This is a genomic window from Helicobacter pylori (assembly GCF_003638305.1).
GTDB lineage: Bacteria > Campylobacterota > Campylobacteria > Campylobacterales > Helicobacteraceae > Helicobacter > Helicobacter pylori_DJ.
In genome coordinates this window covers 1-50,580 of sequence record NZ_MVYP01000012.1, presented here as the reverse complement: position 1 = coordinate 50,580, position 50,580 = coordinate 1, and the positions used below count along the sequence as shown (strand labels likewise).

Genomic DNA, 50,580 nt, shown 5'->3' with positions numbered 1-50,580 from the left:
CCGAACCTGGAAGTCAAGCTCTTCATCGCTGATAATACTGCTCTTTTCAAGAGTGGGAATGTAGGTCGGTGCAGGGATAGGGAAATGTTTTTTTAGTCTTGCTTTTTATTTAATTTCATTATTGATTGCTTGTTTTTGTTTGTTTAGTGTTTTTTTGGGGTTTATTGTTTTATTCTTTTATTCTTTGAGAAAAAGGAAAGAGAAGGTTATAAGCCTTATAAAAGGGGTCAAAAAATTAAGATTGCTAACCACATCAATATTGACCAAAATTGAGAAATCCCCAACTCCCCTAAATTCTTAAAGAATTACTCAGAGACTTTTAAACACACCATAGCTTTTATGCGAAAATCTTATAGAGCGGTATTTGTTGATAGCGTAAAGATAAAATCCATTAAAGCCAAGCTAGGGGGTAACCATTGCCATAAAGTAAGCGGTAGCCATCAAGTAGGGGGTGTGCGTAAAGTAATCTCTAGGTTCAACACTCAAAAACCCTTTTTCATTAGACAGCACGCTAAAAGCCAGTCAATTTGACACTGGAACCAGATTGAGCGTTTGAGTTGTGGTAATAAGGTTAGTCCTAAACATGCTAACATGTCAAAATTAGCTACATAAGGGTAAGTTATCTTGTCTCTTTTAGCGATTTTGTGATTTGCAAGGAAAGATTTATGGATGAAATTAAAACGCTGTTAGTGGATTTTTTTCCGCAGGCAAAGCATTTTGGGATAATCTTAATCAAGGCTATTGTTGTCTTTTGTATAGGTTTTTATTTTTCGTTTTTCTTACGGAACAAAACCATGAAACTTTTATCCAAAAAGGATGAGATTTTAGCGAATTTTGTCGCGCAGGTTACTTTTATCTTAATCCTTATCATCACCACAATCATTGCACTCAGCACGCTAGGCGTGCAAACCACCTCTATTATCACTGTTTTAGGAACGGTGGGGATTGCGGTGGCGTTGGCTTTAAAAGATTACCTTTCAAGCATTGCTGGAGGGATAATCCTTATTATTTTACACCCTTTCAAAAAAGGAGACATCATTGAAATCTCTGGCTTAGAGGGCAAAGTAGAAGCGCTTAATTTTTTTAACACTTCTTTACGCTTGCATGACGGACGCTTGGCGGTTTTACCCAATAGAAGTGTCGCTAATTCTAATATTATTAATAGCAATAACACGGCGTGTCGGCGCATTGAATGGGTTTGTGGGGTAGGGTATGGGAGCGATATTGAACTGGTGCATAAGACTATAAAAGATGTTATTGACTCAATGGAAAAAATTGATAAAAACATGCCCACTTTTATTGGGATCACGGATTTTGGACAAAGTTCGCTGAATTTCACCATTAGGGTTTGGGCAAAGATTGAAGATGGGATCTTTAATGTGCGCAGCGAACTCATTGAACGCATCAAAAACGCCCTAGACGCTAACCACATTGAAATCCCTTTCAACAAGCTAGATATTGCTATTAAAAATCAAGACTCTTCTAAGTGATTGGTGTGAGGCGCATTGATTGCAGTGATACTTGAATTTTAAAGGAGACCCTATGTCAAGCGATTTTAAAAACCTTTTCATCGGTGCGGATAATTCTAAACGCACCAAGTTAACTTAATAGCGAAAAAAAACCCTATCCATTCTAACTCGTTATCATCTCTCATTGATGCCCACCTTTAAGGAATACAAGGAAGCTAAAAGCCAACTACCTCTCTTTAAAATCTCTGTCAACTCTAACCAACCCCTATCCGCTCAATTAAACGAGTATGATAAGAAAAAGTCAGTGTTAAGAGCCGTTTTAAACACAAGGTCAAAAAGAGACAATAACCTAGTGGATTATGATGATTTGACTATGGCTCAAAAAATGAATACCACCGCTTTATCTATGAGCCGATTATGCGATCGGATGCTAAACTGCCCAGTAGCAGTTATCTCTGGTTATAGAACTTATAACGATAAAGCCATTATTGCGGATTATGGATTAAAAGAAGCCACCAAGATTTTAGAACTGAATGCGACAACAAAGGGCGAGAAAAAAGAGGAAGTTGAAGCCCTTTTAAAACCCTTTATGTTCACTAACGCTGATAACGAAAAAAGAACCAAATGGTTGAGAAAAAAGCTAGACCTATACAAGGGCTACATAGGATACAAAATTGTTAAAGGTTATACAGAGAAGCAGGTATGCCACAAGCTAACATAGAAACTAGCTTTATTTGTTTTGAACTCAAACCATTCCATAATAAAAATCAGTTCAAAGACATCATAGTGAATTTGGGTAGGGAGTTCAACTAAGACAGCGTTATTATCAACAGCCCTAAAGATAAGCGTGGGGCTGTATTCACTTTAATATGCACTACCCCTTACCCCTACTTGATGCTTGATGGGGAAAAAACAAGACTTGGAGAACCCTTTGCTGAATTAAAAGACCCTAAATTTAGGAACTCTATCGCTGATGAAGCCTTACCTAATGGTCAGTCAAACCCTGACTTTTTGATTGCTTTCACGGAGTTTATGCGTAAAATAAAAGCTGATGGAAAAACAAGCAGATTTGGGTTTGGTGGCTATAAAGCCTTATCTGAAGGTAATACCGCTAACAGTGTTCTTGCTAAATTAAAAGCCAATTTGATAGAGAACGGGCAGAGAAAAATAAGAGGAACTAGGGGTGGTTGGGAAAATTGGAGCAAGTGGGTTCCTGGATACTCCTACGACTTGAACGCTTCCTTTACTATGGATAGCGTTCTAGATAACACTTACAAACCCAAATCTCTTAAAGATAATCAATTTGATACTAACGCTGGGTATTGTTCCATTAACGAACAAGACCTTTTAAATCAGTTCATCAATGTGAGCGCGAAATTATCCCACGACACCTTATTAGCGATAAGACAAACAGAAAACATAGACCTAGTTTATGCTTTGATTAAAGACACCACTTATATATGATTTTATCTTTGAGATTGATAGAGCGGTGAAGCGTTCAATCAGCTAGTCATTGAAGTTTCTCAATCAGCCCTTAAGAATGCAGAACTCAATCAAGTCAAAAATGTATTGACCTCACAAATTCATAACGGAGCGTATAGTTTTAGAGATGATGCGTATAGGAGTGAATGCTAAACACCTGGATTTATACTAGATTGAGTTATAGCGTTTTATTAACTATAAGAATTAGGGGGTGTTTTGGGATATTCCCCTTTAAGCACCTTAAAATCCCCCAAACGCTCTAAAAGTCAGCACACTAAAATCAAAGTTTTAAAATCAAAGCTTCTTAATTTTATTCTAAAAAAATAAATGAGAGCAAACCCAACAAACCGCTTTATTATGACCCTATAAAAATAGGGAGAAAAGCGAGATCTGCAATTAATCTTGCTGGATCCTTATGGCTGTGGGTGTGGATAGTTCTTCTTCAGTAGGGATTCTTAAAAAATCGCTATTACCCACTTTTCTTGTTTGTTTCACCACAGGCTGAGAGGGCGTAGCGATAGATTCCAAACCCGCTCCACCGCTGTTTCTTTCAGCACCGGTTGCAATGATAGTAACGCGCACATGATCAATGGGGATACTCTCGCTCGTGTGTTGGCCAAACTTAACATCAACATCTTGATTGGCTCGTTCTTGAATAGATATGCAAGCTTGAGAATAAGCATACATAGGATAATCAGGGTGGTGCTCAAAAAAGACAATAATGCTCTTAGCCCCATCAATAGAAGCGTCATCAAGAAGAGGCGATTGGATCGCATTTTCCACCGCTAATTTAGCGGATTCTTCGCCAGTGGCTTCACCAATACCCATTAACGCAAAGCCTTTAAAACCAAGAGCGCTTTTTAAATCGGAAAAATCAACATTAATATCACCGGGCTTAGTGATGATCGTAGAAATACCGCTCACAGCCCTAACCAAGACATCATCAACTTCCTTATAGCATTCTTTGGTGCTGGCGTTTTTTTTCATGGTCAAAAGAATTTTATCATTAGGGATAACCAAAATAGAATCGCTAGATTGCTCCAATTCTTTTAACCCCTCTTCGGCTTTCTTGCTTTTTTGAGACCCTTCGTATTTGAAAGGCTTAGTAACGATAGCAATCGTTAGCGCTCCCACTTCTTTTGCGATTTTAACGATAGTGGGGGTGGCTCCAGTCCCAGTCCCTCCTCCAAGCCCTGTAGAGACAATGACTAATTTGGCGTCCTTAATCGCTTCTCTAATTTCATTAGCGCTTTCTTCAGCGGCTTTCCTACCAATATCAGGAACCCCTCCAGCGCCTAAACCTCCAGTGGATTCTTTGCCTAAAAGGATTTTAACCGGAGCGGGATTGTTTTTGAGATGTTGGCCATCAGTGTTCGTTGCAATGGGGGTAACATCTTGATGCACGCCGTATTCAACCAAGTGTTTGATCATGTTAGACCCCCCACCTCCAACACCGATGACGACAATCTTAGCCCCTTTATAAGCTGGATCGCTTACTTCTTCAATGCTCGCTTGACCAATATTATAATTTTCCATCTCTGATTGATGAACCATAGCCACATTCCCCTTGAGATACGATTTTTGCAAATCTTAAACTTTTGTAAATAGCTAAAGGATTATACCATGTTTTCTGGCTTTTGATAACTATCAAGGCGTTTTTATCGCATAAAGAAATGGCTGTATCTTAAAAGATTTTAGAAATCTTATCAAGGAAACTTTTAAAAAAACCTTTTTGTTCGGTGGGTTTTATAGGCAAGAAGTCATCGTTTTTAGCGGTGTTTAAAGGAGCACTAGGGGCTTTTAAATCGCTCAAATTCCTTTCTGTGGGCGATGAATGGATATGGGGGGTAGGGCTTGATTGATGGGCTGTTCTTGTGTAATCATCGCTTTCATGGTAGCGGATAACCCCTTTAGAGTCTCTTTCATAATTGGTATGCCCCCCTGCTTTGTATAAAATCAAGCCAACCACGACTGAAAAGCGAGGATCTTTCAAATCTTCAAACATGCCCATGATATTGTATTTTTCCACAGGGGCTGCTAAACGCACCGGGTAATTAGTGAAATGGGTTCTGGCTAATTCCTTGATCCCTTTCATTAAAGCCATCCCACCGGTTAACACAACGCCTCCGCCCAAATGCTCTTCTAAGCCGCTATCTTGAATGCTCCTGTGGATGATTTTAAAAGTTTCTAAAGCCCTTTCCCTCATGATAGTTTGGATTTCACTAAGCGGCACAATATGGCTTTCATGGCCATCCGAGCCGGTGGTAGGGATTTGGACACTTTGAGAGGGCGTTTCTGTGCCGCTTTCAAAAGAAAGATCCCCGTATTTGATCTTAACTTCTTCAGCGTAAGGGAATGGGGTGTTGAGCATGTGCGATAAATCCGTGGTCAAATGGTGAGAGCCTACGGGTAAGTATTTGTTATAGCGTATGGAATTGCCGCTATAAATCGTAAGGTTGCATGTTTCTCCGCCCATATCCACGCAAGCCACGCCCAATTCCCTTTCGTCATTAGACAAGGTGGCAATCGAGGCTGCATAAGAATTGATCACGATGTTTTCAATCTCCACTCCAGATTGGATCATGATTTTTTCTAAATTTTCAATGTTGTTTTTTTCTGTATAGACAATGTGGATAAAGACTTCCAAGCGAGTCCCGCTCATCCCTAAAGGGTCATTCACTTCTTGTTTGTCTAAAGTGAAGCGATAGGGGAGGGCATGCAAAATGTGTTTATCATTATCTAAGCCTGCTTTAGCGCATGCGTTATTGATAGCGCGATTGATTTCATCAATGGTTACCACATTGTCTTTAGTGCTAGCCACACCGGTAACATCTCTAATGCTTTCAGTATAAGCCCCAGAAAAAGAAACAATCGCCTTAGTTTTAGGGTAATACGATTCTCTAAAGGAGGAAATGGGGTTATTCCTGTCTTCATCAGCGTTCAAACCTGCCATTTTTTTAGCGCTATTAATCACTTCTTTAATGGCGTTAGAAGCGTGAGCAAGGCTATTAATGCGCCCTCTTTTAATGGCTTTTGAATTGATTTCTTTGGAGTCTTGATGGGCTGTGCCAATGATGCGCAAAATCCCTTCTTTAAATTCAGCCACTATCGCACAAATCTTTCTAGAGCCTATATCAACCCCTATAACGATTTCTTTATGTTCCATGATTTCCCCTTGCATTTATTGAATGTATTTGACTATCTTATAGCGTTTTTTCAATTCTTCTATCAACGCTTTATCAAAAAAATCCGTTTTAGTGTTATTGACTAAACGTTGCATGTATTGGCTTTCTTCTGCGCTAAAGGAGTGGTTGAAATTTTGTTCTGTGATTTGATAGAGTACCACTTTATTACCTATCGTTACAAACCCCTTTTTTTCCTGGCGGTTAAAAAGGGTGTTGATAAACTTAGCGCTTTCTTCTTGGTTAAGTTCGCTAATAGTACCTCCAAAATTAGGGCTTACATAGCCCACGCTTTTCCCTTTAAAATCCTTAAGCTTTTCTTTAGCTAATGCCTGCAACGCTATAAGGGTTCTTTCTTGAGTTAGGCGGGTTTTAAGAGCGCTTTTGGCTTCATCAAAATTCTGCAATTCGTCTTTAATTTGAGAGATGAGTTGCACCACAATAAAACCATCTTTAAAAGGCTCTGGTTTTAGGATTTCAAGGGGCTTGAGAGCGGTGAGTTTTTGCGTGATTTCAGCAGTATATGGGGAGTTGTTTTCTTCAAAATCTTGCATGGTGTAGTTTTGCTCATTCCCCTTTTTTAGAGCGATATAGCTCCTTAAGGCTTTTTCATTCGCTTTTTGCATGCTTAAATCATGCTTGACTTGCTCTTGAACGCTTTTAAAATCCTGCAATTTCCCCTCTTTGTCCAAATAAGACACCTTGTTTTTATGGTAGTATTCCTCCAACTCTTTCAAATCAGTTTTTTCTAAACCAGCGTCAAAATATAAAGAGCGTGTTTTAAAGCTTGTGGGCTTTTTAAAATCCTTTTTATGGGACTCGTAATATTTTTTCATCTCTTCTTCATTAAGAGAGATTTTAACATCACTAGGGTTTAGGATAAGAATGTCTAATTTGTCTTGCAATTTTGCCCAAAGCGATAAACTAGACTGCTCCAAAGGGGTGGTGGTTTTGGGAAATAGAGCGCTGATTTTTTGAAGGATTAAAAGCCTTTCAACGCTTTCTTCAAAGTGTTTAGGGCGGTAATGGCTTTGTTTTAAGATATTCTTATATAATTCTTCATCAAAAACACCATCTTTTTGAAAAACGCTCGTTTTTCTGATCTCTTTGGCCACTTCTTGCTTGGTAGCGCCAAGCCCTAAATCTAAAGCGAGATTCCTCAATAGGGCTTGATTGATGAGCGAATCTAAAGCGCTTTTTTCCAAATGCATGGCTTTGATTTGATCTTCAGTGAGTTCTTTAAAATCAGGGATAGACTCAGCATATGCGTCTTTAAGGCGGCGGTATTCTTGGGTTAATTCTTCTTGAGAAATCTTAATCTGTCCCACTTTGGCAGCGCTATCGCTATCTAAAGAGAAGCTGTATTGCCCCCAGCCTATCATCCCAGCGGCAATAAAAGCGATCGTGCTTATCCATATTGTAACCACTAAATATTTTCTATGATTTTGCATCCATTCAATCATAAGAACTCTAATCCCTTTTAAAAAATCAAAAATGTGAAATTCAGGTTTAAACAACCTTATAGTAAAATCAAATAACCTTATTTTAACCAAAGGTTATTAAAATTATCCTTATTATAGAGAGTTTTTAACATGAATTTTCAAGAAAATTTAGCCGCTTTGGATTTGGAGTATCTTTGGCACCCTTGCTCGCAAATGCAAGAGCATCAAAATTTCCCCATTATCCCCATTAAAAAGGCTCAAGGGATTTACCTCTATGATTTTAATGATAACGCTTATATGGATTTGATCAGCTCATGGTGGGTGAATCTTTTTGGGCATAATAACGCCTACATCAGCCAACAGCTCAAAAATCAAATTGACAATTTAGAGCATGTCCTTTTGGCCTCTTTTAGCCATAAGCCCATTATCACGCTCTCTCAAAGGCTCTGCCAACTCACTAGCATGGACAAATGCTTTTATGCGGATAACGGCTCATCTTGTATTGAAATCGCTTTGAAAATGAGCTATCACGCCCATTTTTTAAAGAATCAAACGCGCCCTAAAAAGCTTTTTTTATCGCTTTCTAATTCCTATCATGGCGAGACTTTGGGAGCGTTAAGCGTGGGCGATGTGAAACTTTATAAAGACACTTACACCCCCTTATTGCTCAAGAATCTCATCACGCCCGTGCCTAAAAACGACAGCGAGATAGAAAATAGTTTGAACGCTTTAAAGCGTTTGTTAGATAAGCATGGTGAAGAAATTTGCGCTTTCATTGCAGAGCCTCTTTTGCAATGCGCAGGGAATATGCATATTTATAGCGCGAAGTATTTAAAACAAGCCGTTTTGTTATGCAAGCAAAAAAATATCCACATTATTTTTGATGAAATCGCTACCGGGTTTGGGCGCACAGGGAGCATGTTTGCTTATGAACAATGCGAAATTGAGCCTGATTTTTTATGCTTGTCTAAAGGGATTAGTGGGGGGTATTTGCCTTTAAGCGCACTATTAACCCGCAATGAAATTTATAACCAATTTTACGCCCCCTATGAAGAAAATAAAGCGTTTTTGCATTCGCACAGCTACACAGGAAACGCCCTAGCATGCGCATGCGCGAACGCCACGCTGGATATTTTTGAAAAAGAAAATGTTATTGAAAAAAACAAGGCTTTAAGCGAGTTTATTTTTAGAACGCTCCAAAACGCGTTAAAACCCTTGATAGAGCAACAAGTGGTGTCTCATTTAAGGCATTTGGGCATGGTCTTTGCCTTTGAAGTTTTTATTCAAACTAAAGAGCGTTTGAGTTTGGCGGTTTTTAAAAAAGCTCTAAAAAAAGGTTTGTTATTACGCCCTTTAAACAACACGATCTATCTCATGCCCCCTTATATTATCACGCATGAAGAAATCACAAAGGCGATTGTGAGGTTAGTGGAAATTCTTGATGAGTTAAAAAAAGCTGAAAACAAATAGTAAAGAGCTTGAATTTTAGTCAAGCGATAGCTTTTTTCTGCCTGTTTGATTTCAAAAATCAAGCTTTTAACTTGATATGAAACCTATTCAATAAAACCTATTCAATAATCTTGGGCACAACGAAGTAATGATCCTGGCTGTGTTTGTTGTGGCTTAAAATCTCTTTGGCGATGTTAGGTTGGCTTTTGGGTTCGTCTTCTCTTAAAGGGGTGCTAAGATGCGTATCTGTTTTTAGATCATTAGTTTCTAAAGCGAAGATGTTTTCTACAAAGCCTAAAACCTCCGCTAAATGGCCTTTAACGCTCTCTTTATGCTCGTCTTTAATCTCTAGCATGCTCAATTTTTCTAAGCGTTGCAATAATGCGTCATCAATTTGCATTCTTTTCCTTTAGTTTAAAATAGGGGTTCGTCCATTGTTGCTGGGGCTTTGATGCCCATGAGCTTTAACACGCTGCTAGCGATATTGTTTAGGGCTCCGTTTTTAATGGATTTGACTCCATTCCCTAAAACAAAGCAATACACGCTCCCGGCGGTGTGGTTGGTTAAGGGGTTTTGGTTTTCATCTTTCATGCGTTCGCAATTCCCATGATCGCTTGTTAAAAGCATGGCGTAATCCAATTCTTTAGCCAGTGAAAGGATTTCCCCTAAGCATGCATCCACTGCTTCTACCGCTTTAATACTCGCTTCAAAATTCCCCGTATGCCCCACCATGTCGCCATTAGCAAAATTCACAATGATCAAATCCGTGCCTAATCTCATTTGCTCTAACACCGCAAGGGTTACTTCTTTAGCACTCATTTCAGGCTTTAAGTCATAGGTGGTAACTTTAGGGCTTTGGATAAGCACCCGGTTTTCATTTTTAAAAGGCGTCTCCACTCCGCCGTTGATGAAAAAGGTTACATGCGCGTATTTTTCAGTCTCAGCGATATGGCTTTGGGTCAGGTTGTGTTGAGAGACCACTTCAGCGAGCGTGTTTTGAACGCTTTCTTTAGGGAATAAAACAGGGTAGGGGAAAGTGTTGTCATAAGGCGTCATGGTAGCGATATGGAGTTTTTTAAAAACTTGACGCTTAAAGCCGCTAAATTCCTTTTGGCCTAAAGCGCTCACGATTTCTCTAGCCCTATCATTCCTGAAATTGATAAAAATAAAGCTTTCATCATCTTGCATGCCGCAATAATCTTTAAAACAAGCAGGCATGATAAATTCATCGGTGATATTTTTATCATACTGGCTTTGGATATACTCGCTAGGGCTTAAAGGCGTGTGATTAAGCCCCATTAAGCTATGATATGCAAGTTCAATCCTTTCAAAGCGATTATCCCTATCCATCGCATAAAAACGGCCACCTATGGTAGCGATTTGAATGTTTTCATTGCAGATATTTTGCATGGTTTCTAAATAAGTTAAAGCGCTTTTAGGAGCGACATCGCGCCCATCGGTGATTAAATGCAGAAAGACTTTTTTATGGGATTTTTCACACTCTAAAGCCAGAGCGATAAAATGCTCAATGTGTGAATGCACGCCCCCATCGCTCATCAAACCCATAAGATGCACCACAGGGCTTTTTTGGATCGTGTTTAAAAAAGCGGAGTTATTTTTTAACCCATCGTTTTGAAGGCTTAAAGAAATTTTGACTAAATCCTGATAAAGTACCCTACCAGCCCCAATACACATATGCCCCACTTCAGAATTTCCCATTTGCCCTTCAGGTAAGCCCACGCTCAAGCCATGCGTATCAATCAGGCTATAAGGCAAGGTTTTAAACATCAAATCATAAGTGGGTTTTTTGGCATGGAAGAAAGCGTTATGATCGCTATCTTTACGATACCCAATGCCATCAGTGATAATCAAAAGAGTTTTTTGCGCCATTTTTAGGACTTTTTAAAGCTCTTGCATGAGAGTGATGTGGTTGGCTAAAATCGCATTCCTTTGCCCTGGAGAGCAATTTTTACATACTTCTTTATTTTTGGAATTTTTGGAAGCGGTTTTAGTGTGGCTTTTTACATTATTTATATTATTTTTGGAGGAGCGTTTTGGACTCGCTTTAGCCGGTTTTTGAGAGCGTTTTTTAGCGGGTGTGAAATCAGCATTATTGATTTGAGCCAAATACATGGGTTTATCTTTTGCTTTTTCTGGCTTGTTGGCTGTTTGCTCGCTAGTTGTCTCTTTCATCTCTTGGGATTTTTGTGTTTGAGATTTTTCTACTTGAGTTTCCTCTATTTGAGTTTTTTTGGTGGCTAAAGTTTGAGGCATGGCGTTGCCGATAGGGTCTAAATCCAGGTTGCTATTAGCGCTTTTTTGCAATTCTTGGTCATTACTAGACTGCGAATCAAAGATTTTAGATTCTTTCAAACGCCTGATCCTGTCTTGTATCTCTTCATAATATTTTTCAGCTTCGGCGTTAGACTTCTCGTTTTTTTCCCAACGACTGCCCTTGTTGTAAGATTTAATCATGTCTTTTAGATTGTCATGGTAGCGTGTTTTCCAATAGAGCAACTCTTTTAAAGCCACTTGAGAAGCAAACGCATCGTCTTTAATGAGCAATTCCCCCATCACATTACGCAAAAAGGGGCTATCGTTATGCCCATAGCTTTTTAGAACGCTTGGGATATAAGAATGATACACGCCCGCACTCGGATCCGAAAAATTGATTTTATAAACCCCTGCGCATGATTCTTTCCATGCGATGCCTGCCATTTCATAGCCTAAATTTTCTTTAGATCCGAATTGATAGGCGGCTTTTAAGACTTCTTTTTGCTTAGCGTTAAAGTCTTTAAGATTATCGCAATTGGTCATCATGACTTTAGTAACGGGCGATTTGGGCTTGTTTTTAACCCCCTTAGCTGGTTTAGGCTCTGTTTTAGTGGGGTTTTCTGCTGCAACTAAGCTTAAAGATGCGCTTAAGGCTACGCCTAACCATAAGGCTTTAAAAAGGGTGTGAGTGAGTGGGGTTAAATGTTTCAAAACGCCTACCTTTTGTATTTAAAAAATAAACTAAACTAAAAATAAATTCAAGTATAATTCTAACATGATTTAGTCTTAAAAGTGATTTTGTTTTTTAGGGAGAATTGAGATTTTGCATTCAGATGAATTGTTAGTAGAGATTTTAGTTGAAGAATTGCCCGCACAAGCGTTATTAAATGAATATAAAGAAATGCCTAAAAAACTCCACGCTCTTTTTCAAAAACGCGCTTTAGAAGTGGGAACTATAGAGGTTTTTTACACCCCTAGGCGCTTGTGTTTGTTCATTAAAGACTTTCCTCTTTTAACCCAAGAAACTAAAGAGGAATTTTTTGGGCCTCCCGTTAAAATCGCATGCAACAATCAAGATAAAACGCAAGGTTTGAACGCTCTAGGTTTAGGGTTTTATCAAAAATTAGGACTAAAGGATCACCAAAATTTCCAAACAGCGTTTAAAAACAATAAAGAGGTGCTTTATCACGCTAAAATCCATGAAAAAGAGCCTACAAAAGATTTAATCATGCCCATTGTGTTAGAGTTTTTAGAGGGTTTGAATTTCGGGAAGTCCATGCGTTGGGGCAATGTGGAAAAAAGCTTTATCAGGCCCATTCATAATATTTGCGTGTTGTTTAATGGGGAAAATTTTAACGATATTGAAGTCAAAGGGTATGGTTTTAAAACCAAGCAAGCCACCAAAGCGCACCGACAAGAGGGTTTTGATTTTATTGAAGTGGATAGCCCTAAAGCCTATTTTGAAGTTTTAGAAAAAAACCATGTCATTTTAGACCCTAAAAAGCGCGAAGCGAAAATCTTACAAGAAATCAAAGAGCTAGAAACAAAGCATCACATCATCGTAGAGGTTGATAGGGATTTATTAGATGAGGTTGTAGCGATCACGGAATACCCCAGCGCACTTTTAGGGGAGTTTGACAAGGCGTTTTTAAAATTACCCAGTGAAATCATCACCACTTCCATGAAAGAAAACCAGCGCTATTTTGCAACCTTTTGTCAAAAAAGTCAAGAAGAAAGCCCAACATTACACAACGGCTTTATTGTGGTGAGTAACGCTATCAATAAAGACAAGCAAAAAATCATTTTAGGCAATCAAAAGGTTTTAAAAGCCCGCTTGAGCGATGCGGTTTTCTTTTATGAAAACGATCTCAAAAAGCCTTTAGATAACGCTCCTTTAGAGAGCGTGGTTTTTGTGCAAGGTTTAGGGACTTTAAAAGATAAAATGGAGCGCGAATCAACCATCGCCCAATACTTGACGCAAAAATATATTTCATCTTTAAACATGCCTTTAGAAAAAGCCCTTGAGTTGGTTAAAAGAGCCGTTCAAATCGCTAAAGCGGATTTACTCAGTGAAGTGGTGTATGAATTTAGCGAGCTTCAAGGGATCATGGGCTATTACTACGCTTTAAAACAAAACGAAAACGAGTTAGTCGCTTTGAGCTTGAAAGAGCAGTATTTGCCCGCAAGCGAAAACGCCCCCTTGCCCTCTAGCGTTTTTAGTGCAATCGTGGCTTTGAGCTTGAAATTAGACAGCTTGTTTTCTCTTTTTAGCGTGGGTAAAATCCCTAGCGGATCTAAAGATCCTTTTGCTTTAAGGCGTTTGAGTTTTGGGCTATTGAAAATCATCGCGCATTATGGGTTAGAATTTGACTTGAAAGCGGATTTAAAAAACCTCTTTGAAAAAGTGGGCGTTTATCAACGCTTTGATTTAGAAATTTTAGAGAAGTTTTTACTGGAGCGCTTTAATAATTTAATAGATTGTAACCCTTCTATTATAAGGAGCGTGTTAAACACCAACGAGCGAGACATCGTTAAAATCATTCAAAAAGTCAAAGCCTTAAAACGCTTTTTAGACGATCCTAAAAACGCTCAAAAAAAAGAGTTGCTTTTTAGCGCTTTCAAACGCCTAGCCAATATCAATAAAGACAGAAACCCCAACGAATCAAGCGAGTTTTCTACCCATCTTTTTAAAGAGCCAAAAGAGCATGCCCTTTTTGAAGCGTTCAACACGATCAAAACGAGCGTTTTTGAGAGTTTGGATAGCAAAATAGAAGCTTATTTTGGTTTGCATGCGCCTTTAGAAGAGTATTTTAAAAGCGTGCTAGTCATGGATAAAGATATAGAAATCCAAAAAAATCGTAAAAATTTCTTGTGGGGCGTGTATCAAAGTTTCTTAGAGATTGGGGATATTAAAGAAATTGCGATTTAATGCTATCAAACGCAAAGTCCAGCGTTTTTATTTGGGGGTAACTTTTTTAATGAGCATGTTGAGTGCGGGCATGCTTAGCGCGAAAATCTTTACCCTACAGGAGTTTTTTAAAGAAGTAGAAATTAATTCAATGGAGTTGATCGGCAAAAAAGCCGATTTTAAAAGCCGTTTGAATGAGCAACGCTCCGTGAACGCTTGGGATTTCCCCTATATTTATAATGAAACTTCTATGGTGAAAAACTTCCAAGGCATCATAGAAGCGCAACCCAGAACCCTTTTAATAGTAAGGCCCAAGCTCCCATGGGTGAGTTCGCTTTTATCCAAAAGCCTTTCTATCAAAACCATTCAATACGATAAAAGCTATCAATTAAATAAAAATCTCGCTTTTATTGGCGCTAAACGCCTTTATTTGACTTATGTGATGACTAAGGAAAAGTATCAGGTGTATGTGCAGCGGGAAGCGAACTTTTATTCGCAGCTCAAAATCGCCAAAGAAAAGGTTAAAGCCGGCAGCATGAGCGAAAAAGATTATATCAACTTCAATAATTCTTATCTGGAATCCAAACTCGCTAAAACCAATGTGGAAACCAAACTCATAGATTTAGAAAAAATGCTAGACACGATGCTAGCGATTGTGGAGCCAGTCAAAGAGGGGGCGCATTTTGACACTTATTTAGACCATTTGCATGACGTCAAGGTGATCGGTTTGGATTTTGAATACGTGCGATTAGAGCCTGAAGCCTTAAAATTTAAATTGGATCGCTCGTTGTATGTGGATATTTTGGATTTGACGGCTAAAGATTATCAGGTGAATGCGAAATTAGCTAATAGAGACGTGTTTAATGCATTTGAATTTGGGATTGGCTCTGAAAGCTATAACTCTTCAACTAATCTTTCCGTGGAAGTGCGTATCCCTTTACCGGTAACGCCTAAAAATATCTATCAAAAGCGTAAATTTTTGGATTTGCAAAGCGGGACGCTCGCGCAAAATGAAGTGATGAAACGAAACATTAGAATTAACGCCAACTCCTACTTAAACCAGCTCAAAACCAAAGAAGCATACATTGAAACCCAAAAAGAAGCCATTGCCAATAAGAAGCGTTTGATGGAAATGGGGCGCATCGCTTATGAAGCCCAAAAAATCGGGCTTTTTGAATACTTGATTTATCAAAATTCTTACATGGACGCTCTCATCACTCTGGCCGAAGCGAAGATTGAATACATTGATATTAGCGCGCTTTTAGAAGAGACTTTAGGGGAGAGCTTGACCAGATTAGGAGAATTGCATTGAAGCGGGCGTTATGGTGGCTTATGTTAATGGGCGTTTTGGGTGTTTTTTTGGAAGCCAAAGAGTATCCAGAAATTGTTTTAGAAGAAAAAAACTTGCAACCCATGGGGTTAAAGGTGATTAAATTAGATAAAGAGATTTTTAGTAAAGGGCTTCCTTTTAACGCTTATATTGATTTTGATAGTAAAAGTTCTGTGGTGCAGAGTTTGAGTTTTGATGCGTCTGTGGTTGCGGTTTATAAAAGAGAGGGCGAGCAGGTGAAGGCTGGAGATGCGATCTGTGAAGTGAGCTCTATTGATTTGAGCAATTTATATTTTGAATTGCAAAACAACCAAAATAAATTAAAAATCGCTAAAGATATTACTAAAAAAGATTTAGAGCTTTATAGGGCCGGTGTCATTCCTAAAAGAGAATATCAAACGAGCTTTCTAGCCAGTGAAGAAATGGGCTTAAAAGTCAATCAATTAGAATCCACTTTTAAAAGCTTTGGCGTGGATCCTAAAAACCCTAAAGGGCAGTATGGTTTTAGGATTGTGGCTAGAGATGGCGGTCTTTTAGCGTTAGCGCCTAAAAATGTGGGCGAAAAGATTTTAGCTTTCACTAGTTATGTGCGTATTTCAAAAAGCGATGATTTGATCGCTCAAATCAAATTGCCTGTAGGCGTTTCTAAATCCATTAAAAGGGATTCGCCAGTCTATAATGAAGAAGGGGAAAAAATCGGGAAAATCCAAAGCGTTTCGGTGGTGTTAGACAAAGGCTCTAACACGATTTTAGCCACCGCCTTATTAGATGAGGGCAATTACCATGTGGGGGAAATGGTAGAAATGTATATTCAAGGCTCTCAACCCAAAGACTCCGTTTTAATCCCTTCAAACGCTTTAATCAGAAACGGGAAAGATTACTTAGTGTTTGTGAGAACGCCTAAAGGTTTTAAGCCTGTAGTGGTTCAAGTTTTAGAAGAGCGCAGCAAGATTTTTATCGTGAACGCTCAAAATTTATACCCCAATGACAGCGTGGCAGTGGGGTCATTGATAGGGTTAAAAGGCATGATCAACAATTTAGGGGAAGAATAATGCTCGCTTCCATTATTGAATTTTCCTTACGCCAAAGAGTGATCGTGATTGTTGGCGCGATTCTTATTTTATTTTTTGGGACTTATAGTTTTATCAACACTCCAGTGGACGCTTTCCCGGATATTTCGCCCACTCAAGTCAAAATCATTTTAAAACTCCCCGGCTCTAGCCCTGAAGAAATGGAAAACAACATCGTGCGCCCTTTAGAATTGGAGCTTTTAGGCTTGAAAGGGCAAAAATCTTTAAGAAGTGTTTCAAAATATTCTATTTCAGACATCACGATAGATTTTGATGACAGCGTGGATATTTATTTAGCGAGGAATATTGTCAATGAGCGCTTGAGCAGCGTGATGAAAGATTTACCCGTGGGGGTTGAGGGGGGCATGGCGCCCATTGTTACGCCGCTATCAGACATTTTTATGTTCACCATTGATGGCAATATCACCGAGATAGAAAAACGACAGCTTTTAGACTTTGTGATCCGCCCGCAATTAAGAATGATTAGCGGCGTGGCGGATGTCAATTCCATTGGAGGCTTTAGCAGGGCGTTTGTGATCGTGCCGGATTTTAATGACATGGCAAGGCTTGGGGTGAGTATTTCTGATCTAGAATCGGCCGTAAGAGTGAATTTAAGAAACAGCGGAGCGGGGCGCGTGGATAGAGATGGCGAGACCTTTTTAGTCAAAATCCAAACCGCTTCTTTGAGTTTAGAAGACATTGGCAAAATCACCGTTTCCACTAATTTAGGGCATTTGCACATTAAGGATTTTGCGAAAGTCATCAGCCAATCTCGCACCCGCTTAGGTTTTGTCACTAAAGATGGCGTGGGTGAGACCACAGAGGGCTTGGTGCTTTCTTTAAAAGAAGCCAACACCAAAGAAATCATCACTCAAGTGTATCAAAAATTGGAGGAATTAAAACCCCTTTTACCGAGTGGCGTGTCCATTAATGTTTTTTACGATCGCTCAGAATTCACGCAAAAAGCCATTGCCACCGTTTCTAAAACCCTCATTGAAGCCATTGTTTTGATCATCATCACGCTTTTTTTATTTTTAGGGAATTTGAGGGCGAGCGTGGCTGTGGGGGTGATTTTACCCTTAAGTTTGTCCGTGGCGTTTATCTTTATCAAGCTCAATAATTTGACTTTAAATTTGATGAGCTTAGGGGGGTTGATTATCGCTATAGGCATGCTCATTGACTCAGCCGTGGTGGTGGTGGAAAACGCTTTTGAAAAATTGAGCGCTAACACTAAAACCACTAAACTCCATGCGATCTATCGCTCTTGTAAAGAAATCGCTGTTTCAGTGGTGAGCGGGGTGGTGATCATTATTGTGTTTTTTGTGCCGATTTTGACCTTGCAGGGGTTAGAGGGTAAGATGTTTAGGCCTTTAGCGCAAAGCATTGTGTATGCGCTTTTAGGCACTTTAGTTTTATCCATTACGATCATTCCTGTAGTCAGCTCTCTTGTTTTAAAAGCCACACCCCATAGCGAAACCTTTTTAACGAGATTCTTAAACAGAATCTACGCCCCTTTATTGGAATTTTTTGTACACAACCCTAAAAAAGTGATTTTAGGAGCGTTTGTTTTTTTAGTGGCGAGCCTTTCTTTATTCCCTTTTGTGGGGAAGAATTTCATGCCCGCTTTAGATGAGGGCGATGTGGTTTTGAGCGTGGAAACCACCCCCTCTATTTCCTTGGATCAATCTAAAGATCTCATGTTAAACATTGAAAGTGCGATTAAAAAGCATGTTAAGGAAGTTAAAAGCATTGTCGCGCGCACGGGGAGCGATGAATTGGGGCTGGATTTGGGGGGGTTGAATCAAACCGATACTTTTATTTCTTTCATCCCTAAAAAAGAATGGAGCGTGAAAAATAAAGATGAATTGTTAGAAAAAATCATGGATTCTTTAAAAGACTTTAAGGGGATTAACTTTTCTTTCACCCAACCCATTGAAATGAGGATTTCTGAAATGCTGACAGGGGTTAGGGGGGATTTAGCGGTTAAGATTTTTGGAGATGATATTAGCGAATTGAATAAATTGAGCTTTCAAATCGCGCAAGCTTTAAAAGGGATTAAAGGCTCTAGTGAAGTTTTAACCACGCTCAATGAGGGCGTGAATTATTTGTATGTAACCCCTAATAAAGAATCGATGGCGGATGTGGGGATTAGTAGCGATGAATTTTCCAAGTTTTTAAAATCCGCTTTAGAGGGTTTGATCGTGGATGTGATCCCTACAGGGATTTCACGCACGCCAGTGATGATCCGCCAAGAGAGCGATTTTGCAAGCTCTATCACTAAAATCAAAAGTTTAGCCTTGACTTCAAAATATGGCGTTTTAGTGCCTATCACTTCTATCGCCAAAATTGAAGAAGTGGATGGCCCTGTTTCTATCGTGCGTGAAAATTCAATGCGCATGAGCGTGGTTCGCAGTAATGTGGTGGGGCGCGATTTGAATTCTTTTGTAGAAGAGGCTAAAAAAGTGATCGCTCAAAACATCAAGCTCCCTCCTAGCTACTATATCACTTATGGGGGGCAGTTTGAAAACCAGCAACGGGCCAATAAAAGGCTTTCTACTGTTATCCCTTTAAGCATCTTAGCGATTTTTTTCATTCTCTTTTTCACTTTTAAAAGCATTCCTTTAGCCTTGCTCATTCTTTTGAATATCCCTTTTGCGGTTACCGGAGGGCTTATTGCGTTGTTTGCGGTAGGGGAGTATATTTCAGTGCCAGCGAGCGTGGGCTTTATCGCTCTTTTTGGGATTGCGGTTTTAAATGGCGTGGTGATGATAGGCTATTTTAAAGAGCTTCTTTTGCAAGGAAAAAGCGTGGAAGAATGCGTTTTGTTGGGCGCTAAAAGGCGTTTGAGGCCAGTTTTAATGACCGCTTGCATTGCCGGTTTGGGTTTGATACCTTTATTATTTTCTCATAGCGTGGGATCAGAAGTCCAAAAGCCTTTAGCGATCGTGGTGCTTGGAGGCTTAGTCACCTCAAGCGCTCTAACCTTACTCTTACTGCCGCCCATGTTCATGCTCATCGCTAAAAAGATTAGAATCGTTTGAGTTAAGGGATTTCGCATGCTGGCTTTAGAAATTTATATTGATATTTGCTTGAAAGACGCTTTAATAGATTATTTGTTTGAAAAAGGCTTTGATGATTTTTTTTATGTGGAATGCTATAAATACGCCGCTTCTTCGCTGCTTTTAAGCCAAAAAGAGCAGGTGAGCGGGCGTAAAGACTACGCTAAATTCAAGCTTTTTTTAAGCGAGGAAGTCGCTTTACCTCTAGCCCAAGCGTTAAAAAACCAGTTCGCTTCTAAAGAAATGAAATTGTTTTATTCTCAAACGCATGGGTTGTAAAACGCATGGGTTATCAAACGAAATTCTAAGTAAAAACATGCTATAATACAAACCAATAAAGGAGTTAAAATGTATGCTGTAACTTTTGATCTTGACACCAATTGCTTGAATGAAAACGGGATGAATCTGTCAAAAGTTTATTCGGATATTCGTAAATTCATGGAACAACATGGCTTTAAATGGCAACAAGGTAGCGTGTATTTTGGCGATGAGACCATCAATGCTGTTACTTGTGTCGCTACGGTGCAAATTTTAGCCAAGCAAATACCAAGTTTTGCGGTTTGTGTTAAAGATGTGAGAATGTTAAAAATAGAAGAAAACAACGATTTAATGCCGGCTATCAAGATTGTTTTATAAGCATAGCTCTTGCGAGTTTTGACAAACAAGAGAATTCTCACGCTGTATCCGTAAAAATCAAGTATAATACCCACTATTAAATAGTGCTAGGAGTTTGTAATGACTATTATTCTTAAAAATCCGCTTTCTCTCTCTCTCTAGTCAGCCGTTTTATCTTTTCACCCCTATATAAACCCATACCCATATAAACCCTATCTATATTTTAGGGATTTTTGCGTCTGATTTAGATTTTAATTTTTAATTTTAAAGGATTAATGATGATTTTACGCTCACAGACAAATTTTGTGGAGTTTTTAGAACAGGTTTTAGAAGTTTTAAAAGAAGTGGAGATCGATAAAACAGAATGCTCTACTCTTTTAGCAAGCATTCAAAAATAACAGCTTGTGATACCCGTTGTGGGGAATTTTAGCGCAGGCAAAAGCACGCTATTAAACCGCTTTTTAGGCAGCAGCGTTTTGCCTACCGGTATCACGCCAGAGACTTCTTTAGCCACTGAATTACACTATAGCGCTAACGAACGCATAGAGGCTTTTTCAAACAATGATGAAAAAGCAGAGAGTTTTGAACTGAATGAGCAAAGTTTTGAGGCGATTAAAGACAATGCCACGAAGTATTCCTACCTTAAGGTTTATTTGAATAATGAAGCCCTAAAAGATAGCGCGCCTTTAGTGTTTGTGGATATGCCCGGGTTTGATAGCCCCATTTCAAGCCACACCCATGCCATTTTGGAATATTTAGAAAGGGGCGTGCATTTTGTCATCCTCACAAGCGTAGAAGAGGGCAACCTCACTAAACGCATGGTTAGGGAATTAAAAAACCTTTTAGAGTTTGACAAAGGCCTTAGCTTTATTTTGAGTAAAACGAATTTAAGGACGCCTTCGCAAGTGGGAGAAATCTCTCGCTACATTCAAGATCAAATCCAAGATCACCTTGATTTGACAACGCATCTTATTTATTCTAATAAAGACAATAACGCTCTTTTAGAGGTAGCGGATAAAATAGACGCTGAAAAGCTTTTTAGCGCTTTGTATTTGAAACGATTGAAGTTTTTAAATTCCCAGTTACAAAACAGCTTAAAAAGCGTGATTGAAAGCTTTGATTACTCTAAAGAAAAGGCGTTAGAAGAAATACAAGCGTTGGATTTGGGCGTTAAAGACATTGAAAAAACCTATGAAAAATTAAGGGCTAATTTAGAAGAAGAATATTCTAGCGTGGCTGTAAATTCTGTGGTTAAAAAAGTCATAGAAGAGGTCAGGGAGCAAAAATCCTATTTAGCCTCTTTAATCAACAAGCCTAACGAGTTCAATAGCGAAATAGAAAGCATCATGCAACAAAGCTTGATCAAAAACGCTAAATTAGAGATTGAAAAGATCAACCTTTCTTTTTCAAAAGATTTTTGTGCGGAATTTGCAAGCTTGAACAACACGCAGCTTTCTAGCACCTTGTCTGTTGTAAAATTAGAGCATGGCCTTGAATTAGGGATCAACGCCTTAAGCGTGATTTTAGCCAAGAACCCGGTTACAAGACCCTTCGCGCTGATCTTGCAAGGGTTAAAACCTCTTTTAAAAGAATTACTGATCTTGCTGCCTAATATCATCGCTTCATTCTTTAGAAATGAGGAAAAAGAGCGGGCGAAATTAGAAAATCTGATTGAAGCAAAAGTGATACCAGAGGTTCAATACAAGCTTAAAAAAGTTTTACCGGGCTTGTTTAATGAATGCTTGGAAAATTCCCTAAAAGGTTTAAGAGATCGGTGCGAGCTAGAAATCACGCATAAAAAACAAGAAATCGCGCTCGCTCAAACAGAAAAAGAAAAACACCTTAACGATTTAGAAGATCAAAAACAAATCTTAGAAAACAAGATCAACGCTTTAAGCGATCTAGAACAACAATATTTAAAGGATTAAAAATGAACGCTCAAGAACTCATTAAAAAAAGCGCTTTAATTGAAAAAGTGCTACAAGAACAAGGCTTGCAAGAAAAAGCGAAGCCTTTTATGAGCGAAAACGCTGTGATTACAACCGAAGAGTTAGAGAAAACGCTAAAAGAAATGCAGGCTGAAGGTAGGGATCTTAAAGTCGGTATCATCGGGCGCGTGAAAGCGGGTAAAAGCTCGCTTCTAAACGCTTTGATTTTTGAGGGTGTAGAGGTTTTACCTAAAGCGGCAACGCCCATGACGGCTAGCCTTACCATTTTAAAATACGCCAATACCCTGAGCGCTGAAGTGGAGTTTTATAGCCCAAAGGATATTGCAGAGCTTGAAAACGAACATGAAAGGTATGTAAGGGAGTTTAACAGGATTGTTGAGGAAGAAGTCAAAAAGCAAAAAGAAAAACAGAGTTTGTCAAACAGAGCTAAAGAGGGATTTAAGAGTTTTGGCAACATGCTTAACAGAAACAAAAGTACTGAAGCAGCGCCCAAAGAGAATATTTTAAGCGATGGAGAAATAGTAAAAAGGGCTGAAAGGATCGCTAAAGATAAATTAAAAAGGGGACGAAAAACTCGTTTCATCACACGATCAATGCGAAAAAATGAAAAAAAGCGGATCGCTCAACACGGAAAAATTAGATCCGCGCATTCAAGCCAACAGCTTACAAGAGCTGAATCAAAAATTGCTCCAATTCGTGGGCGCGGATGGGAAGTATATGCCCTACACTAAAGCGGTGCGAATTTCTTTGAATAACCCCAACCTTAAGGATTTGGAAGTGATTGACACCCCGGGCGTGAATGATCCCATCGCTTCCAGAGAAGAGCGCACCAAAGCCTTATTGAAAGATTGCGATGTGGTGTTTATTGTAAGCCCTTCTAATCAGTTTTTAACAAATAGCGATATGGATTTGTTTGATAGGGTTTCTCATAAAGAAGGTCTTCAAGAAATTTATTTCGTGGCAAGCCAAGCCGACAGTGCCGTTCTTTCTATGAGTGAAGTGGAAAAATCCAACCAACATCTCCCTACAGCCTTTGAAAACGCGCAAAAAGCCCTTTCATCTCAATTAAATAATATCATGGGAAAGTTGATTGAAAACTACCCTAACCAACGAGAGATTTTTGAAAAAGCAATCAAAAATGGCGTCATTTTGACTTCAGGGAATTGCTTTAGCATGCATAAAGACTTTAACAACCAAGCTTCTTGGGAAAGAAACCAAAAAACAGAAGAGTATCACAATGCCTTACGGAATTTAAAAGATTCTTACCCTGACGCTTTTAATAGCGATGATAAGTCTAAAGAAAGCTTATTGTTTTTAAGCAATATGAGCGCGATTGAAGAGCGTTTAAAAAAAGCCGCCCAAGAGAAAGAAAAAATCAAGTCTCAAAAATGGCAAAATTATGCAGAGAGTCAAGCAAACAACCTCCATTCATTAATAGCGCAGCTGTTGCAAGATTTGGAAGAAGAAAAAAAGAGGGTTAAAAACGCTGATATTAGCGCTATCAAAGAGCAGATAAAGGCTTATCAAAACCTTTCTGGTAACATTGAAATGAAGTTTAGGGAAGCGTATGAAGAATTTATCTTGCATTTCATCAACAATATCAGAGTTGGATTGGAAGAAGCATTGAAGAAAGCTATCCAAACGGCTAAAACGCGCTCTAGAGAAGAAGAGGAAGAAGAGCATTATATTGAAAGAGTGAAGCAAGGCGGTTTGGGAGGAAGCTTTAAAAGGAATTTTTTGTGGTTCTTTGATGATGATGCGGGCTATAATGAAGTAGAACGCACAAGAGCAATGATTAAAGCCGGAGCGGTGCTTGATTATTTAACAGAGATGCATGAACGCTGCGAAAGCGCTTTGAATGACAGCGCTGATTCTTTTAAAGTCGTTTTTAGAAAAGAACTCTACGCTAAAGTTTTTTCTCAATTGCGCCAAATCATCTCTGATGATTTGATTGATGGGGTGGCTTTCAAAGAAAGCGTGATGGCTGTCTTGGATTGCATTGAATTTAAAGAGTTTGATTATGCCGATAAGCTTCCTAGCGAGATAAGGGGGAAAACGGGCTTTTTAAAAGGCGATGAAGCCGATGCTTTCATACAAAGCGTGGAAATGCATGTGAGGAATTTTAAAGCTGAGACTAGAGAAGATATGAAAGGCTATATCGGAGGTTTAAGAGAGAATTTAGAAAAGCAAAATTTCGCCAACGATACGCTTCAAAAACTTCAAGAAAACATGCAAAACTTGCAAAATCAAGTGCAAAATAAAGAACAATCCATCGCTCAATTAGACGCAAAAATCCAAGCTTTAAAAGAGATCCAATGAGCGTTAATTTTTTTAATGGTATTTTTAATAACAATAGCAAGGCTGAAAACCACCACAATACAGAGGGTTTAAAAGAACGCTACGATCTAATCGCTCGTATTTTAAACGCCAAAATGGAAAATGAGGGGCTAAAAAAATACCAGAGCGTCTTAAATAACGAGTTTTTAGACTTCGCTAGCGGCGTGGATTCGCTCAAAGAAAAGGAAATAGCGTTACTGATGCTCCAAGAAATCCAAAAAGAATTGCAATTGGTAGCGAGCTACCCTAGTTTGTTCCAAAAAACCATCGTTGCGGTGGTGGGAGGGTTTAGCGCGGGCAAATCCACTTTTTTAAACAACTTGTTGGGCTTGAAATTAAAACTCCCTGAACACATAGATCCCACCACAGCTATCCCCACTTATTGCTTAAAGGGTCAAAGAGAAGTTTTAATGGGGTTTTCTCAAAATGGGGGCATGGTGGAATTACCTAATCTCGCTTTTGATCATCAGTTTTTAGAATCCCTTGGCTTTAATTTAAAAGAAATCATGCCTTCCATGCTTTTGAGCGCTCCTAGCGTGCCTTTTGAATTTTTATGCTTCATAGACACGCCTGGCTATAACCCTGCCAATCAAGGCTATACGGGTGGGGACAAAGAAGCCTCTAAAGAATCCCTAAAACACGCTAAACACATTTTATGGCTTATTAGTTGTGAGCGTGGGGGTATTGAAAGCGATGATTTAGAGTTTTTGCAAGAATTATACGAAGAAGAGGGCAAGCAGGTTTTTATCGTATTGAGTAGGGCTGATAGGCGCACCAAAAGCCAATTAGAAGAAGTCGCTAAACAAATTAGAGAGACTTTAAAAGATAATGGCATTGAGTTTTTGGGGATTTGCGCTTACAGCGCTACAAGGTATCAAGAATATAAAGAGTTCAGCGAAAAAAGCAAAGTTTTTAACTCGCTTGAAAAATTTCTAAAAAAGTTAAATCAAAGGAGCGAGAAACAAAACGAAATTTTAGAATCTTTATACGAGGTGCATCGGATGTATGAAAAGGCTATTAAACAAGACGCTAACCGATTCAAACGCTACCAAAGAGAATTGCGTTCTGTTGGATTGGATTTGATGCAAAAAGGCTTTGATGATTTCAATGATGCTACCTTTAATAAAATTCATTCGCTCAAAAAAGAATTTTCCGAGCAAGAAGAATCCAAAAGAGAGAGTTTAGCGCGATTGAATGAAGTGATTGGCTTGTTTAAAGGAAGCATTGATAAGGTTTTTGATCGTGTGAGCGCTTTCACTTGGGAAAAATACAAAGAACAAAACGACGATGAAGAGGACGACGAAGAAAACTACAGAGAGTTTGAAGAAATCAAAAAAATGGCGCTGTATTTTAGGGATCTCAATTTGTTTTACTTGGATTGGCTTGAATTGAGTGAAGAATAGATCCAAGAAATTAGAGATGATTTAGATAAATGCAATGAGTTACTCCAACTGCACTACTCTTTAGAAAATTTACAAACGCTTAGGGAGTTTAAAGAAACAAATGAGAAAATTTATCAAGAGTGCTTAAACGATGAGAGACTTCAAAATAATTTGCGGGAGTGGAGGCGATCAAAACAGCGGTGATTTGGATCGGAGCGTGAAAGAGATTTCTGATTTTTACTACCCTATTTTTAATCAAAGACAGCGTTTTGATTGTAAGGGCTATTTTAAACTTATTATTGTAAAATGGTGAGTTTTATAATCAATGAGATTAGGAATTTAATGGAAATTGCAGTATTTGGTGGCGGGGCGTGGGGGAGGGCTTTAGCCTTTGCTTTTGGAGAAAAGAATGAAGTAAAAATCATTTCAAGGCGCGATCTAAACGAGCCGTTAAAAAAGCTCAATGACGCCTTGATTTCTAAAGGTTCTGCCCCCATAGAGCAAGTGGATTTACAAAGAGGCTTAAAAGCAACGCTTTATGTCATCGCTATTAGCGTGCAGCATCTAAGGGAATGGTTCCAAAACGCTTCTTTACCCAAAAACGCTAAGGTTTTAATCGCTTCTAAAGGGATAGAGGTGTTAAATAAGGCATTTGTGAGCGAGATCGCAAAGGATTTTATCGATCCTAATTCTTTGTGTTTTTTAGCGGGGCCGAGTTTTGCGGCTGAAATCATTCAGGGCCTGCCTTGCGCGCTCGTCATTCATTCCAATAATCAGGCTTTAGCGCTAGAATTTGCCAATAAAACCCCCTCTTTTATCAGAGCCTACGCCCAACAAGACATCATAGGGGGTGAAATCGCCGGAGCGTATAAAAACGTGATAGCCATTGCGGGGGGGGTTTGTGATGGCTTGAAATTAGGCAATAGCGCTAAAGCGAGTTTATTATCTCGTGGTTTAGTGGAAATGCAACGCTTTGGGGCGTTCTTTGGGGGCAAGACAGAGACTTTTTTAGGGCTTTCTGGGGCTGGGGATTTGTTTTTAACCGCTAATTCTATTTTATCCAGGAATTATCGTGTGGGCTTGGGGCTAGCCCAAAACAAGCCTTTAGAGGTGGTTTTAGAAGAATTGGGCGAAGTGGCTGAGGGGGTGAAAACGACCAACGCCATTGTGGAAATCGCTAGAAAATACGGCATTTATACGCCCATTGCGAGCGAACTAGCCTTGCTTTTAAGGGGTAAGAGTGTGCTAGAGAGCATGAACGATTTGATCAGACGCGCTTAAAAGGAAAGAGAGCATGCAAGATTTTTCAAGTTTATTATTAAAATTACAAGAGTATTGGAAAGATCAAGGCTGTTTGGTGATCCAGCCTTATGATATTCCTGCAGGAGCCGGGACATTCCATCCGGCAACGCTTTTAAGGAGTTTGGATAAAAAGCCGTGGAATGTGGCGTATGTCGCGCCCTCTAGAAGGCCCACTGATGGGCGCTATGGGGAAAACCCTAACCGCTTGGGGAGTTATTACCAATTCCAAGTAGTCATCAAGCCAAGCCCTTCTAATATCCAAGAAATGTATTTAAAAAGCTTGGAAGTGTTAGGGATAAACCTTAATGAGCATGATATACGATTTGTAGAAGACAATTGGGAGAGTCCGACTTTAGGGGCATGGGGGCTTGGCTGGGAAGTGTGGCTTGATGGCATGGAGGTTACGCAATTCACTTATTTCCAGCAAGTGGGGGGCATTGCTTGTAACCCTATCCCTGTGGAAATCACTTACGGCTTAGAAAGATTAGCGATGTATGTCCAAAAAGTGGAAAATATCCTAGAGATTGAATGGGCTAAAAACAATCATGACAGCGTGCGTTACGCACAAGTGCATTTGGAGAGCGAATACGAATTCAGCAAGTATCATTTTGAAATAGCGAGCGTGGAAAGGCTATTAGAAATGTTTAAAAACGCTCAAGCCGAAGCCTTGCATTGCTTGGAAAATAAGCTCCCGCTGCCGGCTTATGATTTGGTGATGCTATGCTCGCATTTTTTCAATATTTTAGACGCTAGAAAGGCGATTTCGGTGGCTGAAAGGCAAAATTATATTTTACAAATCAGGGATTTAGCCAAAGGGTGCGCGCTTCTTTATAAAGAGCAAGAAGAAGAAAGAGAAGAGCGCCTAAAAAACGCTCTAATAAAGGCTTAAAATGGCGTTAGTCAAGGAAGTGTTGGGAGTTTTGAACCGCCTTTCGCCTTTTGAACTTCAAGAATTGTGGGATAATAGCGGGTTGAATGTGGGGAGTGGAAATAGCGAGTTTAGCGAGATTATCGCATGCTTAGAAATCACGCTTCAAATCGCTCTAAACGCCCCACAAAACGCCCTAATCATCACGCACCACCCTTTAATTTTCAAGCCCTTAAAAACGCTTAATGATGAGGCTTATCCGGGGAATATTTTAAAAATCTTAATCCAAAAAAACATTTCAGTCATCAGCATGCACACGAATTTTGACAAAACGCATTTAAACAAGCATTTCGCTAGTGCGCTTTTAGGGTTTGATGGCTTGATAGAAAAAGGCCTTATGTTAGTGAAAGAAAACGCTAATATAGAATTTGATGCGCTGTTAGAAAAAATCAAATCGTCTTTGGGGGTGGGACAATTAGCATGCGTTAAAAGTTCTCCAATGATTAAAGATTTAGCGTTTGTGTGCGGATCGGGAGCGTCCATGTTTTCTTCTTTAAAAGCGCAAAGCTGTTTAGTTACAGGCGATGTGAAATACCATGACGCCATGATCGCTCAATCTTTAGGGATAAGCTTGATTGACGCCACGCATTATTATAGCGAAAGGGGTTTTGCGCTGATTGTGGCTGAAATTTTGCATTCTTTCAATTATTTGGTTACAATAGAAAATTTTAAAAACCCCTTGCAAATCATTTAAAGGAAAGCGATGAACACCCATCTCAAACAATTGATTGAAATTTCGCATTTGGATAAAGAAATTGACTCCTTAGAGCCGTTGATCAGAGAAAAACGGAAAGACTTGGATAAGGCCTTGAATGATAAAGAAGCTAAAAATAAAGCGATTTTGAATTTAGAAGAAGAAAAATTAGCCCTAAAATTACAGGTTTCTAAAAACGAGCAAACCTTACAAGACACGAACGCTAAAATCGCTAGCATTCAAAAGAAAATGAGCGAGATCAAATCCGAAAGGGAATTGCGCTCTTTAAACATTGAAGAAGATATTGCTAAAGAGCGATCCAACCAAGCCAACAGAGAAATTGAAAACCTGCAAAATGAAATCAAGCGCAAAAGCGAAAAACAAGAGGATTTGAAAAAAGAAATGCTAGAGCTTGAAAAATTAGCGCTAGAATTGGAAAATTTAGTGGAAAACGAAGTCAAAAACATCAAAGAAACCCAACAAATCATCTTTAAAAAGAAAGAAGATCTCGTGGAAAAAACCGAGCCTAAAATCTATAGCTTTTATGAAAGGATCAGAAGATGGGCGAAAAACACGAGCATTGTAACGATCAAAAAACAGGCTTGTGGGGGTTGTTTTATTCGGTTGAACGATAAGATTTATACTGAAGTGCTAACGAGTGGGGATATGATCACTTGCCCGTATTGCGGGCGTATTTTATACGCTGAGGGCGCGTATGAAAGTAACGCTCAACCTCCAAAAGAAAGCCAAGAAGAAAGCCAAGAATCCGTTTGATTGTTTAAGTTTTTCTACCTTTTATTGTTAACTTTGGGGCATCTTTTTGGTGTGCCTTTCATCTTTTTTTGGAGTTTTAAGGAAAAATACCGCCATTCTTTAAAGGCTCGTTTTTTTCTCAAAGACAATCTTTTAAAAAGCGAGCCGATTTTTTGGTTTCATGCATGCTCTTATGGGGAGGTCAAATCCTTAGAGCCGATCATTCAAGCTTTAAAAGAGCCGATTTTAATCAGCGTTACCACTAATACCGGCTTTGAATTAGCCGCTCAAACTTATCAGCATTCTCAACATATAGAAGTGCGTTACCTGCCTTTTGAAACTTTATTATTCGCATGGAAAAAAAACTTAAAACGCTTAAAAACTTTGGTGGTTACAGAAGCGGAATTGTGGTTTAATGTGTTTGATACGGCTCAAAAATTAGGGGCAAAAACCATGCTCATTAACGCTCGCATCAGCGTTCGTTCTTACCCCAAGTACCAGCGTTTTTCTTTCTTTTATGCGCTTTTATTCAAACGCATTGATTTGATTTTAGCGCAAAGCAAGGACGATCAAAAGCGCTTGTTGAATCTAGGGGCAAAAAAAGTGGTGGATTTTTTGAATATCAAGCGTTTTTCAAAGCCTGTGATCACTTCGTTTTACCCTAAAAACCCAAGCGCTTTAAACATTGTTTTAGCCAGCACGCATGAGGGCGAGGAGGAATTAGGGTTAAAAGCGTTTTTGGAGTTCAAAAAGACTTTTAAAAATGCAAGACTGATTGTCGTGCCGCGCCACCCCGAGCGTTTTAAAAGCGTGCAAAATTTATTGCAAGATGCTTTAAAAACGACGCCTTTTAGTTGGGAGTGTTTTTCTTCAAAGGGTTTTGTGGAATGCGATATTTTGTTAGTGGATAGCTTGGGGGAATTGAATAACTTCTATGCGATCGCAGACATTGTCATTTTAGGGGGTTCGTTTGTCAAAATGGGGGGGCATAACCCTTTAGAGCCGGCGTTTTTTAATGCACGCCTAATCACAGGGGAGCATCTTTTCAACCAAGTAGCGTTGTTTGAACTAGTCAAGCCTTATAAAATCGTTCCAAAAGAGGATCTGTTAGACGCTCTTTTAGATTACAAAAATTTAGGCGTGGCGCGTTTTTTGGAAAATGGGCATGATTTAAACGAATTGCTCGCCTTCATTAAACATTAAAAAGGATAAACATGGAAAAAGCTTACAAATTATTGAGCGTTCAAGAAAACATTTCGCATAAAAAAGCCAAAGCTTTGATCGATTTGGGGTTAGTGAGTATAGGGGGGAAGAAATTGAGCATCGCCAGAAAGGAATTGCCCCAAAACACGCGCTTTAGCGTCCAAAAAATTGAAAAACCCAGCGTGATTTTTGAAGATGAAAACATTCTAGCCCTTTTTAAACCCCCCTTTATAGAGAGCTATGATTTAGTCTCTTTTTTCAAAGGTTGGGTTTTGTTGCACCGCTTGGATAGAGAAACAAGCGGGGTGATTTTATTGGTGAAAGAAAATTCAGAATTCCACTTGAAAGCTAAAAAGGCTTTTAAAGACAGGGCGGTTAAAAAGGAATATTTAGCGATCGTTCAAGGGATTGTAGAAGAAGAGCGAGAAATCAACGCCCCCATTCTTACGATTAAAACCACTAAAGCGTTTAGCAAAATCTCTAAAAAAGGGCAAGAAGCGGTTACGATCATCACGCCCTTAAAAATCATCAACAAAAAAACCCTTTTAAAAGTGGGAATTAAAACCGGAAGAACCCACCAGATCAGAGTCCATTTAAAGCACATCAACCACCCCATTATAGGCGATACAATCTATGGCGATAGCCAACACTCCGCCAAACGCTTGATGCTCCATGCGCATAAAATCGCGCTACTAGGGTATGAATTTGAAGCGATCCCCCCTAAAGAATTTGAAATTTAAGGATTGATTATGAACGCTTGGAATACGATTTATGATCAATTTAACCCTATCGCTTTTAGTCTTGGCAGCATTGAAGTGCATTGGTATGGTTTGGCGTATGCGTGCGCGATTGTTATCGCATTTTATATGGCGTTAAGAATGATCCAAAAAGACCCCAAGCGATTCCCCATTGAAAGGAAAGAATTTGAGAGCTATTTTTTATGGGCGGAGCTTGGCATTGTGCTAGGGGCAAGGATAGGATACATTCTTATTTATGAGCCTAATTCTGGCTATTATTTGACGCATTTTTGGCAAATCTTTAACCCTTTTGATAGCCATGGGAATTTTATAGGCATTCGTGGGATGAGCTATCATGGGGGGTTAGTGGGGTTTTTGATCGCTTCGTATCTTTATAGCCGTAAGGATTTGAAAAAGCTTTTGATTTATTTGGATTTGATTGCGATCAGCCTGCCTTTAGGGTATGTTTTTGGGAGGATTGGGAATTTTTTAAACCAGGAGCTTTTTGGGAGGGTTGTCCCCAAAGACAGCCATTTAGGGCAAATCATAGGCATTATGGTGGATAACGAGTTGCGTTATCCCAGTCAATTGATTGAAGCGTTTTTAGAGGGGGTTGTCGTGTTTTTAATGGTAATGTGGGCTAAAAAACACACCAAAACGCATGGGCTGCTCATCGTGGTTTATGGTTTGGGGTATTCCTTGATGCGCTTTATTGCGGAATTTTACAGGGAGCCAGACAGCCAATTGGGGGTTTATTTTTTGAATTTGAGCATGGGGCAGATTTTAAGCGTGTTTATGGTAATTGTTTCGTTAGGGATTTTATTGTATGCTACGAAAAATTCTAAAAAAATAAAGGAAGAATAATGAAATTTTTGGATCAAGAAAAAAGAAGACAATTATTGAATGAGCGCCATTCTTGCAAGATGTTTGACAGCCATTATGAGTTTTCTAGCACAGAATTAGAAGAAATCGCTGAAATCGCTAGACTATCGCCAAGCTCTTACAACACGCAACCATGGCATTTTGTGATGGTTACCAATAAGGATTTAAAAAAACAAATTGCAGCGCACAGCTATTTTAATGAAGAGATGATTAAAAGCGCTTCAGCGTTAATGGTGGTATGCTCTTTAAAACCTAGCGAGTTGTTACCCACTGGCCATTACATGCAAAACCTCTATCCGGAGTCTTATAAAGTCAGAGTGATTCCGTCTTTTACTCAAATGCTTGGCGTGAGATTCAACCACAGCATGCAAAAATTAGAAAGCTATATTTTAGAGCAATGCTATATCGCTGTGGGGCAAATTTGCATGGGCGTGAGCTTAATGGGATTGGATAGTTGCATTATTGGAGGCTTTGATCCTTTGAAAGTGGGCGAAGTTTTAGAAGAGCGTATCAATAAGCCTAAAATCGCATGCTTGATCGCTTTGGGTAAGAGAGTGGCGGAAGCGAGCCAAAAATCAAGAAAATCAAAAGTTGATGCAATTACTTGGTTGTGATTAAACGAAATCAAAAACTTTTTAACTATAATCAAACCTAAATTAAAGTTTAAGGAGTGGTATTTTGTTTAAAAGAATGGTTTTAATCGCTCTTTTAGGGGTGTTTTCAAGCGTTTCATTAAGCGCTAAGAGTCTTTTAAGAGATGATGGGATTTTAGTCTCTGATTTAAAGGGCATGAAATCAGAGCTATCTGATGCTCCTGCTTGGGTTTTTGAAGACCCTAAAGTCCCCTACGAAGAAATGGGCGTGGCGTATATCCCTGTTAATAACAAATATTTAGGGATTGAGCAAGCGACTTTAAACGCTAAATTGAGCCTGATCGTGGTTTTTCATGAAATCATGTTGAAGTATAAAAAACGCTTCATGGAGCAATTCCATGAGTCTGAGCAAACGGCTACGAATATCAGCTACGCTATCTATAATTACCTAGCGACTAAGATCCAGGTAGCCTACACCTATACGAATTTAAAATCGGAGGTGGCTGTGGTGAAAATCAAGCTAGTGGGTTGCCAGATTGAGCAAATCAAAAGGTATTTAAAAGCGAGCGTTGAAAACCTTAACGATAACGAAATCGCTTACATCGCTAAGGTCGCTCGAAAAGAATTTGGTAGCGTTTGTGCGTTAAGGTAGTTTTATAGCATTCTAGCGAGCATGTTTAGGGCATGCTCTACGCTTTTATTTTGAATACTCTCTCTGTCTCCTTTAAAAAAACAGCGATCAATGAAGGCTTGAGATCCTAATCTTTGTGCACCAATATAAATCGTGCCTACAGGATTAGCCTTACTCCCCCCATTAGGGCCAGCCACCCCGCTAATCGCTAGCGCTAAATCCACTTTAAAATTTAAAAACACGCCTAATAGCATTTCTTTCACGCATTCTTCGCTATAAACCCCAAAGACTTTTAAAGTCGTGGCATTGACTTTCAATAAGTCGCGCTTAACCTCTTCACTATAACACACAACACCCCCCATAAAAACCGCTGAAGCCCCGCTAATGGAAGTGAATGCATGCGATAATAACCCTCCAGAGCAGCTTTCAGCCACCGCCATTTTTAAACCTAAAGATTTCAAGCGCTCTATCACAGCATTTGCGCTTTTTTTGTTATCGTCTAATTCCACGATATTAGAGTTAAAAAGCGTTTGAAGATAAATTCTCACTTGTTCTGTGTTTTCGCCTTTTAATTCAATGCCATCTTCTTTGACTTGAGCGGTGATTTTCAATCGTTTCAATTCTTTTTCAATCAAAATAAAACCGCTCTCATTATCCATATTCAAAAATTTAAATTTCATCTTTAACCTTTCAAAACCCTAAATTCAGCGTGCGCCATAATTCTTCCACTTCTTCTAATTCTAAATCAATCGTGCTTTGAGTGCGGAAAAAAGCCTGGATTTTTTCTAAATCCAAGCTTTTAGCTTTCAAGCAAGAAGGGTGCGCTAAAATAAACCCTTGCGCTAAAGCGACAGAATTTTCTAATTTTGCATCGCATAAAAAACAAGAATTGTAACTTTGCAAGCGCCCTTCAAAATTCAAAAGGACTGCATACATTTCTAAAATCACTCTTAAGGGGTGCTGTTTGGAGAGTTTGCTAGCCCCATCATCTAAAGTGTCAAAATAGATGCTATCCAAAGAATGCACGCCCTCTAAATGCTTGAACAAGAGAGCGCAAAAGCGTTGCCAAAAAAACAAGCGCTCCATTTCTCTTTCCCAAATATAGCCTAAATGCAAAATATTCCTTAATTTGGGTAAAAATTTATCATCGTTTTCTTCTTCAAAATCAATTTTACGCCCCACATTCAGCACGCTGTGGCGTTTGCCATAGAAACGATAGAGGGTTTTGAGCTGGTTTTTGGTTAAAATGTGCACGATCAAATCTTCATCTCTTATGCTTTGTGTTTGTAAAAGAAACCCTTGCATCACTACTCTTAAGCTAATTTGGTTTATTATAAGCAAAACTTGGATACAATCCTAATAAAACTGCAAAATTAAGGAAAAACATGGGATTTGCAGATTTCTTTAAAAATTTTAAGATCAATAAATTGCGGACAGCGCCAAGTAAGGAAGAACAGCCAAGCCATTGGGTGAAATGCCCTAAATGTTATGCGTTAATGTATCATAAAGAAGTGTTTAGTAAATACAGCGTGTGTTTGAAATGCCATTACCATTTCCGCATGAACGCGACTGAAAGGATTGAATTTTTGTGCGATGTGGGGAGTTTTGAAGAGTTTGACAAGCACTTACGGTCTAATGATCCTTTAAATTTCGTGGATAAAGAGAGCTATAAACAACGCATTAAAAAATACGAAAAAAGGACTAACCGCCCAAGCTCCGTGATCAGCGGTGAGGCTAAAATCAACCGCATGCCTTTGCAGATCGTGGTGTTTGATTTTAGCTTTATGGGGGGGAGTTTAGGCTCTGTGGAAGGCGAAAAGATCGTAAGAGCGATCAATCGCGCGGTAGCCAAAAAAGAAGCGTTACTGATTGTTTCAGCGAGTGGGGGGGCTAGGATGCAAGAATCCACTTATTCGCTCATGCAAATGGCTAAAACGAGCGCGGCCTTGAACCGATTGAGTGAGGCCAAACTCCCTTTCATTTCGCTCTTAAGCGATCCCACTTATGGGGGCGTTAGCGCGTCTTTTGCTTTTTTAGGGGATCTCATCATCGCAGAGCCTGGGGCGATGATAGGTTTTGCAGGGCCTAGGGTGATTAAGCAAACCATAGGGGCGGATTTGCCTGAGGGCTTTCAAACAGCGGAATTTTTATTAGAGCATGGCTTGATTGATATGATTGTGCATAGGAAGGATTTGAAGAAAACTTTGAGCGATCTCATCGCTATGATGATGCATAAGACTTCAAAGATTTTTTAAAGTTTTAACATTGATGCGTTGCGTGGTGTATTCTATCGCTAAAAATTCGCCCCTAGAGTTAGTGAAAATCTATCAAAAGCAATGCAAGCGATTTGATTGCGAGCTGGAATTAGTGGATTTATTCCCTAAAAATACCGCCAACGCTCAAAAAGTTTCTAAAGAACTCGCTCAAAAAAGCTACTCTCTAGCCTTTGAGCCGTATTTAAACCCTAAGGCAAAAAATATTGCTTTACACCCTAAAGCTCAAAGGGGCGATAGCTTTGCGTTTAGTAAAATGTTAGAAAATCATCTTAATATTAATTTTTTTATCGCTGGAGCGTATGGGTTTGAAGAAAAGTTTTTAAAGGATTGTCAAGCTTGGAGTTTGAGCGAGATGACTTTTAGCCATGAAGTGGCTAAAATTGTCTTATGCGAGCAAATTTATAGGGCTTTGAGCATTATTTTTAAGCATCCATACCATAAATAGGAGGTACGCATGCGTTTTTATATTATTTTTACATTTTTGTTTATTGTGGGTTTTGGCGTGTTTGTTTATAGTATTGATCCGCAAGCTTACGCCTTTAATTTAGGGAGCTACAGCTTTAATCTTCCCATTGCGGTATGGCTTATGGGCGTTTTGGGCATGTTCGCTTTTTTTTCATGGGTTTTTTTATTCAAACACAATCTCAGCCATAAAATCCGCTTATACCATGAAAAAAGGGATTTTGACAAATTGCTCAAACAAATCCTGTCCCAAGACACCCAAAAGACTTTTTTAAAAACGAAATTTAAAAGCGATCTCGCTAAAAACCTCTCTCAAATCTTAGCCCGCTATGATTTAAAGGCTGATTTAAACACGCCAAATAGTGGGTGCGAAAAAGTGGATAACCTTTTTAAGCATTACCACAATATAGAAAACAACACCCTTGAGCCTAAAGATCACGCTAAGCATTCCCTAGCTTATGAGCATGCTTATTTTTCTAAACGCTTGAAGGCTTTCATTCATAACGATTTAAAAAACGCCTTTGAAGTTTTAACAAACGCGCAAATCCCTTTGGAATTACGCCGCTACGCTTTTATAGAAATCGCCCAAAAAGGCAACAAAAAAGAGGTTTTAAAGGCTTTGAATGCGATGCAAGAGAACTTGGATAAAGAGTGCGTGAAGTCTTTTTTAAAAGCCTTTTTTGAAAAATCTTTAAACACAGACACTTTAAAAATTTCAGAGCTTTGCAAAAAGGTGGGTTATGATAAAGACGATTATTTAAAGCTCGCGCAAAAAGCGCAGAAATTTCTTGTCCCCGATCAATGGTTCCAGTTTTTTGAGATTTTAAGCCAAGAAGACGATAAGGCGCAAAAAGCCTTTTTATTCGTGTTGTTAGAATTAGAAATGAACGATCTCGCTAAAGAGCATCTAGCGGTTTTGTCTTTTGAAGAATACATGCTTTTAAACGCCTACATGGATTTGAAACAAGAGCATAAAAAAGCCTATAAGTTAGAAGCGTTTTTGTAGGGGGTTTGTTTGGCTTCATATTTTTTTAGGGCAGATAAAAATAGATGGTTGCAAAAAATTCAAGGAATGGGCTAATTGGATCGCCTTTAGCGCCAAATGATAAGAGGAAAGACGCTAATGTTTTAAACCTTGATGAAACTACTCCTAAAAGAAACAACTAAAGCCAAAAATACGCTATAACCACCATAAAAGGTTTTAGTAACCCATTTTGATGAAAACAGAACCTTTTTATTTTTTAAATTTTCTATGAATTTTATCTATATTTTAAAAATACTTTGCTCAATCAATACAACAAAAGAGTTTTAAGAAGATTTAAAAAAGGGCTAAAAAATAAATTTGTGTTTTTAAAAAAAAGATGATAAAAAAGATGATAAGGGTATTAAAAGAATACCCCAAATAAAGCTTTAAAAACGCACCACCATAGTAGCCATGTATGAACCTGATTTGAAGTTGCTAGGAGCACCTTCAGGCAATTTGATATGGAAATACTTTTGACAACCATTAACCGCTTTTTCATAATTTTTAGTGAAAGAATGATGATGGCGGTTTTCCAAAGGCCCTTTCATGTGTTTGCTCATTAACGCAGAATGCTTCAATTTCACAAACAGAAGCAAGTTTTCACCGAACAACGATTTCATCGTGAAAACGAACGCTCGTTTATAAAATGTCCGTTTGTCAATATCAATCCCAATAATCCCACTTCCAGCCGAATAGACTAAAGGTTTTGAATACAATCTCAGATCATCGCCATTCAAAACGCTTAACAAAATCCCTAAACTTATTAGTGTCCTAACCCCATTTTCTTTCCTTAAGATATAACATTATCCGTATGTTTGACAGATAAGGAAATTTAACCTAAAACACCTTAATGGTTGATTAAAAAATTAAAAAAAATGTATTTTTTAAAAAAGCGTTACGATTTAGAGAATTGTGAAGATTTTTATAATTGATGGTTATTTTTGAATAATTTTTTTAAATTGATTGATAATGAGATAAGACTCTTTTTTAATCCAATAGGGATCGCTAAAACCTTATTTTAATTTTAAAAAATGGGATTTTTAAATTTTTAGGTCAATGCCCAATTTAAGTTTTTAGTTTTCACCATACAACCTTTTTAAAAGATAAAACACCCCTACAAGCAAAGCCATACCAATGACAAGCGCGAGCGAGCGAGAATGCATAAAGCTTGCCACCCCTAAACTCACCGCGCTGCAAAGCATCGCAATAGTGGCATAAGGGAGTTGCGTGATGAAATGGCTTTGCACCGAACACCCTGCCCCCGTAGCCGATAGTATAGTCGTGTCAGAAATGGGGCTTGTGTGATCCCCATAAACCGCCCCAGAAAGGATCGCTGAAACAATCAAAATAATATCGCTTTCATTAGCCATGCCCGCTCCAATGGGCAGCATGATAGCAAACGCCCCCCAGCTTGTGCCGGTAGAAAAAGCGATAAACCCAGAAATTAAAAAAAAGATTAAAGGCATATACGCGCCTCCCCCATTATTTAAAAACCCCTTGCTGATGTGGGCCAAGTAAAGCCCTGTTTGAGCGTCATCTCTAATCACAGGCCCGATAGCCCAAGCGAGCGTTAAGACTAGTATCGCCGGCCCCACACTCTTAAAGCCTTCAACAATAAGTTTAAAAAAACTCCCTTTTTCTAAAAACTTATAAGCTAAAAGACAAGTAACAATGAGCGAAAACAGCCCTCCATAAAAGAGCGAAAAACTCGCATCAGTGTTTTTTAAGATCACTCCTGTATAAAAAATCAATGATGAAATGGACGCAATCAATAATAAAATAGAAAGGGGCAACAGGCTTAAGGGGGCCAATTTTGGAGAGCTTTCTTCTTGTTCGCTATAAAAATCCTTCACGCCTATGTTTTGATACTTCCTCATGCCAGGGAGATTGATTTGCCATAAAATGGTGAGAAAGACTGCAATGAGCGCAAAAATCGCATAATAATTACTGCTCAAGCTTTGCACAAGCACCGAAAAACTATCTTTTAATAAGGGCGAGCTGTCGTTATTCATGATCCCCATAATATACGCCCCCCAGCTAGAAATGGGGACTAGCAAGCACACCGGTGCTGAAGTGGAGTCTATAATATAAGCCAAGCGCTCTCGTGTGGAGTTATGAGCGTCGTTTAAAGATTTTGAGATTTGCCCCACGGTTAGGGCGTTAAAATAATCATCTACAAAAATAATAATGCCTGAAAAAAAAGCGATAAATTCGGGGGTTTTAGCGTTTTTAGAGTATTTTTTAGCTTTTTTGACAAAGTTCTGCACGCTACCGGATTTTAAAATCACCTGGCTTAAGACGCCTAAAAAGATTAAAAACCCAAAAACATAGAGGTTGGAAAGATTGAAATGAAGCCCTTTTTCTGGCTCGTAAGTGTAAAAAACGGAAGTGATTTTATGATAAATATATTCTACGAGTTGGGAAAGGTGTAACGAATGCGTTAAAACAGCGCTCACTAAAATGCCCACAAATAACGAGAGCGCAACTCTTTTAGTAAAAACCACCATTAAAATAACGCTAAGAGGAACAATAAGACTTGATGCTGACAATCCCACCGAATAAAATCCTTTAAACTAATCTTTAAATTTCAATTAAAAGAGACAATCAATATTCACAAAATTCTTTATTAATTAAAAGAAGAGATGAATTTGCCAAAACAAATCGCTTAAAAGATTTTAATCAAGTGGCCGGGAGAGAGGGATTCGAACCCCCGGAGGTATGACCCTCAACGGTTTTCAAGACCGCCGCTTTCAACCACTCAGCCATCTCCCGCTATTTTTCATAAAAGTCCCTTGCAAAAGTCCCTAAATGACTACAATATGGAGGCGACACCCGGATTCGAACCGGGGAATCAAAGTTTTGCAGACTCATGCCTTACCACTTGGCTATGTCGCCTTAAATTTTAACACTAGCGTATTCAAAAAATAAAATCAAATCGCACTCAAAAATGGTGCCCAAAGCCGGACTTGAACCGGCACGGTATTGCTACCGAGGGATTTTAAGTCCCTTGTGTCTACCAATTCCACCACCTGGGCAAACTAAATAGAAACCATGCTCTAGAAGTTAAATCAAAATATGGAGCGGGAAACGGGGATCGAACCCGCGGCCCCGACCTTGGCAAGGTCGTGCTCTACCACTGAGCTATTCCCGCACTCTTTATTCAAAAAGACGATTGTTATTGTATCTAAACTCAATAATAAAAGTCAAGGGCTTATGAAAAATTTCAAAACTGATTTTAAAACCAATCAAAACAGCCAAAACCCCTTTTATTTAAAAAATGAACAATAATGTTTTGAGTTTCCATTCAAACAAAACCCGTTTAAGAATTTCTAAATATGGGTAAAAAATATACAATACCTTATAATAAGATGAAAATTCATGGCGTTTTGCGCTCATTTTTTATTTCTTTTTAATTTGATTGCATAATAATAGCTGACATAACACATAATCATAGGAGTTTCAATCATGAAAGAAGTCATCCATTCAACGCTAGCCCCAAAGGCTATAGGCCCTTACTCTCAAGCTATCGCTACTAACGATCTTGTTTTTGTCTCTGGGCAATTAGGCATTGATGCGAGCACCGGCGAATTTAAAGGTGCGGATATTCATTCTCAAACCACGCAATCCATGGAAAATATCAAAGCGATTTTAAAAGAAGCAGGGTTAGGGATGGATAGCGTGGTTAAAACGACTATTTTATTGAAAAGTTTAGACGATTTTGCGGTGGTGAATGAAATTTATGGGAGTTATTTTACAGAGCCTTATCCGGCTAGAGCGACCTTTCAAGTGGCCAAACTGCCTAAAGACGCTTTAGTAGAAATTGAAGCGATAGCCATTAAGTAATTTTATTAAAGGGACTATCAGCATGAAAAAAGAAGTCGTGGTAATCGGCGGTGGGATTGTAGGGCTTTCTTGTGCGTATTCTATGCATAAATTAGGGCATAAGGTTTGCGTGATTGAAAAAAGCGATGGCGCAAACGGCACTTCTTTTGGGAATGCCGGGCTTATTTCTGCGTTTAAAAAAGCCCCGCTCTCATGCCCTGGTGTGGTGTTAGATACCCTAAAACTCATGCTCAAAAACCAAGCCCCTTTAAAATTCCATTTTGGGCTTAATTTAAAGCTCTATCAATGGATTTTAAAGTTTATGACAAGTGCGAACGCTAAGTCCACGCACCGCACCATGGCGTTATTTGAACGCTACGGGTGGCTGAGTATTGATATGTATCATCAAATGCTAGAAGACGGCATGGATTTTTGGTATAAAGAAGATGGGTTGTTGATGATCTACACTTTAGAAGAAAGTTTTGAAAAAAAGATTAAAACTTGCGATAACAGCGGCGCTTATAAGATTTTAAATGTGAAAGAAACCAAAGAATACATGCCTATCGCTAATGACAATATCTGCGGGAGCGTGCTTTTGACCGAAAACGCGCATGTGGATCCGGGCGAAGTGATGCGCTCTTTGCAACAATATTTGCAAAATGTTGGCGTGGAGTTCCTTTATAATGAGGAAGTGGTTGATTTTGAGTTTAAAAACAACCTTATTGATGGCGTTATCACGCATAAGGAAAAAATCCAAGCAGAAACAATCATTCTAGCCACTGGGGCTAACCCCACTCTCATTAAAAAAACCAAAAACGATTTTTTAATGATGGGGGCTAAAGGATATAGCATCACCTTTAAAATGCCTGAAGAATTAAAGCCCAAAACCTCTTCCTTATTTGCGGATATTTTCATGGCGATGACCCCACGAAGAGACACTGTAAGGATCACTTCTAAATTAGAATTAAACACCAATAACGCTCTCATTGACAAAGAGCAAATCGCTAACATGAAAAAGAATTTAGCCGCTTTCACGCAGCCTTTTGAAATGAAAGACGCCACAGAATGGTGCGGTTTCAGGCCCTTAACCCCTAATGATATTCCTTATTTGGGCTATGACAAACGCTATAAAAACTTAATCCATGCGACAGGGCTGGGGTGGCTTGGCATCACTTTTGGCCCGGCCATTGGTAAAATCATCGCCAATTTAAGCCAAGACGGAGCGAATGAAAAAAATGCCGATATTATGCTTTTTTCTGCATTTTTTAGGGATTAAGGAATTTCTTTTTTAAACCCTAGTTTGTTAAGGAGCTTTTATGGAAACGATTGATTCGGTGGTGCGTTTATTATCCAATTTTGTGTGGGGGATTCCCATGCAAATCTTATTAGTAGGCACCGGTTTGTTTTTAACCTTTTATCTTAGGGGTTTGCAATTCAGTAAGATCTTTTATGCGATCAAAATCCTTTTTGACAAAGAGTCCCAATCTAAGGGCGACATTTCGCAATTTTCCGCTCTCATGCTTTCTTTAGGAGCGACTGTAGGCATTGGGAGTATCGTAGGCGTAGCGACCGCTATCAGCATTGCAGGGCCAGGAGCGGTGTTTTGGATGTGGGTTACCGGGCTTGTTGGCATGGCGACTAAGTATTCTGAGGGGATTTTAGCGGTGAAATACAGGGAAAAGGGGGCGTTTGGATACAATGGAGGGCCCATGTATTACATCAAAAACGGCCTTAACATGCCCAAACTCGCCATGGCGTTTGCGATTTTTACGATTATTGCGAGCATTGGCACCGGTAACATGACGCAGTCTAATGCGGTTTCTTCCATTTTGAACGAACAAGCGAACTTGCCCACTTGGGTTTCAGGTTTATTGCTCACTCTTTTAACCGCTTTCATTGTCATTGGGGGGATTAAATCCATTGGTAAATTCACTTCTTACTTAGCTCCTATTATGGTGCTTTTGTATTTGATTGCTATCATTTATATTATTGTTAGCCATTTTGATTTAGCCCTTCAAGCGATCAAACTCATTTTTGAAGAAGCCTTTAACCCTAAACCCGTTGTGGGCGGAGCGAGCGGCGCGTTGATAGCGACGATGATAAAAACGGGCGTGGCTAGGGGGTTGTATTCTAATGAAGCGGGGTTGGGGAGCTCAGCCATTATTGCTGCAAGCGCTCAAACACGCCACCCGGTGCGCCAAGCCTTAGTGTCCATGCTCCAAACTTTTATTGTAACCTTAGTGGTGTGTTCGGCAACAGCGAGCGTGATTTTAATGGCGCCAGAATACAACACCTTGCTCCCTAATGGGGAAAAATTAAGCGCTAATTTGCTCACTCTAAAAAGTACGGAGTATTTTCTAGGCTCATTAGGGGCGGTAGTGATTTTTTTGACCATGATCTTTTTTGCCTACTCTACGATTATTGGTTGGGCTTATTATGGGGAAAAATGCACTGAATACGCCTTTGGTGAAAAAAAAGTGAAATATTACCGCTTGATCTTTTTAGCGAGCGTGATGGTGGGGGCTATGGCTAAAATTGATTTTGTGTGGAATTTAGCGGATCTTTCTAACGGGCTTATGGCTATCCCTAATTTGATCGCTTTGATTTTATTGCATAAAGTGGTTTATTCTGAAACTCGTTGGTATTTTAGCAAGCATTCTAACAAGTAAGATGGCATGTTAAAAAGGGCGAGTTTTGTAGAAGTGGATACCGCTTCTTTAAGGCATAATTTTAGCGCAGTCAAAAGCATTGTCCCTAAAGACGCTTGTGTCATGGCGGTTGTCAAGGCGAACGCTTATGGGGCAGGGGCGATTAAGGCAAGCGAAATTTTTTTACAAGAAGGGGCTAATTATTTAGGGGTAGCGGCCTTAGATGAAGCTTTAGAGTTGCGCTCTCATTTCCCTAAAACCCCCATTTTGATTTTAGGCTATAGCCCTAATTCTAACGCTTCCATGCTGATTGATAACGATTTGAGCGCTATGGTTTTTAGCCTTGAACAAGCGGAAGTTTTTTCCCAAATGGCTTTAAAAGCCAAAAAACGCTTAAAAATTCATCTTAAAATTGATACTGGCATGCACCGCTTGGGTTTAGAGCCTAATTTTAAAAGCATAGAAATCATTAAAAAAATCCGCGCTTTAAGAGGCTTGGAAATAGAGGGGATATTCACGCATTTAAGCAACGCTGATGCTAAGATTAAAACCCATGCTAAAAACCAGATGAAAGCCTTTAACACTTTTTTAGAGCAGCTTTTGGATCAAAAAATAGAGTTCCAATACCGCCATGCCTACAATTCCGCCGGTATCCTTTCTTTGTGTAACGGGAATGAAAACCGCTTCTTAAACCTCTATCGCCCAGGCATCATGCTCTATGGTTTTTACCCCTCTAATGAAATGAAAGAATCATGCCCAACCATCTTGAAAAATGTTATCAGCCTGAAAGCCCAAATCGTTCAAATCAGAAGCGTTAAAAAAGGCGAATTTATTGGCTATGGCGAGCATTTTTATACCAATGAAGAGACTTTAGTGGGTGTTTTAGCTCTAGGGTATGCAGACGGGTTAATGCGCGCTTTAAGCAATCGCATTCAAGTAGTAATCAATAACCAATTAGCCCCCCTTATTGGCAAGGTGTGCATGGATCAATGCTTTGTCAAACTCAATAATATTCAAGCCAAAGAGGGCGATGAAGTCATCTTATTTGGGGATAAAAGCGCTAAGGCTAACGATGCAAGCGAGATTGCTGCGCTTTTAAACACCATTCCTTATGAAACTATCAGCACTTTGTCCAAACGCTTGGAGCGCGTCTATATCTAAAATCAAACCATGCAAAACTTTATTTTGTGTTAGAATGCTTGAAAAAATTAGGGTTGATTAAAGAATGAAAAAAGTTTTATTTTTGTTAGTAATAAGTTTTTTGGGGAGTTTTTTGAACGCTTCTAGCTTGTATGAAAAACTTATCAATAAAGAAACGATCAGCGTTGGCACAGAGGGCATTTACCCCCCTTTCACTTACCATGATAAAGAAGGCAAGCTCACCGGCTATGATGTGGAAGTGGCTAGGGAGTTGGCTAAAGAGCTTGGCGTGAAAATCAAATTCCACGAAACTTCATGGGATATCATGCTGACAGGTTTGAAATCGGGGCGTTTTGATATGGTCGCTAACCAGGTGAGTTTGACGACTAAAAAACGCCAAGCGGCTTTTGACAAAAGCTTGCCTTATAGCTATTCAGGCACGATCATGTTAGTTAGAAAAGATGAAAACCGCATTAAAGATATTAAAGACATCAAGGGTTTGAGAGCGGCTAACACTTTAAGCTCCACTTATGGGGAAATCGCTTTTAAATACGACGCTCAAATCGTTTCGGTGGATTCTATGGCGCAAGCCTTGTTGCTAGTGGCACAAAAACGAGCCGATTTGACCTTAAATAGTTCTTTAGCGATCTTAAACTACCTAAACACCCATAAAAACAGCCCCTTTAAAATCGCATGGGAATCCAAAGAAAAAGATGGGGGCACTTCCTTTGTCATTAACAAGCACCAAGAAAAAGCCTTAGAACTTATCAACCAGGCGATGCAAAGATTGATCAACAAAGGGGTTTTAAAACGCTTAGGCGAACAATTTTTTGGAAAAGATGTCAGCCAGCCATAATCTGTCTTTGTTTTTTGAATCTTTAGATTTGAGCAAGGAGCGTTTGGAATTACTATTAGAGACTTTTTACCCCATGCTAAAAGCCGCTTTTTCTATTTCTTTGCCTTTAGCGATTGTCTCTTTTATTTTGGGCTTATTGATTGCTATTGTGGTGGCTCTCATTAAAATCGCGCCCCCTAAACGTTTCATTCATAGGGCTTTATTAGCGGGCGTGAATTTCTATGTCTCGCTCATTAGAGGCACGCCTTTATTGGTCCAAATCGTAGTCGTGTTTTATGGTTTGCCAGCTCTTGGGGTTTATATGGATCCAATCCCGGCAGGCATTATTGCGTTTTCTTTTAATGTGGGGGCATACGCTTCAGAGACTTTAAGGGCGAGCTTTCTTTCTGTCCCTAAAGATCAATGGGATTCAAGCTTGAGTTTGGGCTTGAATTACTTGCAAACCTTTTGGCATGTCATCTTTTTTCAAGCGCTCAAAGTCGCCACGCCAAGCCTGAGTAACACTTTCATTAGCCTTTTTAAAGAAACTTCTTTGGCGTCTGTGGTCACTATCGCAGAGGTTTTTAGAATCGCACAGCAAAAAGCGAACGCCAGCTATGATTTTTTGCCTATTTACTTGGAAGCCGCTTTGATTTATTGGCTTTTTTGCTTGGTTTTAGAAGTGATCCAAAAGCGCGTGGAAAAAATCTTAAATTAGGTTGGCTCAATCCAATCCCTTTAATATTTGATTATAATACAGCCTAAATAAAATACAAAATAAGGAGATTCTCATGGGTGTGTTTTTGGATAAGACCATTAAAGAAGTGGTAGATGAATTGAATGTTTGTTATTTTTTGCCTGACATTCAGCGTGAATACGTGTGGCTCCAAAAAGCCGATGAAAAAAAGATGGAGCAACTTTTTGACTCCATTCTTAGGGGCTATCCTATCGGCTCTTTTTTATTTTGGAAATTACAAAAAGAGGATATAGCCAAGAGCGATGAACAAGATAGCGATAAACTCAATTTCCAACTCTATCAATTCATTACAAATTACGATGAGCGAAAGCCTCACAATGAAAAAATCCGTATTGAACAAATCAATCGTGATGATTTGTATATCGTCCTAGACGGCCAACAACGCTTGACCTCGCTTTATATCGGGCTTAAAGGTACTAGAACGCTTAAGAAAAAGTGGGCTAGAAACTATGAGGAGAAGCGTTTGTATTTGAACTTGAAGCACCAGCCAAACATGGACAACCCAGAAGACAATTACCAGTTTGAATTTCATGCCAAAAAGCCTGAAAACGATAAAAAGCATTTTTGGTTTAAGGTGGAGGATATTTTGGAATTAAAGAGTGTTATAAATTATGTGAGAGAACACAATTTAGGTAATGAAGAGTCAGAATTATTAGAAACACTAAACAAAGCTTTTCACGACAAACAACTCATTTCATTTTTTGAAGAAACAGAAAAAAATCTTAATAAAGTTTTAAATATCTTTATCCGTGTCAATAGCGGCGGGGTCAAGTTAAGCTATTCTGATTTATTGATGTCTATTTTGACAGCAAGTTTTTCAAGCGATATTAGAGAAAAAATGAATGAGCTAGTGGATGCTTTAAAAGACAAAGGCTTTTCAAACATGGGGCAAGACCAGGTGCTAAAAACTTGCTTGCTTCTCATTGGTAAAGACACTACTTTTGAATTAAAAAATTTTAATAAAAATAATATCAAAGAGATTGAAGAAAATTGGGAAAAAATTACAGAAAGCATTTATAATGCTACAAAACTATTAGAAACTTTTGGTTATGCCAACTATCTAGGTTCAGCTTATATTTTATCCAGTTTAGCTTATTTTTATTTTTTAAATTCAAAAATGAATGAGAACGATAAAGAACAAGCCCTAAAATTTGTCCGTAACGCTCAAATCACGAGTTATTTTACTCCTTCAACGGATACAAAATTAAACAACATAGCCAATAGCATGAAGGATGTGAAAACCTTTGAATCATTCAACCACAATTTAGCCAAACACCAAACAAGCCCTTTAAAAATCACTAACGATGCGATAGAAGACTTGATGTGTTCTAGTAGTCATGCTAGAGTCTTTCCTATTTTACAAATTTTATACCCACACCTGAACTGCAAAACCACCACTTTTCATAATAGACCATATTTATCCAAAGTCCAAGTTTAAAAAAAATAAAAAATTGGATAAAGATTTCTATGAGTGTGAGAATCATTTATACAACCTCCAGCTTTTAGAAGGCCAAGAAAACAGTGCCAAAAAGGATAAAGACCCTGAGGTGTGGCTCAAAGAAGAATATAAAAATGAGCAAGCCATAGAAGAGTATAAAAGAAAAAATTATATTGACCCTAATTTAAAATTAGAATGGGAAAATATCAAGGAATTTCGTGAAACAAGAGAAGAAGCTATCATTGAAAAATTAAAGGAAGTGTTATTACCCAAGTCTTCATAGGAGTGTTTTCGTGGCTGATATAATCGGGTAAAGCGTTTTGACAAAACAAGTAAACAAAATTTAAACTCGTTTAAGTGATGCTTAATGATAAAAAATATAGAATGATTCACTTTTTGAACGCTAATCAAATTTTATTTAATGTTTGTTACCTAAAAAATGCCATTAAGGTGTAAGGTAGCTATATTAATTTTATCAATCTTAGTTTCAAAATGAAAAATTTAAAAGGGCGATAGCCTAGTGAAAGGATAATCAATAAAACATTTAGGCAAAAAAGAGGTAAGAACCTTAGGGTTGTCTTCGCTTGGGGGGACTTTAGAATTTTATGATTTTATCATCTTTGTATTTTTTACAAGCATCATTGCTAAACACTTTTTCCCAAATACTCTCAGCCCTATTTGGTCTGAAATCAACACTTATGGTATCTTTGCTGCAGGTTATCTGGCGCGCCCGCTTGGTGGTATAGTGATGGCCCACTTTGGGGATAAATTCGGTCGTAAAAACATGTTCATGCTCTCTATTTTATTGATGGTAATCCCAACCTTTGCGCTCGCTTTGATGCCAACTTTTGATCATTTGGTGGGTTTTGGCGTTGATAGCATGGGACTTAGCCTAAAAAACGCTCATTATCTTGGTTACATAGCCCCTGTTTTTTTGGTGCTTGTTAGGATTTGTCAAGGCGTTGCTGTGGGTGGTGAATTGCCTGGCGCTTGGGTTTTTGTCCATGAACATGCCCCACAAGGACAAAAAAACACTTATATCGGTTTTTTAACCGCTTCTGTAGTTTCTGGGATTTTGCTTGGGAGTTTGGTTTATATTGGGATTTACATGGTTTTTGACAAGCCTGTTGTTGAAGATTGGGCTTGGAGGGTTGCTTTTGGGCTTGGAGGGGTTTTTGGTATCATTTCTGTGTATTTGAGGCGCTTTTTAGAAGAAACTCCTGTTTTTCAGCAAATGAAGCAAGACGATGCCTTAGTCAAATTCCCGCTTAAAGAGGTGTTTAAAAACTCTCTCTTTGGTATATCAATCTCCATGCTTATCACTTGGGTTTTAACCGCTTGTATTTTGATTTTTATCCTTTTTGTTCCTAATTTTACTCTTACGCACCCTAATTTTCATTTCACTCCTTTTGAAAAAACCTATTTTCAAATTTTAGGACTTGTTGGTATTGTAAGTTCTATTGTTTTAACCGGGTTTTTGGCCGATAAAATCAAACCGCACAAAGTTTGCATGGTTTTTAGTGTGGCCTTTGGGTTTTTTGGCTTTTTATTCTTCAAAGAATTTTATTCTAACGCGCCAAGTTTAGTCAATACTATAGTTTTATACTTTTTAGCCTGCTTTTGCGCGGGTATTATGAATTTTTGCCCCATTTTCATGAGCGATGTGTTTAGCGCTAGAATCCGTTTTAGTGGGATTTCCTTTGCCTATAACATAGCCTATGCTATAACCGCCGGCTTTACCCCTCAACTTTCAAGCTGGTTGAATGCAAAAGCCATAGCAGCACTTGAAAGCTTGCAAAGTTATGGTCTAAGTTTTTATATTTTTGTGGTTGCTTTAATCGCTTTTCTCGCATCGCTTTTAATGGCGCCAATTTATAATAAATCTAATACCCAACACGAAGTGTCGCCCACAGCATGAAAGAAGCGCAAACTTTTGAATCATTCAACCAAGATTGAGCCGATTTTCATTAAACCATATTTTAAAAAAATCGTATTGACCCTAGAATTAAAAATATAGAGGAATTTCGTGGAAAAAGAGAGAAAAAGCTAAAAAATGAAGCGTTATTATTTAAGTTTTAATAGGGTGTTTTAGCGCTATTTGTTGTAAGGGTTTAACGCTTGGCGTTGGTGGATTTTGGTGGTGGTGAAATTCTTAATATTCAAAGATTTTTGCAAAGATTTTTAAACTTATCGTTTCAGGTTTCATTTTGTTGTAAAACTCTTAAGGGGGTGGGGGGATATTATAATTCCTTTCTGCAACCTCATTAAAATCCCCCCTAGATCCCTATGGAGCGCATCACAATGAAATTATCGCTTGATTAAGCTTTTCAATATTTTCACGCCTTAAAACACCCACCCATAATTAAAAAACACCTTAAAGTGGCTAGCCCCTTCATTGAAAACAAAAGAGTTCGTGTAATCGCTACCACTAGAAACGACGCTAGCTTTTCTTTGGATTAAAGGGATGCTAATCCCTACAGAATATTTAGAATGCTTATAGCGGTAAT

The 50,580-nt window shown here is 38.8% G+C and carries 43 protein-coding genes, 4 tRNA genes and 3 pseudogenes; 36 read left to right on the top strand and 14 right to left on the bottom strand.

What is annotated here, in order from left to right; all coding sequences use genetic code 11:
• Nucleotides 1–339 precede the first annotated feature (339 nt).
• The 4 genes from EAL04_RS08015 (at nt 340) to EAL04_RS06220 (ending at nt 2,933) form a co-directional block, all read left to right on the top strand.
• Nucleotides 340–531: a hypothetical protein gene (locus EAL04_RS08015; protein WP_120974042.1), complete on the top strand. Its 192-nt coding sequence runs from the start codon at nt 340–342 to the stop codon at nt 529–531.
• A gap of 134 nt (nt 532–665) precedes the next feature.
• Nucleotides 666–1,490, top strand: coding sequence for a small-conductance mechanosensitive channel MscS (gene mscS, locus EAL04_RS06230; RefSeq protein WP_000343432.1), 825 nt, complete (start codon nt 666–668; stop codon nt 1,488–1,490).
• Nucleotides 1,491–1,656: 166 nt separating this feature from the next.
• The gene (locus tag EAL04_RS06225) at nt 1,657–2,190 is read left to right on the top strand and encodes a hypothetical protein (protein ID WP_120974040.1); all 534 of its coding nucleotides are present in this window, start codon (nt 1,657–1,659) and stop codon (nt 2,188–2,190) included.
• A 173-nt stretch (nt 2,191–2,363) separates the two neighbouring features.
• Nucleotides 2,364–2,933 (top strand): hypothetical protein, encoded by a 570-nt coding sequence (locus tag EAL04_RS06220; RefSeq protein WP_240454719.1) that lies wholly within the window; start codon nt 2,364–2,366, stop codon nt 2,931–2,933.
• Nucleotides 2,934–3,347: 414 nt separating this feature from the next.
• On the opposite strand, the gene ftsZ is transcribed toward EAL04_RS06220, so the two are convergent.
• The 3 genes from ftsZ to EAL04_RS06205 form a co-directional block, all read right to left on the bottom strand.
• A complete protein-coding gene (gene ftsZ, locus EAL04_RS06215; RefSeq protein WP_000233623.1) occupies nt 3,348–4,505 on the bottom strand; it encodes a cell division protein FtsZ in 1,158 nt (385 codons plus the stop codon).
• A gap of 130 nt (nt 4,506–4,635) precedes the next feature.
• Nucleotides 4,636–6,117 carry a cell division protein FtsA gene (ftsA, locus tag EAL04_RS06210; protein ID WP_120974038.1) on the bottom strand — a complete coding sequence of 494 codons (1,482 nt, stop codon included), beginning with the start codon at nt 6,115–6,117 and terminating at the stop codon, nt 4,636–4,638.
• Between the two features lie 15 nt (nt 6,118–6,132).
• Nucleotides 6,133–7,596, bottom strand: coding sequence for a peptidylprolyl isomerase (locus tag EAL04_RS06205; protein ID WP_120974052.1), 1,464 nt, complete (start codon nt 7,594–7,596; stop codon nt 6,133–6,135).
• Between the two features lie 129 nt (nt 7,597–7,725).
• Here EAL04_RS06205 and EAL04_RS06200 point away from each other — a divergent pair, with 129 nt between their 5' ends.
• A complete protein-coding gene (locus EAL04_RS06200) occupies nt 7,726–9,045 on the top strand; it encodes an adenosylmethionine--8-amino-7-oxononanoate transaminase (protein ID WP_120974036.1) in 1,320 nt (439 codons plus the stop codon).
• Nucleotides 9,046–9,142: 97 nt separating this feature from the next.
• Here the strand turns inward: EAL04_RS06200 and gatC are convergent, their stop codons facing one another.
• The 3 genes from gatC to EAL04_RS06185 are packed head-to-tail and all read right to left on the bottom strand — an operon-like array spanning nt 9,143 to nt 12,009.
• Nucleotides 9,143–9,424 (bottom strand): Asp-tRNA(Asn)/Glu-tRNA(Gln) amidotransferase subunit GatC, encoded by a 282-nt coding sequence (gatC, locus tag EAL04_RS06195; RefSeq protein ID WP_120912207.1) that lies wholly within the window; start codon nt 9,422–9,424, stop codon nt 9,143–9,145.
• 14 nt (nt 9,425–9,438) lie between these two features.
• A complete protein-coding gene (gene gpmI / locus EAL04_RS06190) occupies nt 9,439–10,914 on the bottom strand; it encodes a 2,3-bisphosphoglycerate-independent phosphoglycerate mutase (RefSeq protein ID WP_120974034.1) in 1,476 nt (491 codons plus the stop codon).
• A 12-nt stretch (nt 10,915–10,926) separates the two neighbouring features.
• A complete protein-coding gene (locus EAL04_RS06185; protein ID WP_120974032.1) occupies nt 10,927–12,009 on the bottom strand; it encodes a hypothetical protein in 1,083 nt (360 codons plus the stop codon).
• Between the two features lie 112 nt (nt 12,010–12,121).
• Between EAL04_RS06185 and glyS the strand changes: the two genes are divergently transcribed.
• The 20 genes and pseudogenes from glyS to EAL04_RS06095 all read left to right on the top strand — a co-directional run bounded on the left by glyS (nt 12,122) and on the right by EAL04_RS06095 (nt 33,692).
• Nucleotides 12,122–14,227: a glycine--tRNA ligase subunit beta gene (gene glyS / locus EAL04_RS06180; protein WP_120974030.1), complete on the top strand. Its 2,106-nt coding sequence runs from the start codon at nt 12,122–12,124 to the stop codon at nt 14,225–14,227.
• On the top strand, nt 14,217–15,518 hold the full coding sequence (locus EAL04_RS06175; RefSeq protein ID WP_162982513.1) for a TolC family protein: 1,302 nt from the start codon (nt 14,217–14,219) through the stop codon (nt 15,516–15,518). The genes glyS and EAL04_RS06175 overlap by 11 nt, the downstream gene beginning before the upstream one ends.
• 20 nt (nt 15,519–15,538) lie before the next feature.
• The gene (locus tag EAL04_RS06170; protein WP_162982514.1) at nt 15,539–16,588 is read left to right on the top strand and encodes an efflux RND transporter periplasmic adaptor subunit; all 1,050 of its coding nucleotides are present in this window, start codon (nt 15,539–15,541) and stop codon (nt 16,586–16,588) included.
• Nucleotides 16,588–19,647 carry an efflux RND transporter permease subunit gene (locus EAL04_RS06165; RefSeq protein ID WP_162982512.1) on the top strand — a complete coding sequence of 1,020 codons (3,060 nt, stop codon included), beginning with the start codon at nt 16,588–16,590 and terminating at the stop codon, nt 19,645–19,647. The genes EAL04_RS06170 and EAL04_RS06165 overlap by 1 nt, the downstream gene beginning before the upstream one ends.
• 15 nt (nt 19,648–19,662) lie before the next feature.
• A complete protein-coding gene (locus EAL04_RS06160; protein ID WP_000880326.1) occupies nt 19,663–19,944 on the top strand; it encodes a DUF3240 family protein in 282 nt (93 codons plus the stop codon).
• A gap of 69 nt (nt 19,945–20,013) precedes the next feature.
• On the top strand, nt 20,014–20,301 hold the full coding sequence (locus EAL04_RS06155) for a virulence factor (protein WP_120847825.1): 288 nt from the start codon (nt 20,014–20,016) through the stop codon (nt 20,299–20,301).
• Nucleotides 20,302–20,555: 254 nt separating this feature from the next.
• Nucleotides 20,556–20,678 carry a hypothetical protein gene (locus EAL04_RS08205; protein ID WP_276205522.1) on the top strand — a complete coding sequence of 41 codons (123 nt, stop codon included), beginning with the start codon at nt 20,556–20,558 and terminating at the stop codon, nt 20,676–20,678.
• 6 nt (nt 20,679–20,684) lie between these two features.
• A complete protein-coding gene (locus EAL04_RS06150) occupies nt 20,685–22,208 on the top strand; it encodes a dynamin-like GTPase family protein (protein WP_240454717.1) in 1,524 nt (507 codons plus the stop codon).
• A gap of 2 nt (nt 22,209–22,210) precedes the next feature.
• A pseudogene (locus EAL04_RS06145) lies at nt 22,211–24,548 on the top strand (dynamin family protein).
• A pseudogene (locus EAL04_RS06140) lies at nt 24,545–26,152 on the top strand (dynamin family protein). The pseudogenes EAL04_RS06145 and EAL04_RS06140 overlap by 4 nt, the downstream one beginning before the upstream one ends.
• A complete protein-coding gene (locus tag EAL04_RS07940; RefSeq protein ID WP_162982509.1) occupies nt 26,100–26,261 on the top strand; it encodes a hypothetical protein in 162 nt (53 codons plus the stop codon). Before EAL04_RS06140 ends, EAL04_RS07940 begins: the two are co-directional and overlap by 53 nt.
• Before the next feature lie 29 nt (nt 26,262–26,290).
• On the top strand, nt 26,291–27,229 hold the full coding sequence (locus tag EAL04_RS06135; RefSeq protein WP_120974022.1) for an NAD(P)H-dependent glycerol-3-phosphate dehydrogenase: 939 nt from the start codon (nt 26,291–26,293) through the stop codon (nt 27,227–27,229).
• A 13-nt stretch (nt 27,230–27,242) separates the two neighbouring features.
• Nucleotides 27,243–28,139 carry a glycine--tRNA ligase subunit alpha gene (gene glyQ / locus EAL04_RS06130; RefSeq protein ID WP_120974019.1) on the top strand — a complete coding sequence of 299 codons (897 nt, stop codon included), beginning with the start codon at nt 27,243–27,245 and terminating at the stop codon, nt 28,137–28,139.
• Between the two features lies 1 nt (nt 28,140).
• Entirely contained in the window at nt 28,141–28,872 is a 732-nt protein-coding gene (locus EAL04_RS06125) for a GTP cyclohydrolase I (RefSeq protein WP_120974017.1), read from the top strand.
• A 9-nt stretch (nt 28,873–28,881) separates the two neighbouring features.
• Nucleotides 28,882–29,646 carry a zinc ribbon domain-containing protein gene (locus EAL04_RS06120; protein WP_120974015.1) on the top strand — a complete coding sequence of 255 codons (765 nt, stop codon included), beginning with the start codon at nt 28,882–28,884 and terminating at the stop codon, nt 29,644–29,646.
• Nucleotides 29,647–30,828, top strand: coding sequence for a lipid IV(A) 3-deoxy-D-manno-octulosonic acid transferase (waaA, locus tag EAL04_RS06115; RefSeq protein ID WP_120974013.1), 1,182 nt, complete (start codon nt 29,647–29,649; stop codon nt 30,826–30,828).
• A gap of 11 nt (nt 30,829–30,839) precedes the next feature.
• Entirely contained in the window at nt 30,840–31,568 is a 729-nt protein-coding gene (locus EAL04_RS06110; protein WP_120974011.1) for an RluA family pseudouridine synthase, read from the top strand.
• 9 nt (nt 31,569–31,577) lie between these two features.
• A complete protein-coding gene (gene lgt / locus EAL04_RS06105; RefSeq protein ID WP_120974009.1) occupies nt 31,578–32,429 on the top strand; it encodes a prolipoprotein diacylglyceryl transferase in 852 nt (283 codons plus the stop codon).
• Nucleotides 32,429–33,061 carry an oxygen-insensitive NAD(P)H-dependent oxidoreductase RdxA gene (rdxA, locus tag EAL04_RS06100; RefSeq protein ID WP_120974007.1) on the top strand — a complete coding sequence of 211 codons (633 nt, stop codon included), beginning with the start codon at nt 32,429–32,431 and terminating at the stop codon, nt 33,059–33,061. Before lgt ends, rdxA begins: the two co-directional genes overlap by 1 nt.
• Nucleotides 33,062–33,125: 64 nt before the next feature.
• Nucleotides 33,126–33,692: an FtsB/FtsL family cell division protein gene (locus EAL04_RS06095; protein WP_120974005.1), complete on the top strand. Its 567-nt coding sequence runs from the start codon at nt 33,126–33,128 to the stop codon at nt 33,690–33,692.
• Nucleotides 33,693–33,694: 2 nt separating this feature from the next.
• Here the strand turns inward: EAL04_RS06095 and EAL04_RS06090 are convergent, their stop codons facing one another.
• Nucleotides 33,695–34,351: a CinA family protein gene (locus tag EAL04_RS06090; protein ID WP_120974003.1), complete on the bottom strand. Its 657-nt coding sequence runs from the start codon at nt 34,349–34,351 to the stop codon at nt 33,695–33,697.
• A gap of 10 nt (nt 34,352–34,361) precedes the next feature.
• Nucleotides 34,362–34,976 (bottom strand): recombination protein RecO, encoded by a 615-nt coding sequence (gene recO, locus EAL04_RS06085; RefSeq protein WP_162982511.1) that lies wholly within the window; start codon nt 34,974–34,976, stop codon nt 34,362–34,364.
• An 80-nt stretch (nt 34,977–35,056) separates the two neighbouring features.
• Between recO and accD the strand changes: the two genes are divergently transcribed.
• The 3 genes from accD to EAL04_RS06070 are packed head-to-tail and all read left to right on the top strand — an operon-like array spanning nt 35,057 to nt 37,415.
• Nucleotides 35,057–35,926 (top strand): acetyl-CoA carboxylase, carboxyltransferase subunit beta, encoded by an 870-nt coding sequence (gene accD, locus EAL04_RS06080; protein WP_120974001.1) that lies wholly within the window; start codon nt 35,057–35,059, stop codon nt 35,924–35,926.
• 13 nt (nt 35,927–35,939) lie between these two features.
• Nucleotides 35,940–36,392 carry a 23S rRNA (pseudouridine(1915)-N(3))-methyltransferase RlmH gene (gene rlmH, locus EAL04_RS06075; protein WP_001943019.1) on the top strand — a complete coding sequence of 151 codons (453 nt, stop codon included), beginning with the start codon at nt 35,940–35,942 and terminating at the stop codon, nt 36,390–36,392.
• Between the two features lie 9 nt (nt 36,393–36,401).
• Entirely contained in the window at nt 36,402–37,415 is a 1,014-nt protein-coding gene (locus EAL04_RS06070) for a LapA family protein (RefSeq protein ID WP_078259053.1), read from the top strand.
• A gap of 404 nt (nt 37,416–37,819) precedes the next feature.
• Here EAL04_RS06070 and EAL04_RS06065 read toward each other — a convergent pair whose 3' ends face one another.
• The 6 genes from EAL04_RS06065 to EAL04_RS06040 form a co-directional block, all read right to left on the bottom strand.
• Nucleotides 37,820–38,182 carry a hypothetical protein gene (locus tag EAL04_RS06065; RefSeq protein ID WP_000953806.1) on the bottom strand — a complete coding sequence of 121 codons (363 nt, stop codon included), beginning with the start codon at nt 38,180–38,182 and terminating at the stop codon, nt 37,820–37,822.
• 324 nt (nt 38,183–38,506) lie between these two features.
• The gene (locus tag EAL04_RS06060) at nt 38,507–39,988 is read right to left on the bottom strand and encodes a Na+/H+ antiporter NhaC family protein (RefSeq protein WP_120973999.1); all 1,482 of its coding nucleotides are present in this window, start codon (nt 39,986–39,988) and stop codon (nt 38,507–38,509) included.
• A 129-nt stretch (nt 39,989–40,117) separates the two neighbouring features.
• A tRNA-Ser gene (locus tag EAL04_RS06055) sits at nt 40,118–40,205 on the bottom strand.
• 48 nt (nt 40,206–40,253) lie between these two features.
• Nucleotides 40,254–40,328 (bottom strand) — tRNA-Cys (locus EAL04_RS06050).
• 53 nt (nt 40,329–40,381) lie between these two features.
• Nucleotides 40,382–40,468, bottom strand: a tRNA-Leu gene (locus tag EAL04_RS06045).
• Nucleotides 40,469–40,509: 41 nt separating this feature from the next.
• Nucleotides 40,510–40,584 (bottom strand) — tRNA-Gly (locus tag EAL04_RS06040).
• A 314-nt stretch (nt 40,585–40,898) separates the two neighbouring features.
• Here EAL04_RS06040 and EAL04_RS06035 point away from each other — a divergent pair.
• The 8 genes and pseudogenes from EAL04_RS06035 to EAL04_RS06000 all read left to right on the top strand — a co-directional run bounded on the left by EAL04_RS06035 (nt 40,899) and on the right by EAL04_RS06000 (nt 49,991).
• Complete coding sequence (locus EAL04_RS06035) at nt 40,899–41,276, top strand: RidA family protein (protein ID WP_000665788.1); 378 nt, start codon at nt 40,899–40,901, stop codon at nt 41,274–41,276.
• Nucleotides 41,277–41,298: 22 nt separating this feature from the next.
• Complete coding sequence (locus EAL04_RS06030) at nt 41,299–42,531, top strand: NAD(P)/FAD-dependent oxidoreductase (RefSeq protein ID WP_120973997.1); 1,233 nt, start codon at nt 41,299–41,301, stop codon at nt 42,529–42,531.
• Nucleotides 42,532–42,571: 40 nt separating this feature from the next.
• Complete coding sequence (locus tag EAL04_RS06025; protein WP_120973995.1) at nt 42,572–43,924, top strand: alanine/glycine:cation symporter family protein; 1,353 nt, start codon at nt 42,572–42,574, stop codon at nt 43,922–43,924.
• A gap of 6 nt (nt 43,925–43,930) precedes the next feature.
• Nucleotides 43,931–45,064 carry an alanine racemase gene (gene alr, locus EAL04_RS06020; RefSeq protein WP_120973993.1) on the top strand — a complete coding sequence of 378 codons (1,134 nt, stop codon included), beginning with the start codon at nt 43,931–43,933 and terminating at the stop codon, nt 45,062–45,064.
• A gap of 64 nt (nt 45,065–45,128) precedes the next feature.
• Entirely contained in the window at nt 45,129–45,899 is a 771-nt protein-coding gene (locus EAL04_RS06015) for an amino acid ABC transporter substrate-binding protein (RefSeq protein ID WP_120973991.1), read from the top strand.
• A complete protein-coding gene (locus EAL04_RS06010; protein ID WP_120974046.1) occupies nt 45,883–46,596 on the top strand; it encodes an amino acid ABC transporter permease in 714 nt (237 codons plus the stop codon). The genes EAL04_RS06015 and EAL04_RS06010 overlap by 17 nt, the downstream gene beginning before the upstream one ends.
• Before the next feature lie 73 nt (nt 46,597–46,669).
• Nucleotides 46,670–48,356, top strand: a pseudogene (locus tag EAL04_RS06005) (DUF262 domain-containing protein).
• Nucleotides 48,357–48,608: 252 nt separating this feature from the next.
• Nucleotides 48,609–49,991, top strand: a complete 1,383-nt coding sequence (locus EAL04_RS06000; protein WP_120973989.1) for an MFS transporter — start codon at nt 48,609–48,611, stop codon at nt 49,989–49,991.
• Nucleotides 49,992–50,580 lie beyond the last annotated feature (589 nt).

Bases quoted from the DNA above. Each gene is read 5' to 3' on its own strand.
- EAL04_RS08015 (WP_120974042.1), top strand. From the start codon at position 340: ATGCGAAAATCTTATAGAGCGGTATTTGTTGATAGCGTAAAGATAAAA.
- mscS (WP_000343432.1), top strand. From the start codon at position 666: ATGGATGAAATTAAAACGCTGTTAGTGGATTTTTTTCCGCAGGCAAAG.
- EAL04_RS06225 (WP_120974040.1), top strand. From the start codon at position 1,657: ATGCCCACCTTTAAGGAATACAAGGAAGCTAAAAGCCAACTACCTCTC.
- EAL04_RS06220 (WP_240454719.1), top strand. From the start codon at position 2,364: ATGCTTGATGGGGAAAAAACAAGACTTGGAGAACCCTTTGCTGAATTA.
- ftsZ (WP_000233623.1), bottom strand. From the start codon at position 4,505: ATGGTTCATCAATCAGAGATGGAAAATTATAATATTGGTCAAGCGAGC.
- ftsA (WP_120974038.1), bottom strand. From the start codon at position 6,117: ATGGAACATAAAGAAATCGTTATAGGGGTTGATATAGGCTCTAGAAAG.
- EAL04_RS06205 (WP_120974052.1), bottom strand. From the start codon at position 7,596: ATGATTGAATGGATGCAAAATCATAGAAAATATTTAGTGGTTACAATA.
- EAL04_RS06200 (WP_120974036.1), top strand. From the start codon at position 7,726: ATGAATTTTCAAGAAAATTTAGCCGCTTTGGATTTGGAGTATCTTTGG.
- gatC (WP_120912207.1), bottom strand. From the start codon at position 9,424: ATGCAAATTGATGACGCATTATTGCAACGCTTAGAAAAATTGAGCATG.
- gpmI (WP_120974034.1), bottom strand. From the start codon at position 10,914: ATGGCGCAAAAAACTCTTTTGATTATCACTGATGGCATTGGGTATCGT.
- EAL04_RS06170 (WP_162982514.1), top strand. From the start codon at position 15,539: ATGTTAATGGGCGTTTTGGGTGTTTTTTTGGAAGCCAAAGAGTATCCA.
- EAL04_RS06165 (WP_162982512.1), top strand. From the start codon at position 16,588: ATGCTCGCTTCCATTATTGAATTTTCCTTACGCCAAAGAGTGATCGTG.
- EAL04_RS06160 (WP_000880326.1), top strand. From the start codon at position 19,663: ATGCTGGCTTTAGAAATTTATATTGATATTTGCTTGAAAGACGCTTTA.
- EAL04_RS06155 (WP_120847825.1), top strand. From the start codon at position 20,014: ATGTATGCTGTAACTTTTGATCTTGACACCAATTGCTTGAATGAAAAC.
- EAL04_RS08205 (WP_276205522.1), top strand. From the start codon at position 20,556: ATGATGATTTTACGCTCACAGACAAATTTTGTGGAGTTTTTAGAACAG.
- EAL04_RS07940 (WP_162982509.1), top strand. From the start codon at position 26,100: ATGAGAGACTTCAAAATAATTTGCGGGAGTGGAGGCGATCAAAACAGC.
- EAL04_RS06135 (WP_120974022.1), top strand. From the start codon at position 26,291: ATGGAAATTGCAGTATTTGGTGGCGGGGCGTGGGGGAGGGCTTTAGCC.
- glyQ (WP_120974019.1), top strand. From the start codon at position 27,243: ATGCAAGATTTTTCAAGTTTATTATTAAAATTACAAGAGTATTGGAAA.
- EAL04_RS06125 (WP_120974017.1), top strand. From the start codon at position 28,141: ATGGCGTTAGTCAAGGAAGTGTTGGGAGTTTTGAACCGCCTTTCGCCT.
- EAL04_RS06120 (WP_120974015.1), top strand. From the start codon at position 28,882: ATGAACACCCATCTCAAACAATTGATTGAAATTTCGCATTTGGATAAA.
- EAL04_RS06110 (WP_120974011.1), top strand. From the start codon at position 30,840: ATGGAAAAAGCTTACAAATTATTGAGCGTTCAAGAAAACATTTCGCAT.
- lgt (WP_120974009.1), top strand. From the start codon at position 31,578: ATGAACGCTTGGAATACGATTTATGATCAATTTAACCCTATCGCTTTT.
- rdxA (WP_120974007.1), top strand. From the start codon at position 32,429: ATGAAATTTTTGGATCAAGAAAAAAGAAGACAATTATTGAATGAGCGC.
- EAL04_RS06090 (WP_120974003.1), bottom strand. From the start codon at position 34,351: ATGAAATTTAAATTTTTGAATATGGATAATGAGAGCGGTTTTATTTTG.
- recO (WP_162982511.1), bottom strand. From the start codon at position 34,976: ATGCAAGGGTTTCTTTTACAAACACAAAGCATAAGAGATGAAGATTTG.
- accD (WP_120974001.1), top strand. From the start codon at position 35,057: ATGGGATTTGCAGATTTCTTTAAAAATTTTAAGATCAATAAATTGCGG.
- rlmH (WP_001943019.1), top strand. From the start codon at position 35,940: ATGCGTTGCGTGGTGTATTCTATCGCTAAAAATTCGCCCCTAGAGTTA.
- EAL04_RS06070 (WP_078259053.1), top strand. From the start codon at position 36,402: ATGCGTTTTTATATTATTTTTACATTTTTGTTTATTGTGGGTTTTGGC.
- EAL04_RS06035 (WP_000665788.1), top strand. From the start codon at position 40,899: ATGAAAGAAGTCATCCATTCAACGCTAGCCCCAAAGGCTATAGGCCCT.
- EAL04_RS06030 (WP_120973997.1), top strand. From the start codon at position 41,299: ATGAAAAAAGAAGTCGTGGTAATCGGCGGTGGGATTGTAGGGCTTTCT.
- EAL04_RS06025 (WP_120973995.1), top strand. From the start codon at position 42,572: ATGGAAACGATTGATTCGGTGGTGCGTTTATTATCCAATTTTGTGTGG.
- alr (WP_120973993.1), top strand. From the start codon at position 43,931: ATGTTAAAAAGGGCGAGTTTTGTAGAAGTGGATACCGCTTCTTTAAGG.
- EAL04_RS06015 (WP_120973991.1), top strand. From the start codon at position 45,129: ATGAAAAAAGTTTTATTTTTGTTAGTAATAAGTTTTTTGGGGAGTTTT.
- EAL04_RS06010 (WP_120974046.1), top strand. From the start codon at position 45,883: ATGTCAGCCAGCCATAATCTGTCTTTGTTTTTTGAATCTTTAGATTTG.